Origin of the sequence: Clostridium sp. AF12-41 (assembly GCF_003461685.1) — a bacterium.
Lineage (GTDB): Bacteria > Bacillota > Clostridia > Lachnospirales > Lachnospiraceae > Otoolea > Otoolea fessa.
Genome location: NZ_QTXO01000001.1, coordinates 115,344 through 173,014, shown reverse-complemented (window position 1 = coordinate 173,014; position 57,671 = coordinate 115,344). Strand labels below are relative to the sequence as shown.

Genomic DNA, 57,671 nt, shown 5'->3' with positions numbered 1-57,671 from the left:
TGGAAAATGTCTGTTCCATATATGTAATAAGCTGACGTTCTTTATCTTCCTCCCTGTACCAGTAAAATAACGGTGCATCAAACGGAATGCCCCACTGTTTCTCCGGAGAATCCGAGTTGCGGATCACAAGCGGATATCCCTTCACGACTGCACACATGGACTCGCTCGTTGATTCCGTATTTTCCGATCCGATCGCCGCAATCGACGGCATAAAAATACGATCCACTTTCTTCTTTACCAGATCGCGGATATGCCCGTGCACCAGTTTTGCCGGAAAGCAGACGGTATCTGAAGTTACCGCGCTTAAGCCTTCCTCAAACATCTTGTGCGTGCTCGGGGATGAAATCTGAATCTCAAAGCCCAGCGAACGCCAGAACGTCGTCCAGAACGGCATCGTATCCCAGAAAGCAAGGACGCGCGGCAGACCGATGGTTATATTTCGCCGCACAGTATCAGACACAGCATTCGGCACAAGACCAGTCTTAGCGGCTGCCCGCTCTGAATGACTTTTTGCAGACGATGCATCCCCTTCTTCCGCTTGATCCAGATAATCTGCAAACAGGAGTTCTTCCCGCAATTTATAGAGATTTGGCACTTTATTCCGGGTTTCTGACGCTATTTTCAGTCGCTCGCGCACCTTCACATCCTTCGGATCGCCAAGAATCTCGCCCCGCTCACAACGGTTGTTCGTGATCCATGAGGTTCCATTCGAAAACCGCACCACCGCACGCTGACAATGGTTCATACAGAACGGACACGGCACATTCGCCTCCTGCTGCCAGGTCAGGGACTCCATTTGATCCAAACCAATAAAATGCGGCTGTTTCCGGCTCTGTGCTTCTTCCTTCGCTAAAAGCGCCGCACCGATCGCCCCCATAATGCCCGGATACGGCGCCCGGATCACCGGGCGGCCGACATACTGTTCCAGCGCACAGAGAACCGCATCATTTTCAAACGTTCCGCCCTGTACGACAATCCTCTTTCCCAGAGAATCCAGGTTCGACACACGGATAACCTTTGTAAATACATTTTCAATGATCGAACGGCACAGCCCCGCCATGATGTCCTCCGGCAGCTTTCCATTTCTCTGCTCCGTCACGATACTGCTCGTCATAAAGACGGTACAGCGGCTTCCGAGCGCAGCCGGATGCTGCGAAGAAAATGCCTTTTCAGCAATCTCCCGCGCCGGAATATGCAGGGAGGATGCAAAATTTTCCAAAAAAGACCCACAGCCGGATGAGCAGGCTTCATTCACGACAATATTTGTGATAACGCCATTGTCCAGCCAGATTGCCTTCATATCCTGACCACCGATGTCCAGAAGAAACGTCGCATCCGGCGTGTATTTTGCCGCCGCACGTGCATGTGCCACCGTCTCAACCGCGTGTGTCTCGGCCGAAAATGCACGTGAAAACAGCATTTCTCCATAACCGGTCGTCCCGGCTGCCAAAATCTCCAGTCGCACGCCGTGGGACGCATACTTTTCCCGCATCGCAATCAATGCTTTCTTTGCCACCGTCAGCGGATCGCCTTGATTCGGCGCATAAAAGGAATCCAGAAGTACCTCATTCTCATCTAACAGGACAAATTTTGTCGTCGTACTGCCCGAATCAATACCCAGATATGCCCGCAGCGTACTGCCCGACTGCGAATATACCGTTTTTCGTTCCAGGCGTCTGTGTCTCTCCTGAAATTCTGCCTGCGCCGCTTGATCGGCAAAAAATGGACGAGAACGGAACGAGCCTTCCGCCGTCTCATCGCCATTTCCGGCTTCACTTTGTTTCTTTGCTTCCTCGCGCGCCGCACGCACCCTCTCGATCCGATCTAGCAGTTCGTCTGCCGTGGCGAGCGCCTCTTCCTCCGAAAAGAGCTTCACCGCCGCACGCGCCGCACCGCAGGCAATCAGGAGTTCCGGTCGGTCCGGACTTATAATTTCCTCCGGCCGAAGGTCCAGACGTTCAGCAAACACGCGCACCAGCGTCCGGTTAAAGGTCAGCGGACCGCCCTCAAAGACGACCGGCTTCTCGATCGAAAGTCCCTGTGCCAGACCACCGATCGTCTGTTTGGCAATCGCATGGAAGGAGGAAAGCGCCAAATCTGATTTTTTAACCCCCTGATTTAAAAGAGGCTGGATGTCGGTCTTGGCGTACACGCCGCACCGTCCGGATATATCATATACGGTTGTTCCCTGTGCCGCCAGCGCGTCAAATTCCTCAACCGGCGTCTTAAGAAGAGAAGCAATCTCATCCACAAACGCACCTGTACCGCCAGCACAGCTTCCGTTCATCCGCATATCTGCGACCTGCAGCTCGCCCGTCCGTTTATCCCTCTGGAAAAAGATAATCTTCGCATCCTGTCCACCCAGCTCGATCGCCGTTCCGATTTCCCCGTACATGGCTTTCAAGGCGATCGAGTTCGCCACTACCTCCTGTACATAAGGGATCTCCAGCTCTTCCGAGAGGTGCTTTGCGCCCGAACCGGTCATCGCCGTCAGAAATGACCGCCCCGCAAGTGTCTCTTTCACCAATTTTACAGCTCTCGACACACTCTGAAGCTGATCCGAGTGATGGCGTGTATAGTCCGAAAACAGGACTTTCCCCGTTGCCGCCTCCATCACTGCCACCTTCGTCGTCGTTGAGCCAACGTCAATTCCGACGAGAATCTGTTCCTGTCCGTTTTGTCCCTTCTGTTCCATTCTGTATCTTCTAACTCCTTTATCCCAGATGTCTGCAAACTTGTGCGGTCATTCTATCCGACACAAGCAGCCTGCGCCCTGTCATCTCTTTTCTCTTCATCTTAACAACTTCTTAGCATCCGCCAAAACATGAAGAAGAGGCATACGGTTTTTCCCCGCACACCTCTTTACCGTATGAATCTGTACGCATCTGCCTTCCAGCATTCTGTACAGCCATAAATATGCTACATTCTAACAAATTTAAAATAAAAAGTCAATTCCCGGGAATTTCAAAGGTGCCGTAAGAAAACGTGGTGGCAGCAGGAATTTGCCGTATTTAAATGCGAAGCCACGGCAAATTCCGTTACTGGGCACGTATACGTGAACCGTAACACGGTAACCTATCATCTGCCTGTTAGCGCATCAGCCCTGCGTAGAGCTCCGTCGGCACATACGCCTCCACGTAAATGCCATCCTCCCGGTACTCTTCTTTTAAAAGCTGACCGTATTTGCGGATCGTCTGGATGCGTCCGGCTTCCTGGTAGGAAAATACCTTTTCCAGATAAATCTTTCGGTTTCGCAGAATCATTTCCAGAATATCCTTCAGCTCGTCCAGCCCCGCGCCCGTCTTCGCGGAAATCTGCACCTGATAATCAGAATGCAGATCTTTCAGCGTCTCCGGCTGTTCCACCTGATCCATCTTGTTAAAGACTGTTACCACCGTCTTATCGCCGATCTTCAGCTGACGCAATGTATCATATACGACATACATCTGCGTGTCCATCTGCGGATTCGACGCATCGACCACATGGAGGACAATATCACTATAACGTGCCTCCTCCAGCGTACTCTTGAACGCCTCGATCAGATGGTGCGGCAGTTTGCGGATGAATCCGACCGTATCTGTCAGCAGGATCTCCTGTCCGCTCGCCAGCTTTAATCCACGCGTCGTCGGATCCAGCGTCGCAAACAGTTTATCCTGTGCCAGGATTCCTGCACCCGTCAGAGTGTTTAAAAGCGTTGACTTACCGGCATTCGTGTAGCCGACGATCGCCGCCGACAGCGTATATTTCCGGTCGCGCTGTTTTCTCGTCACCTCGCGGTGGCGTTTGACATCTTCCAGTTCCGACTTTAGCTGCCCGATCCGCTCATGAATCAGACGGCGGTCCATCTCCAGTTTCTTTTCACCCGGTCCTCTCGTACCGATACCGCCGCCCAGACGGGACAGGGAACTGCGCAGTCCGACCAGGCGCGCTGCGCGGTAACGCAGCTGTGCCAGCTCAACCTGGATTTTTCCCTCGCTCGTCGTCGCATGCGCCGCGAAAATATCGAGAATGACCATCGTCCGGTCCATTACCTTCGTATCCAGCGCCGATTCCAGATTGCGAAGCTGTGCCGGGGACAGTTCATCGTCGCAGATCACGCCGGTTGCGCCCATTTCCCAGACCATCTCCCGCAGTTCCCCGATCTTTCCACTGCCCAGATAGGTGCCTGGATGAATCTTCTCCCGGTTCTGCACCAGACGCCCGATCGCCGTCGCCCCGGCAGTATCCGCCAGCTCTTCCAGCTCATCCAGGGACGCCTCCGTATCATCTTCATCTGAGGTGCTGACCGCCACCAGAATGACGCGCTCCTCCAGTTCTTTCATATCGAACAATTCTGCCATATTACCTCCAACATTTACCGGCTTTCCAGAAAACGGATTTCCTTCTGCACCTCCGGCGTGTCCGCACCGGCTGCCTGACACTCCTTAAACTCTTCCAGCGCCTTCGCAAAATCGCCCTCTTTCTCATAGAGAACCGCAATATTCTGCCGGATTACCAGCGCCGTCTCACTGTCTGCCAGCGAAAGCGCCTCCTCATAATGGGACATCGCGCTCTCATAATCGCCAGCCTCCATTTCACTGATCGCAAGCTGATTATAAATCTCCGGTCCCGACACGCCGCGCTCGATCGCCTGATTGCAATACTGGGCTGCGAGTTCACTGTCCCCGGCATCCCGCGCCGCCGACGCAAGCGCCGTAAACGCCAGACTCACACCCGGAGCCGCGGCGCTGCTCTTTTTGCTGTTCTTCGCCTTTTCCTCCGCTGCCGCAAAATCCTTTTCGGCATCCTCCGCCTGTCCGGCTGCTGCCTCCGATGCCGCTTTATAATAGAGGTATTCCACTTTTCCGCCGTCTACCTCCGCCAGAATTCCATAGGTCTGCGCTGCCGCCTTATAATCCGCCAGTTTGTATTCTGCCTCGCCGCGATATTTTAAAACATCCAGTTCAAAAGAATTGACGATCCCATCGCTCTCATCCAGCGCTTTTCCAAACGAATCGATCGCATCCTGATAATTACCTGCATTTAACTGCTCGATTCCGGTCATACGCGCTTCTTTCGCTTCCTTCGATTCACCGCCGCAGCCGGAAAGGATGCCCAGTGAAAGCACCGCTGCTGCCAGAAAAAGACTTACTTTTTCTCGTTTTAACCTCTTTATCTGCTTCATTTTTACCAAACCTTTTTATTAATTCTTTCCCGTACTTCCGATCCCGCCGCGATCTTTATTGTCAAGCTTTTCCGTCTCCTCAAATACGATCTTCGGCTGATGCTCCATGATGCGGAACTGGCAGATGCGGTCATTGACATGGATCACTGTATCACGCAGCGCATATGCCGGAAAATGCCACTGATCGTTGTCCCCACAGTAGCTCTCATCGATCACACCCATATGATTGGTCTGGATGATGCCGAAATTTTTAAAGGTACTGCTGCGCGGAACTACATGCGCCTCATAGCCCTTCGGCAGCTCCATCGCCACGCCAAGCGGAATCAGGGCAAAATCACCCTTTTTCAGCACCACCTCACGCGCCGCACGCAGGTCGATCCAGTCAGATTTGCCGTCAATGTAGGCGAGGCGGTCAATGGCGTCTGTGAAATATTTGATCTTTATGTTCATGCTGTTCATATCTGTATGAAATCCTTTCTTATGTCACATTTTATCTGGTAATGGCTGCCTTGCAGGTTTGTTTTTCACAAAGCACCTCCCCGAAAAATATTTTTCAACTTTCCAGTTTCTCTATAATACCACACGCGCGCGTTTTCCGAAAGTATTAATTCGTGCAGGCACGGACTTTCGCTCGTTGCGCGCAAAAAATCCCGACGGCCTGGAAATCCAGAACCGCCGGGAAGGAAATAGGTTGGAGCTACTTCAATATCAGAATATTTTAAATGGATACTTTGCTGAACCAGCCGTCAAATTATAAGAGGTTCATAAAAGTAGTCAGTACCATGGAGTTAAAGAAGTCTACGAATAAGCTTCCTACTAACGGTACGATGAAGAATGCACGCGGAGCCGGACCATAGCGCTCTACCAGTGCTCTCATGTTTGCCATTGCGTTCGGGGTTGCGCCCATACCGAAACCACAGAATGCGGTGGTCATAGCAGCTGCCTCGTAATCACGGCCCATGATGTTGAATACAAGGAAGTTTGCATACAGGAACATAACAACCGTCTGAACTAACAGGATAACAATCATCGGAAGTGCCAGAGCTGCTAACTGCCACAGCTTCAGGCTCATCATTGCCATCGCTAAGAACAGGTTCAGGGACAGACCGCCCAGTGCGTCAACTTCTTCCATCGGAAGATCTTTGTGCTGTACATCCCAGATATTACGGATAGCGGCTGCTGCCAGCATCGCACCGATGTAAGTCGGGAATGTAAGACCAATGCTCTTAAAGAACGCGAAAATGAAGGTACCAACACCGATTGCAACTGCAAGGAATACAGCCGCGGTGGTGAATTTCTGACCGTCGATCGGCGATGCTACTTCGTCAACTGCATTGCCTTCCTCGGCTGCGGTTGATTTCAGATGGTGTTTCTCAACACGGGCACGGGCGATAGGACCACCCATCATACTGCCGGATACCAGACCATATGTAGCGGATGCCAAGGCAACTGTAGTTGCGCCTACAACTGCGTATTCCTGCTCCAGAAGCGGTCCGAAGGAACCACTCGTTCCGTGACCTCCAACTAACGGCATAGAACCCATACATAAGCCGAGAAGCGGATTCAGACCAAACGCTGCTGCCAGACCGCTGCCGACTGCATCCTGCACGATACAGATACCAACTGCCAGCGCCAGGAACATAAATACCTGAACGCCGCCCTTCTTTAACAGACGGAAGCAGGCGGTAAAACCGACGCTGCAGAAGAAGATCGTCATAAATACGCTCTGTAAGGTTGTATCAAAGGAAAGCTCCAGAACTCCTGTTGCATACAACGCCAGATGAGCGAATGCAAATACGACACCGCCCGCAACCGGAGCCGGTATACAATACTTGCTCAGGAAGGGCAGCTTCTGTACAAGCAATCTTCCCAGACAGTAGACCAGTGCGCCAAGAGCACACGCCTGATACATATCAAGCTCAAGTGTCAACATAAACAATTCCCCCTTTTGTTTTGCTGGCTTCTTTCATTTATGTAGCGATTTGAAAGAGCTGCTTGTTTGTTTGTGTTGACCTCATTTTCCACGTTGGCTACAAAAAGTTACAAGAAAATACAGAAATATGATGTTAAGAATCTGTTAATGTCAGAATTGAATGAATATTGTTAAGAAAACGTTAATATTTCATTTCCTTCTCTGCCTCTTCCGGCAGTTTCCCCTCAAACTTCAGCTCTTCCTCCGCCTCCATGCGGAACTCGTCGATTCGTCCCGGTTCCGGTTCCGGCAGTTCTTTCGTCGATCCGACTCCAAACCGGCGCAAAAATTCCTCCGTCGTCGCAAACAATGCCGGACGTCCCGGCACATCCAAACGCCCTACCTCGTAAACGAGATTGTACTCAATCAGTTTATTGACCGCGTGATCCGATTTAACCCCGCGGATCTTTTCAATCTCAAGCTTCGTGATCGGCTGTTTATAAGCAATGATCGAGAGTGTCTCAAGCACAACATCCGTTAAAATCTGCTTCTTCGGCGTTGCTGCCACCCGGATCAGATTCTCATAATATTCCGCGCGGGTCGCCATCTGCCAGCTGTCCTCCAGCTGCGTGATCTGCATGCCCCGCTTTTCTGCCTCATAACGGCTCTGTAATCGTCTGACCGCCGCTTCCGCGCGCTCTGTATCCGTCCCGAGCGCCGCCGCAAGCTGGCGCAGCTCAACCGATTTTCCCATTGTAAAGAGAACCGATTCCACGATGGCTTCCTCGCGTTTTTCATCTAATTCTGGCATACTCTTCTCCTTCCTCCGTCGACAGTTCCAGCTCTGCCTCGTCTTCCGTTTCATCCACATCCACTGTATCGAGCTGCATCTCATCAAACAATTTTTCCTGCACCAGATGAATCCGTCCCATCTTCATCAGCTCCAGCACTGCCAGAAACGCCACGACTATCTCCAGGCGATCGGATTCCCTCTCCAGCACATCGCTGAATTTAAAATGACGGTGTTCCCGCGCATAAGAAAGCACCGACCTTACCTTCTGCTCCAGGCTGATCGGTTCCCTGCGGATCGTACTGAACCGGCTTCGCACCGGGTCAAGCTTATTGGCATTCCGCTTCATGACCGCGTCAAACACTTTCTGCAGCTTTGCCAGCGTCAGACCATCCAGAAGCTTGTCCAGATCCAGCGGTTCTTCATATTTCGCCACCTCCCGGGGAATCGTCGGTTCCTTAAAAAAGAGAAGCTCTGCCTCCTGCTCCCGCTCTTCCAGCTCCTGCGCCATATATTTATACATCTTATATTCCAACAGCCGGCGCACCAGCTCGGCGCGCGGATCTTCCTCGTCTTCTTCCTCTTCTTTTTCCACCTTCGGAAGGAGCATCCGCGATTTGATGTCCAGAAGCGTCGCCGCCATCACCAGAAAATCGCTGACCACATCCAGATCCTCATGATCCATCTGATTAACATATTCCAGATACTGCTCCGTAATCAGGACGATCGGAATATCGTAGATACTTACTTTATTTTTTTCAATCAGATGAAGCAGCAGGTCCAACGGTCCTTCAAAATTATCTAATTTATAGGAAATTTCCATTCTTTCCGAACTCCTTCTTTTAGCCAGCTTTTTCTACAATCATATACCAAATTCCGTATACATCCACCTGTGCCGAAGAGTTATTCCTGCTGCCACCACGTTTTCTTACGGCACTTTCGGTTCCAAAAGTGCCTACCCGTGTACAATAACCAGAATCTCTCTATTGTTTTCCCCGCAACGTCACACAAACCAGCTCTGGCCGGTCATTCAGCCGCACATTGATCGAATGCGTCCCAAGCCCCCGGCTGACGATCATCGTCTTTCCGTCCGCATCAAACCGTCCGGCGCACCATGGCAGGAAAAACTGGTACTGCGGCGTCATCACGCCTCCCAGCCCCGGGATCCGGATGGTTCCGCCGTGGAAATGTCCGCAAAGCGTCAGATCCGCGCCCCATTTCCGGTAGGTCTCAAAAAAGAGGGGAGAATGAAATAATAATATCTCATACATTTCATGTCCGGCTTCTCGCTCCTTTTCCGCCAAGTCAGGAGAAAACGATTCTTTCATCTGATGAAAACACGTCTTCTCTGCCGCAGTTCCAACCCGCCCCGAAAGCTCTTCCATCGGCAGTTCCGGCACCGTGAAATGATGCTTATAATATATCTCCCGCAAATTGCACCCAGTCACCCGGATCCACGGATTGATCTCCTCGCTCCGATCCGACAAATAATGAACCCCCAGACGTTTTAATTCTATCTGGAACCGATCATACAAATCTCCGTACACATCCCGCTCCCGGTTCATCCGCTCCTCATGATTTCCGTTCGCATAGTAAACCGGCACAAAGGAGGTCAATTTTTCCAGAAGCGATACCGTGACGGTTAAATCTCCTTTTCCTTTACAGACCATCATATCGCCGCCGATCAGCACCGCATCTGGCTTGAATGCGCGGATCGCCGCCACCAGCGGCTCATTGTCCGTTCCATACACATTATCATGCAGATCCGACAAAAATACGCAGCGGAACGCAGCGCCATCCGGCAGCTTCGGACTCTCTATCTCATACTGGTCGGTCACAAAATGTTTTTTTTCATATTCCGAGCGGAGCAAAAGCCCCACTGTCACGGCTGCCAGTGCCGCCGCACATGCTGTGATTGCGATCATTTTGTTTCCTCCCATGTCCCATTTTCCAATTGGCTGCCGGCTGATTTTGGCTGCTGTCCGCATCACTGCCATCCTTATGCCCTGCAGACCCGAATCATTTCTATCCTGTTATCATACGGGAAACCGGTGTTTTCGTCAAGACAGGCAAATCCGTTGCTATTTTTTCGACCTCATGATAATATACTTTTAACAACACTGAAATGGCATTCACCTATCGTCAGCCATTTTTCAAAGGGAAATGAGCCGGTTACGGATATTTTCTTAATAACATAAATCAAGCGAGGTTTTTCATGCTTTCTTTTCTCCTGAACTGTAAACGGATTTACAACGATTTCATCAAAGACGAAGTCACGGTGTACGCCGCCCAGGCTTCTTTTTTTATCGTTCTCTCTGCCGCACCTTTTATCATGATTCTGCTGACGCTGATCCAGCTCATCCCCGCCGTCAGCCCGGAGGATCTGATGCACGTGATGACACAGCTTCTTCCCTCCAGCATCCACCCGCTGATTGAATCGGTAATCCAGGACATCCAGACTGTATCCCCGGCCGCCCTGCTCTCGGTTACCACCGTGGCAACCATCTGGTCGGCTGCCCGCGGCATGCTTGGAATCGAGCGCGGCTTAAACCGGATCATCGGCTGCCGCAAGCGCAGAAATTACCTTTTAGGACGTATCATCAACTCTGGCTATACCATTGTTTTTCTCCTGATGTGCATTTTCTCCCTGGTTCTGATGGTGTTCGGTTCCTCCCTGCAGCGCCTGCTATTCCGTTACTTTCCGATGCTGGACAGATTCGTTTCCTGCCTGATTAGTCTCCGGACGTTTCTTGCGCTGGCGCTGCTGACGCTCTTTTTCGTCGCGCTGTACACCTGGCTGCCCTATGAACGGCAGGATATCCGTCTCCAGCTTCCCGGTGCGCTGATTTCCACCGTCGGATGGATCGGATGTTCCTACGGATTTTCCATCTACTTCAACCATTTCAGTAATTATTCTTATATGTACGGCAGCTTGACCGCCGTCGTGATCCTGATGCTGTGGCTGTACGCCTGCATATGCATCCTGTTTTTCGGTGCGGAAATCAACCAGCACTGGCGCAGATAATCCCCAGCCTCAGGAACACCGGATACAGATAGCTTGCCCCAAACACTCCCAGCTGCTTTGGTCCGGTCACGCAGCCAAGCTCCTGCGCTTTTTTATACGCCACCAGGATGCTTGCACGCGTGACCGACTTTTCTTTCCGGCTGACAAACATCTCGTTGCCCCGGATCGTGTACGAATATTCCAGCCCTTTCGCCGTGTAAAATATTGCCCCCTCAAATGCAAGAATCGCTTCCCACAGGGCATCCGGCGTCTGTTCGCGCAGTAAAGTCTCCCTCTTCCGGCGCTGCACAGCTGTCTCCTGTACCTGGCAATCTGCTGTATCTGGTTTTATTTCATTCTCTTTTGTTTCATCCATTTTTCCCACATCCATTTTGGGATCTTATTTCTTCCGCGTCAATGAAACCACCGTCTCACAATTGGCAGTATGCGGGAACATATCCACGCAGCACACCTTATCCACCTGATATCCTGCCGCCTGGATCGGTTCCAGATCCCTCGCAAGGCTGGTTGGTTTGCAGGACACATAAACCATGTGGCTGACGCCAAAATTCAAAATCTTTCCGATCGCCTTCGGATGGATTCCGTCGCGCGGCGGATCCAGAACGATCAGATCCGGCTTTTCTTCCAGCTCGTCCACCACCTTGAGGACATCCCCCGCCAGAAATTCGCAGTTGCCAAGTCCGTTGCGCGCCGCATTCTCACGGGCTGCCTCGACTGCTTCCCCGACAATCTCCACGCCGACTACTTTCTCCGCCACCGGTGCGAGGATCTGCGCGATCGTGCCGGTGCCGCTGTAAAGGTCAAATACGACTTTTCCCTTCGTCTCACCCACATACTCACGCGTTTTCTCGTACAGTACCTCCGCGCCCAATGAGTTCGTCTGGAAAAAAGAAAACGGCGAGATCTGGAACCGCAGCCCTAAAAGCTCTTCGTAAAAATGCTCGCGTCCGAACAGAATGTCCGTCCCCTCATCTTTTACGGCATCCGCCAATGTATCATTTTTGGTATGCAGAATGCCCGCAAAGCTTCCCTCCATAGGAAGTGCCTGAAGGCACTCCGTCCATCCCCGTAAAAGTGCTTCCTCGGTTCCCTCAAAGGTATCCGTCTGTGTTGTCGTGATCAGATCGACCAGAATCTCCCCTGTCTTGATCGCACGGCGCACCAGAAGATGGCGCAAATAGCCGGTATGCTGCATTTTTTTATAAAATCCAACTTTCTTTTCCTCAAAATATTCTTTTGTACAGACAAGAATCTTGCAAAAATCCGGATGCACGATATGGCATTCACCGGTTGTAACCACATCATAAAAACTGCCGCGCTTGTGCATTCCCAGCGACATAGGACCATCCTTGACCTCATCACCGAAGGAAAACTCCATCTTATTCCGGTAGCCCTGCACCAGCGGGCTGCCTAAGATGCCCTCAAACTCATATTCCGGACATACCGCATCCAGAAGGGAACGAACCTGTTTTTCCTTGATCGCAAGCTGTTCCTCATACGGAATCGGCTGATAAAGACATCCGCCGCAGATACCAAAATGCGGGCATACATCCTCTGCCGTCTCTAACTTTGAGTGCTCGACAACCTCCAAAAGCATACCCTCGCATCGACCGCCGCGCTTTTTATTGATACGGAACCGGATCTTCTGTCCCGGAAGCGCATTTTTGACGATCGCTTTCTCTCCATCTATCACAACTATGCCCTTATTTGGAAACTCAATCCGTTCTACAGTTCCTTCGTAAATCTCACCTTTTTTCATTGATAACTATATAGCTCCTTCTCTCAGTGGCTTTTACCGCACTATAATCACCAACTGCAAATGATTCTTCAACTCACAGCTAATTTCCATCTGCGGTTCTAATTCATATCTTTATAGTATACAGGAATTTTTTTCTTTTTCCAAGATATAAAAAATACAAACTTATCTACAAACTTTCCTATGGCATAAAAAATACTGCGTGAAACCGATTTTCCGGTTCCGCGCAGTATTTATTCTGATTCATTGACTAAATTATCACAATCAGTCTTTCTTTTCTTTCTCGTCGCTCTCATCCTCGAAGAAATCGTCGTCGAAATCATCATCGAAGTCGTCCTCGAAATCTTCCAGATAATCTGGAGTAAAGAAACGATATACGCCGTATGCAATCGCTGCAACTGCTGCTACAATACCGATAATGGCTAAAATCCAGAGAATACAGTTTTTCTGTTTCTCCTCTTCTTCTTTTCTGTGAAGGAATTCATTCAGTTTGGTTGCATTCATGATCTCTTCTACTCTGGAGAGCGCATCTTTGCTCATCATATCAAATTTATTCATACACTCCACATCCTTTCCCGCGTTTTGATCCGCAATTCTTGATTTTATTATACCATCTCTCAGCCGATTTTACTATATTTTTTATTGGATCTGGCGAAAATGTTTTAATACGGCATTACTGTTTTCGCATACGTGTACCGTAACAATACGGCAAACACGGTCTAACATTTCACCAGTTTTGCAAATGAAGCAAACATTTTTTTCACGCCCACGCGGTCAAAATTAACCGTCACCTCAAAATCCTTGCCGCCGTCCGCGATCTTCTGCACCGTTCCCTCGCCAAATTTGAGGTGGCGGACTCGGTCGCCCTCGCCGTAGGAAAGATGGTCGGCCTTCTGGACCGTAAATGCCTTGCCAAATGACGGTGCCGGGCTGGCTGGACGGCTGCTGGAACTATAAGCGCTCTTATATGGATCCAGCGTGCGGCTAGAACCAGCACTTCCGGAACCATTCACACCGCCCCAGCCGCTCATCCGGGCTGCGCCGCGCTCCCAGGCGGCATCGTTCTCTGAAAGAGGGTGTTTTCCAGACATTCCGCCAATCCGCACCCGGTCGCCGTCTCCCGCGCCAGATACACCAAAGCTGCCCGTTGTCCAGCCAGAAGTCCCCGAATCTTCAAATCCGCGTCCGCCCCGGCTCATACCAGCAGCCCGTTCAAAGACGGTCGGCTGCTCTTCCTCGTCCAGAAGCTGCGGCGGAATCTCCTCGATGAAGCGGCTGACCTTCGCAAACCGCGTTTCTCCATTGACCATGCGCTGTCTCGCCGCCGTCAGCGTCAGTTCTTTCTCCGCACGGGTGATTCCGACATAGCAGAGACGCCGTTCTTCTTCGATGGCGTCCTTATCATCCGAAAAGATGGACATGCTGCTCGGAAACAGCCCGTCCTCCATGCCGCTTAAATAGACATACGGAAATTCCAGACCTTTTGCGCCGTGCAAAGTCATCAGGACAATCCTGTTTTCGGATTCGTCCAGACTATCTACATCCGCTACCAGCGCAACCTCCTCCAAAAATCCGTCCAGCGTCGGTTCCTCCGCCGTGCTCATATAGCCAGTCGCCTTATTAACCAGCTCTTCCACGTTCTGTAGACGTGTTTCTCCCTCGATCTCGCCTTCCGCCTCCAGATCCTTCTTATATCCCGTTTCTTCCAGAATCGCCTCGATAAGTTCCGGGATCGAAAGGGCCGAAAGCCGCGACCGGAAGTTTTCGATCTGCTCCGTAAACTTCTCGATCTTATCCGCCGCCTTGCCGATCGTCGGCACGCCGCGCACGCGCAGCAGCGCATCATAAAAGCTCATGCCATTGGCAGACGCATAGATCGTCACTTTTCCGATCGAGGTCGCACCGATGCCGCGCTTCGGCACATTGATGACACGCTGAACCGCCAGATCATCGCGCCCATTCGCAATCGTCTTTAAATAGCAGAGAATATCCTTGATTTCCTTGCGCTGATAGAAATTGACGCCACCGACCAGCCGGTACGGAATGCTGTAATAAATACATTTTTCCTCCAGAAGACGCGACTGTGCATTGGTACGGTACAGCACGGCAAAATCCGAATATTCCGCATTTTTCTCTTCTTTCTCACGCTCAATATCACGGATAATGGCGTCTGCCTCCTCGTATGCCGTGTCATACTGACGGAAGCGCACCTTCGGTCCCTCGTCATTCGCCGTCCACAGCGTCTTGTCCTTTCTGCCGCGGTTGTGGCGGATCACCTCATTTGCCGCGTTCAGGATGCTCTGGGTGGAACGGTAGTTCTGCTCCAGCTTGATAACGCGTGCGCCCGGAAATGCTTTCTCAAAACTTAAAATATTTTCGATATTTGCCCCGCGGAATTTGTAGATCGACTGGTCATCATCACCGACCACACAGATATTTCTGTACTTCTTTGCCAGCAGATCGACCAGCTTAAACTGTACAAGGTTCGTGTCCTGGTACTCGTCCACCATGATATACCGGAATTTATCCTGATAATATTCCAGCACATCCGCGTTTGCCTCGAAAAGCTCTACCGTTTTCACCAGCAGATCGTCGAAATCCAGGGCATTATTCTTCTTGAGTTCTTTCTGGTATTCCCGGTAAATCTGAGCAATCTTTTTCTCCCGGAAGTCCGCTCCCGCCTGCTGCTCAAACTCATCCGCCGTGATCCGGTCATTTTTCGCCGCAGAAATCCGTGACAGCACCGCCCGCTCCTTAAACTGCTTCGGATCCGCCTGCATTTTCTTGAGCACCTGCTTCATCAGCGTTTTCTGGTCGTCGCCGTCATAGATAGTAAAATTCGTGTCATATCCCAGACGGTCGATAAACCGGCGCAGAATCCGAACGCAGCTCGAATGGAAAGTGCTGACCCAGATCGCCTCCGCGCCTTCCCCCACAATCTTATCCACACGCTCGCGCATCTCCGCCGCCGCTTTATTGGTAAATGTGATCGCCATGATATTCCACGGCGCCACCCGTTTTTCCTCGATTAAATACGCAATCCGGTGTGTCAGGACGCGCGTCTTTCCTGAACCGGCGCCTGCCAGAACCAGGAGTGGTCCCTCCGTGTGAAAAACCGCCTCCCGCTGCATCGGGTTAAGTGTGTCGTATTTGCTCATATATATTTCGTTCCCTTCTATACTCTTATATAATCTATTTTTAATGACAAAAAGTATGTTCGAATACGCTCTAGTATAATCTATTTTCTCTTGGATGTCACGGAATTTTCATTGATTTTAAATTTCTCCTTGCTATCTGGTTTTCAAAACTATATAATATCACATAGAGAGTTCATGACAGCGGAAGCGCCAAAATCGCCTCCCTGTTTCGCAGCTTTCGAATTTCAACGCAGCGAGGTACATACATGAAATCAAACGAAGAACGCCTGCAGGATCTGCTGGCTTATGTTGATAGTCTGACCCGGGTGCATCCGTCGGAGATTCCCGGTATTGATTTATATATGGATCAGGTCACGACCTTCATGGACAGCCACCTGAACACTTCCAAATGGCTGGGCGAGGATAAGATCCTGACCAAAACCATGATCAATAACTATGCCAAAAATAACCTGCTGCCGCCGCCCGTCAAAAAACGCTACTCCAAGAATCATCTGCTGATGCTGATTCTGATTTATTATTTTAAAAATGTGATATCCTTTCGAGATATTGAGCAGCTCTTCTCGCCCATCAGCGAGCACCACTTTTCCCATGGTTCCAGCCCGGAATTAGAAGAGCTTTACAACGAAATCTTTTCGCTGGAAAAAGGGCAGCGCAAGCGCTTGCAGGAAGACGTCATGGCAAAATTTGACGCCGCCAGCCAGACATTCAAGGACTATGACTGTGAAGACCGCGAGTATTTACAGCTGTTCGCCTTTATCAGTGAGCTGGCGTTTGATGTCTATCTGAAAAAACAGATGATTGAAATCCTGGCGGAACAGCTCCGGCAGGAGACGCCAGTGAATCCGAAGAAGAAGAAATAGGCAGCACTTCCGCTGTACCGCCACACTCAAAAACAGGCTAAACAACAAAAATTTCAACCCATTGCACCATACACGATAAAAAAGACACTGGAATCACTTCCCCTTGTGGAAATTCTTTCAATGTCTTTTTTCTTTCATTTCTTTTTATCTTTCATTCAACCAGCTGCCAGCTCCTGGGACAATTCCACCCCAAGCCAAATTTGTCCATCTTTGGCAGGTTGGTTTGCTACACCTATGAAAGTACGCGCTTTATCTATCGTGCGTATATTCCTACTTCGTCTTACGCTTCCGTTTTCTCCGCCTCTTCCTGCTCTTTCACACGCGCAAATACCATATCATATCCGTCGCTTCCGTAATTTAAAGAACGGTTGACACGGCTGATCGTCGCTGTCGATGCGCCGGTCTTGTCCGCGATCTCCAGATATGTCTTCTTCTCGCGCAGCATCTTCGCTACTTCATATCTCTGGGAAAATGATAAAAGTTCATTAACTGTGCATACATCCTCGAAAAAGCTATAGCATTCGTCGGTATTTTTCAGTGTCAGAATCGCCTGGAACAGATGATCCACAGCTTCGGTTTTCAGTTTTTTATTCATAATGCAAGGCACCCCTTTTTAATATGTACTCCGAAAATATATTCATTTTTCCGTTTTTCTTATATTAACATATTAAAGTTTTAAAGTCTAGTATCTTGCCTATTTTTATGAATATTTTATTTTTCATCTGTTCACGCAATATACATTTATGCGAATCTGCCAAATCTTCTACAGCATAAACTTCTCCACCACATGAGCCACACCGTCGTCGTTGTTGGAATAGGTAATAAAGTCTGCAGCTTTCCGCACCGGAAGCACCGCATTCTCCATCGCTACACCTAATCCGGCATACTGAATCATCGTGAGGTCGTTGTAGCCGTCCCCACAGGCAATCATCTGCTCACGCGAAAGCCCGATGTGAGAAAGAAGGCGCTCTAACGACTGTGCTTTATCGATGCCCCTCGGAAGCACCTCCAGGAAAAACGGCTCCGAACGGTAAACGCTGAAATTCTTCCCCATCGCCGCCTTGACGCGCGGCTCGACCATCGCCAGGTAGTCTCCATCCTCCATCATCAGGTATTTCGGTACCGGATACGTGATCGCAGCTTCCATGTCGTCCACCTGTACTAACTCCATGCCGTTGATCCGCGCTTCCAACTTCGCATAGGGACTGTCACTCTGGTTCGTCAGAAGCTTTGCCCCCGCCTCATCGTAACTCAAAAGCCCCACCTGTTCCTCCTCGGCCAAGCGTATAATCTTCTGATTTGCCTCCTGCGGCAGGGAACGGCTGAATATGATCTCGCCGGTTTTGCAGTTCGTGATCCTGCCTCCATTAAACGACAGAATATAACTGCCATATTTTGCCAGCTCCAGCTCTCTCGCAAGCGGCAGCACTCCCGGCGTCGGACGCCCGGACGCCAGAACAATCTTCTTTCCGCGCTCCTGAAGCTCCATCAGACGCTGCTTCGTCTTTGGCGTAATCACCTTATCTCTGTTTGTTAAGGTTCCGTCCAGATCCAGGACGATAATCTCATAACTATGTTTTTCGGTCATATTTACTCCACATTCAAATCATACGTACTATTGTACACGTATATACGATACTTAGAAAAGATGAATTTGTCAATTAGCAACATGCCACATTACTTAATGCAATCCCTTCTTAACTTCTCAAATGGTTAACTCATATACTTCCGTTACTTTTGCCATTGCTTCCTGTATCCCCTCTATGAAAGATTTTTTTGCAATGCATCAATTAATTCCTCTACAACAATTGGCTTGGATAGAAATCCATTCATACCGTATTCCAGCGCTTCCTTCCTGTCTTCATCAAAAGCATTGGCAGTCATGGCAAGAATAGTGATTCCCGCCTGTGCCGGATCATCCAGGGCACGAATCCGCTTTGTGGCCTCATACCCGTTCATGACAGGCATCTGCACATCCATCAACACAAGATCATAACCGCCCGGTTTCGATTTTTCTACCTTCTCCACTGCCTCTGCTCCATTTTCGGCAGTGTCAACCAGAAAGCCATATTCATTCAGGATCTCCACCGCAATTTCACGGTTCAGTTCATTGTCTTCCACAAGCAATATACATCTGCCCTTGAAATCTGAACCTGCTGCCGGGAGAATATTATCCTCTTGCTCAGCCTGCCTCTGACCGATAGCTGTCATCAAGGTCTCTCTGATATCTGACATAAACATAGGTTTCGAACAGAATGCTGTAACCCCTGCCGCTCTGGCCTCCACTTCGATATCTGACCAGTCATAAGCCGTCAGGATAATGATTGGCGTATGGTCACCCAGACTGCGGATCTGACGGGTAACTTCAATGCCATTCATATCCGGCAGACACCAGTCAATGATATACGCATGGAATGCATCCCCCAGTTCCATAGACTGCCGCGCCCGGAGAACAGCCTCCTTACCGGAAAGAGTCCATTCTGAACGCATTCCAACCTTGACAAGCATCTTTGTCACACTGTCACAGGTATTAAAATCGTCATCTACAACCAGTGCCTTAAGACCTTCCAGCTCTGCGATCTTCTCTACATGGTGATGCTCAGGCTGAATCCGGAATGGCAGGCGGACAATAAATTCAGTTCCCTTGCCATATTCTGTCTGAACCTCGATAGTTCCGCCCATCATATTCACAATGTTCTTGGTAATAGCCATGCCAAGTCCGGTACCCTGAGTCCTGGTGACCGTGGAAGTCCGCTCCCTCTCAAAAGGAGAAAAGAGCTTCTGTACAAATTCCTGGCTCATACCGATTCCGTTATCCTTTACCTGGATCTCGTACAGCGCACTGCCGCTTTGCGTCCCCGGACACTGTTTGAGCCGGACTGAAACGGTTCCACCAGCAGGTGTAAACTTAACCGCATTGGACAAAAGATTCAACAGTACCTGGTTCAGACGCGTCTTATCACAATAGATATCCTCATTAGTCACATCCATTGCATCCATATAAAGCTCCAGCTGCTTCGCATGGATCTGCCCACCAATGATCGTCTTCAGGTCATGAAGCACATCCGACAGGCTGACCTCTGTTTCTTCCAGATGGATTTTTCCACTCTCAATCCGGCTCATATCCAGTATATCGTTGATCAGTGAGAGCAGGTGGTTGCTGGATGAAAGAATCTTACCCAGATAATCCCGGACTCTTTCCTTATCATCAATATTACTTACAGCCAGTGTGGTAAAACCGATGATCGCATTCATGGGTGTCCGGATATCGTGAGACATATTGGAAAGAAACGTACTCTTGGCCCGGTTTGCTGTCTCCGCAGCACGGACTGCCTCAGAAAGTGCCTGATTCATTTTCCTGTCAGAGGTACGATCCGACATAACCAAGATATATTTTCTTTTTCCGTTTACCTCGCTGCACATTGCAACATTATGAAACCAGCGCTGCTCTCCTGATTTATAATGAACGTATTCAAACTCCCATTCTTTCTGTTCATGAACCCGGATTCTCTCCAGATAATTTTTATCCGGTTCTTTCGGATTTTCAGAATGCAATTTTCCCAAAACATGAATATCCTTACGGATCTCTTCTACCGTAATCCCCAACAATTTTTCCGCATTCGGGCTGACGTAATCTGCCTGATATGTTCTAGCATCCAGCATCAGAAAAACATCATCTACATTCATTGACAGCTTCTGAAACAATTCGTCTCTATACAGGATCTCCGTATCCTTTTTCCTGAGGTTTGTTCTGCCTTTTTGAACAATAAAACTGATAAGTAAAGCGGCAATACAGAGCACGACTCCTCCCACGAGAAGCATTGTATTAAACTGCAGGCTATTCATACTGGCATTCACGATATCCGCCGGGACAAGTCCCAGAAACATCCAATCCTTGATATCTGATTTTTCATAGACCAGATAATAGCTCCTTCCATCAAGCTTTACCAGCTTCGCATCGGTACGTCCTTCTTTAAACTTCTCCGAAAGCTCATTGATCTCTCTTTCAGACATATCAGAATGCTCTCTCAGAACACCGAAGAAATTATACACTCTCCCCCATGACCCAGAAGAATGCTCCACCACAACACGACCATCCGGATGAATCACATAGTTCTGGGCATTTCCGTCGAAAGCAGAGATATCCAGTACATTTACGATATCAGAATTCTCATAGGCAATGGCAATCGCATCATATTCAAATCCCTGATAACTTCCATAGGCCTTGGGAGTTGCAAAAACAAGCAGCTGGGCTTTTCCAGGAACTGCTGCATTTGTTATCACATCACTTCCCTGTCGGAGCTCCTCTTCCATATTTCCCTGTAATCCAAGATACCCTGTTTCACCTGTTACCTTCTTATAGTTTCCGTCAGCTGACAGAAAAAAGAATTCTAAAAAGCCGGCATCTTCCTGTGCTTTCTCTATATAATCACGAATTTCGTCTTCATTGGAGGTGTTCTGCAGATTCTCTCCCCACATATGAAGATAGGTCAGATTCTTGTCTGTCAGTTCCCGCAGCATATTATCAGACTGATGAAAAATCTCTGTCAGATGAGACACACTTTCCTCATATACCGTTTTCGACACAAATTTAAAATATCGGGAAACCGTCAATACGATTCCAAGAAAAACAGCTATAACGACAGCTGCCTTGAATTGTTTTCTATTGACAAGTTTCTTTTTGTCTGTATTATGATTCTTAATATCCATTTTTCTCACCTCAGAGCCACATAGTCTTCAGGCTCTGCAAGAACGGCATCACCATCTGAAATATATCCTATCCAGGTATCCTTCACAGAAGTATCTCCCCTATCAAACACAATATTATCCTCTACCGGATAATTCTCCATGTGTTTAGGTATCGTCAGGCAGGTTACCGTGAACATATCATTGTCTTGAACTTTCTTTCCATCCTTCATAACTTTGCTCAATGTATAACCATCATCCGTTTCCCTGATCTCCACAGAAATACCGCTGACTACAGGTAGAGAACCGCTGTTAAAGGGAATAAAGCCTCCCTCATAGCCTTCCACAAAATTTCTGACAGTCTCTTTCAGCTCTGCCCCACTCATCTTACTGCTGTAAGCCAAAAGACCATTTGGCATGATCATGCTGCCCGCCATTTTTTTCGTATACCCGGCTTTCAGCACGTTTCCGGTAAAGCTGTTTCCGGTGGCGATCAGCACATCCGTCCCGTAGACACCGCGCAGCGTATTTGCCATAACCGAATAGGCTGCATTACCTCCACTGGCATGGAAACGATTGGAATAGAATTTCTGTGAATCCAGCAGGATATCCTCGGAGATAGTCTGCTGATTCAGAAGCTGGGTGTTAAAGGACTGATAAGCCTGCCCTGCATCGTATTCTCCTGCGATCATCTTAGATACTACATCCTTGGAAATAGAGAAGAAGTCATTTGACGCAATACGGATATACATGTGATTTTCTTCGATCACAGGTTTCACATCTTTCAGATATTCTGTAAGATGGATATCCACATCCTGGCTGTAGCTTAAGAGATCCTGACCATCATAAAGGATCTGGTTCTGAGCATCCTCTGAAAGCATTGTATCCAATACCTTCATGGCTTTCTTCCGTCGTGTTTCATCCTGTGCCAGATCACGGTTTAAAGCCACTTGAAAATAGGGTGTCGTCATCAGCCATTTTTCTCCATTCTCTTGAAAGAATGGCAGAAATGTTGTGTGAATGCCCTGATCCTGAAACATTTTAACACCGGAAGAGCTTCCAAAGTACATGGCAAGCTTACCACTTTTGAACAACTCAACCACATTATCATAGTTCAAATCCAAATCATCCCGGTTCAATCCTGTATCCCGGATAAACCGCTCCATCCGTTCAAAAGCCGCCGGCCAGACGGTATTGTCCAGACCTTCTTTCACTGTATGATCCGGGTCACTGTAGGTGGTGCGCCATCTGCGTCCGTCGGCAGAAGAAAGTTCTGACGCCGACAGGCCCTGCAGTGTCTCCATACAGGTATAGTCATAATAATAGTCTGCGGTAAACCCTCGGATTCCCACCTTATCAAATGCCTCGCAGGCAGAGACAAAGCTTTCATAGTCTGTTGGCAACGGGATATCATATTTTTCAAAAAGATCTTTGTTCACTACAAAGCCATGGGCATCCGCACACACCGGAAGCCAGTTTATGCTGCCATCCTCGTTCCTAAAATTGTTTAGATATGTATCATAGACAGCACCTGCCGCATTGGTTGTGGAAAGATCCATCAGGCTGTCTTTCAGCGAACTTGCATCATGCAGTGAAAAACGACAACAGGTTATAATATCCGGCAATCCTCCATTTTCATCAAGAAACTTATAAAAATCCAGATCATTATTTCCTACTACAAATTCAATGTTAATATCCGGAAGCTGTTCCTGAATATAGGGTGCATATTTTTCATACAGGTTTGTGCTCCATAAATACACCGTGATGGTTTCTGCATCTTCTTTTTCCGCTCTTTTCCCGCCGCAGCCTGATAAAAGTAATATGGCCATTACCATCACCAGGAATACAGCAAGTAACTTATTTCTTTTTTCCTTTTTCATTACGAATCCCCCTAAAACTGTGTTCCGCTAGTTCATAAATTACCTTTACCAGTAATTTTGCATCAACAGGCTTAGAAATATGTTCATCCATTCCCGCTTCTTTTGCTCTTATTCTGTCCTCCGTGAACGCATTTGCTGTCATTGCAATGATCGGTATCGTCTTAGCATCCTCTCTCTCCAGAGACCGGATCCTCTTCGTTGCTTCATAACCATTCATGACCGGCATCATGATATCCATGAGGATCGCATCAAATTCACCTAACTCACTTTTTTTGAATTGATCCACAGCTTCCTGCCCATTCCATGCCTTGGTCACGACAGCACCTTCATTCTGAAGCATAAATTCAGCAATTTCTATGTTCAGCTCATTATCTTCTGCCATAAGAATATGCAGTCCCTTTATAGATTTTCCATCTGATACATCTTTCTGTTCTTCCCATTTATCCGAATTCAGATCTATTTTAAATGGAACCTGGATCACAAAGGTAGTCCCTACACCATCTTCACTTTCAAAGGTAATGGTTCCACCCATTTTCTCAACCAGCTTCTTTGCAATCGACATTCCCAGACCCGTTCCCGCAAATTTTGTGCGGCTTCCTGCGTGTTCCTGTACAAACGGTTCAAAAATATGTTTCTGAAACTCTTCTGCCATTCCGATTCCGGTATCCCGGCAGACAAATTCTATCGTCGTCATCTCTGGCTGTTCGGATGGAATCTCCCGGCAGCTAATATAGATATATCCGTTTTTTCTGTTATATTTCACCGCATTCGACAGAATATTCATCATCACACGTTTCACATGTCCTGGACTTCCAATAAGCTTTCGATGTGTGATTTCTTTCTTCTCCCACACAATCCGGATATTCTGGTCTGCAGCCATCTGCTCGATCACAACAAGTACTTCCCGGGAAATACGGCTTAGATCAAATGGAATTTCTTCCAGAATCACTTCACCCGCCTCCAGCTTACTCATATCCAGGACATCGTTTACCAGCTCCAGCAACAGATTGGATGCCTCTTTCACCTTTGTTCTGTATTCTGTCTGTTTCTCCATATCATCTGCACAATGATCTGCCATATTGAGTAAACCGCAGATTCCATTAATCGGAGTCCGGATATCATGGCTCATCCTTTGGAGAAATTCCGTCTTCGCCCTATTGGCGGCTTCCGCCTTTTTGGCAGCTATCAGAAGTTCTGATTTATATTTTTCATCCTTTTCCCGCTCTTGTTTCTCATGTTCCAGATTGGTTCTGAAGATACAGGACCAAAATATACCAACTATCAAAGAATATAGAAAAATGACACCAGCCACACTTAATGGAAGGTTATGAAACACTTCCTCATCCAGAAGATATGCATAAATATAATAATCCCGCTGCTTCAGCATGATTCCGTAGCATCCGGTTCCTTCATTCTTCAAATGAAAAATATGCTGGCTGTCTGTGTGCTTTTTCATTGCCTGAATAACCTCATTGTCGGCCGTATTCTGCCCCAACAGGCTCTCATCGTTACTGGCAACAACGAGCCCATCGTCTGCAACAATAATTGTTCCATCTTTCTGGACACTATATCCATTTAAAAGCCCTTGTATCGTCAAAGTATAGTTTCTGGTAAATTCAGGAGATGTGTAATAGTAAATTGCCACAATACCCGGTGCGTCTTTTCTGGCGCAGGCTGCAATGTCGATCCGGGACCCGTCTTCCCTGGCAAGCCGTTCCGAATAGCTTCTTTCTTCATATCCTGTAAAATCCATGATAATTTCTTTTTGCAGATACTCCGTAATCTCATCCGTCAGAGACTCTTTTGTGCTATACTCACAGACCGTCTTTCCCTCTGCATCCAGTACAAGGATGCCATCCACCCAGAGAGTCTGCAGATTATCTTTTAGAAACTCCCGGCTTAACTGACCACCGTTTTCTCTTTCCATGTTAATATTGGTACTCATCTGTCTGGCACTTTCAATGGCACGGAGAAGGCTTTTGGATTCCGAAGATTCATTATAATGAGTATAGGTGGAACACTGCACTTTCACATAGTTTACAATCTCTACCATTCTTTCTTCTGCTTCCGCTTTTTCCGCATGAAAGAAATAAGTCAGGGAAACTACCGCCACACAGATTCCAAACAAAATACCAACTATTTCTATCTGCTTTTTCTTTGTCCTTCCCTTAATATCCAAGTTCATCCACCTCCAGATACCTTCCCGGATCATCCAGATATTTTTCAATGATTTTCAGGGATGTTCCATCCCGACGCATTTCCTCCAGGGTCTGATCCATCTGCTCACAGATTCCCCGGTCATCCTCTTTTGCAAAGGCAACCCCTATACCGGTGATCATCAGCGGCTCTTCCAGAATACGAAAGCTTGTGTCATAATCCTTCATATACTGGACAATCGATTCCTCATGTGCGGCAACTGCATCTACGTATCCTTTTCCCAGAAATGTATAGATCAGCTCCCTGTGTCCCAAACTGATCAGATTGCCCAGCTTTGGGATTCTCTCATCCGTCCGGTTCAGAAAAATACCTTCCGGTTTGGTTGTGGACTGAACAGCCAGATTCTTTCCCTCCAGGTCACTCAGTTTATAGATATCACTGCTCTCATTTACAGCAACCACCTGACGGCTTGCTATATACGGTCCGGCCCAGCGGTACTCGTCAAGGCGCCCTTCCATGGAAAAACAGCCCATGATGCAATCGATCTCCCCGCTCTCCAACAGTTCTTTTTTCTTCTCCCAGTTGATCTGGACAGGCTCCACCTGATAGCCCATTCTTCTGAACGCTTCTGTAGCCAGTTCTACATCAATTCCTGTCGGCACACCATCCTCATTCAGATAAGTGTATGGTGGATAGCTGTCGCTTCCCAGGGTGATGACGGGTTTTCCCGTTTCTTTTTTATTCTCACCTGTGTTTTTGCACCCTACCAGGGTAACTGCTAAGATTCCAACAAGCAGAATACCTGCGATCACTCTTTTTCCTTTCATTTTCATTCCATCCCTGTTATTCTTTTCTATTTCTTCACATCTGATTTCCGGCCATTTATTACGATTCAGTGGTCCGCGCTTAGGTGTCCCCGTATATAAGACTTAATTTCCTATATGATCAAAAAAAGCTCCATGTAAAAAATTTACAGGAACTTTATCCATAATACCCACTTAACTCTTACCTTATATTCTTACACTTTTGATTATAGCATTCAAAATATACCATGTCCATAAAAATTGCCATCATACATGTTTTTTTTCATAAACAGCCGCCGGTTATTTATACAAAAGAACCCCCTTACTTTCGTAAGGGAGTCCTTATCTACCCATTTATTCTATTTAAGGTTTCCTTTAAATAATTATTTCTCAGCGATTGCAGCCTGAGCAGCAGCCAGACGAGCGATCGGCACACGGAACGGTGAGCAGGATACATAGTCAAGACCAATCTTGTGGCAGAACTCTACGGAAGACGGGTCGCCGCCGTGCTCGCCGCAGATACCTACATGAAGGGTCGGGCGCTCTGCTTTACCTAACTTGATCGCCATCTCCATGAGCTTACCTACGCCAGTCTGATCCAGTTTTGCGAATGGATCGCTCTCGAAGATCTTCTTGTCATAGTAAGCATTCAGGAACTTGCCTGCATCATCACGGGAGAAGCCGTAGGTCATCTGAGTTAAGTCGTTTGTACCGAAGCAGAAGAATTCAGCCTCTTTTGCGATGTCGTCAGCGGTCAGAGCTGCACGCGGGATCTCGATCATGGTACCTACTTCGTACTTCAGATCAACGCCTGCTGCTGCGATCTCCTCGTCAGCGGTCTTCACAACGATATCTTTTACATATTTTAACTCTTTCGCATCGCAAGCGAGCGGAATCATGATCTCCGGTTTTACGGACCAGTCAGCGTGAGCTTTCTGTACGTTGATAGCTGCACGGATAACTGCCTTGGTCTGCATAACAGCGATCTCCGGATAGGTAACTGCCAGACGAAGTCCACGGTGACCCATCATCGGGTTGAACTCATGCAGGGAAGCAATCAGGTTCTTGATGAACTCTACAGATTTGCCCTGAGCGTCAGCCAGTTTCTTGATGTCCTCTTCCTCAGTCGGAACGAACTCATGCAGCGGCGGATCCAGGAAACGGATAGTTACCGGGTTGCCCTCCAGAGCCTCGAACAGACCTTCGAAGTCGCCCTGCTGATACGGAAGGATCTTATCCAGAGCTGCTTCTCTCTCTTCTACAGTGTCAGCACAGATCATCTCACGGAAAGCAGCGATTCTGTCTTCCTCGAAGAACATATGCTCGGTACGGCAAAGACCGATACCTTCTGCGCCAAGCTCTCTAGCTTTCTTCGCATCTGCCGGTGTATCAGCGTTGGTACGAACTTTCAGTCTTCTGAACTTGTCAGCCCATGCCATAACGCGGCCGAATGTACCAGCGATGGTAGCGTCTACGGTCTTGATCTCGCCCTCGTAAATATTACCGGTTGTACCATCAATGGAGATGAAGTCTCCCTCATTGAATACTTTACCAGCTAATGTGAATTTCTTATTTTCTTCATCCATAGCGATGTCGCCGCATCCGGATACACAGCAGGTACCCATACCACGGGCAACTACGGCTGCGTGAGAGGTCATACCACCACGAACGGTTAAGATACCCTGAGCAACCTTCATACCGGTAATGTCTTCCGGAGAGGTCTCAAGACGAACTAAGACAACCTTCTCGCCCTTTTCAGCCCATTTCTCAGCATCCTCTGCAGTGAATACAACTTTACCGCAAGCAGCACCCGGAGAAGCACCTAAGCCTTTTCCAAGCGGAGTAGCTGCCTTTAATGCAGCAGCGTCAAACTGCGGATGCAACAGTGTATCGAGGTTACGCGGGTCGATCATAGCGACTGCTTCTTCCTCTGTCTTATGTCCTTCATCTACCAGGTCGCAAGCGATCTGCAGAGCTGCCTGAGCAGTTCTCTTACCGTTACGGCACTGTAACATATAAAGTTTACGGTTCTCTACAGTAAACTCCATATCCTGCATATCATGGTAGTGGTTCTCAAGCACATCGCAAACCTTGATGAAATCTGCATATGCCTCCGGGAACTCCTGCTCCATCTGAGCGATCGGCATCGGAGTACGAACACCAGCAACTACGTCCTCGCCCTGTGCGTTCTTTAAGAACTCGCCCATCAGCTTCTTCTCGCCGGTTGCCGGGTCACGGGTAAATGCAACACCTGTACCGGACTCATCGTTTAAGTTACCGAATACCATCGGCATTACGTTTACTGCAGTACCCCAGGAATACGGAATATCATTATCTCTTCTGTATACGTTCGCACGTGGGTTGTCCCAGGAACGGAATACAGCTTCGATTGCTAATTTTAACTGAACAACCGGGTCAGACGGGAAGTCCTCACCTAACTGTTTTTTGTACTCAGCCTTGAACTGCTCAGCCAGAGTCTTTAAGTCAGCAGCAGTCAGTTCGATATCGTACTGAACACCCTTCTCTTCTTTCATCTTGTCGATGAGCTGCTCGAAGTATTTCTTACCAACTTCCATAACGACATCCGAGAACATCTGGATGAAACGTCTGTAGGAGTCATATACAAATCGCTCAAATTTCGGGTCCGGGTTGCCTGCGATCATCGCTGCAACTACCTCGTCATTTAAACCAAGGTTTAAGATGGTATCCATCATACCTGGCATGGATGCTCTCGCACCGGAACGAACCGATACTAACAGTGGGTTCTTCAGATCGCCAAATTTCTTTCCATTGAGCTCTTCCATCTTCTTAACGCCTTCCATGGTCTGTGCCATGATCTCGTCGTTAATCTTGCGACCATCTTCGTAATACTGGGTACAAGCCTCAGTTGTGATTGTAAATCCCTGTGGAACCGGCAGACCGATGCTTGTCATCTCCGCCAGGTTCGCTCCCTTTCCTCCCAGCAGGTTACGCATGGTCATGTCGCCCTCGCTAAACATATAAACCCATTTTGCCATAAGTATTTTCCTCCTATACTCGTTTATGTTTTACATTCACATATTTGTATTTATGTGAAAGATAAAAGCCATCGTGAATATTATAACATAAACTGCGGTCTAGTAAAGAGTTTTTTTGAATTCTTTCCAACTTTTTTTCGATCAATATATATTTTTTTGTAATTTTCGCGAATATTAAATGAGATGACTATCCAGAACAGTGCCTAATCTGCCCCAAAATAAATTTCGTTCTTTGCAAAATGCCAAAAATGTCACAAGCCCTCTCTAACACAAAAAGCAGAAACCATCTCCTGTTTTCTGGAATATGGTTTCTGCTTTTTTGTTTATTTAAAGATTAGAAACGGAACTTATCCTCAAAGTAGTTCTTTAACTCGGCGATCGGCACACGTACCTGCTCCATGGTATCACGGTCACGGACGGTAACAGCCTGGTCGGTCTCCGACTCGAAGTCGTAAGTGATGCAGAACGGAGTACCGATCTCATCCTGACGGCGGTAACGCTTACCAATGTTTCCTCTGTCGTCGAACTCGCAGTTGTAGTACTTGGAAAGCTCTGCGTAGATCTTCTCTGCTCCCTCGTTAAGCTTCTTGGACAGCGGAAGCACACCGATCTTAACCGGTGCAATCGCCGGATGGAAGTGAAGAACGGTTCTCACATCGCCCTCTCCGATCTCTTCCTCATCGTATGCAGCACACAGGAATGCCAGGGTTACACGGTCAGCACCCAGTGACGGCTCAATCACATACGGGATGTATTTCTCCTTCTTCTCATCGTCAAAGTAGGTCATATCCTGACCGGAGGTGTTCTGATGCTGGGTCAGATCGTAATCGGTACGGTCTGCGATACCCCACAGCTCGCCCCATCCGAACGGGAACAGAAATTCCAGATCGGTCGTCGCCTTGCTGTAGAAGCACAGCTCTTCCGGAGAATGGTCGCGCGCGCGCATCTCATCCGGCTTGATGCCAAGTGTCTGCAGCCAGTCGATGCAGTGCTGTTTCCAGTATGCAAACCACTCAAGGTCGGTTCCCGGTTCACAGAAGAACTCCAGCTCCATCTGCTCGAACTCTCTGGTACGGAAAGTAAAGTTACCCGGTGTGATCTCGTTACGGAAAGATTTACCGATCTGACCGATACCAAACGGGATCTTCTTGCGGGAGGTTCTCTGTACGTTCTTGAAGTTTACAAAGATACCCTGTGCAGTCTCCGGACGCAGATATACGGTGTTTTTTGCATCCTCGGTAACTCCCTGGAAAGTCTTGAACATCAGGTTAAACTGACGAATGTCGGTGAAATCATGCTTGCCGCAGCTCGGACAGCAGATGTTATTGTCATCAATGTACTGTTTCATCTGCTCCTGGGACCAGCCGTCTACAGAACCCTCGATCTCGATGTTGTGCTCTGCCATATAGTCCTCGATGAGCTTATCTGCACGGAAACGCTCTTTACAGCTCTTGCAGTCCATCAGCGGGTCAGAGAAGCCGCCCAGATGTCCGGATGCCACCCATGTCTGGGAGTTCATGAGAATCGCACAGTCTACACCTACGTTGTATGGGCTTTCCTGAATAAACTTCTGCCACCATGCACGTTTTACATTGTTTTTCAGTTCTACGCCCAGATTGCCGTAGTCCCATGTATTGGCAAGGCCGCCGTAAATCTCAGAACCCGGATATACAAATCCTCTTGATTTTGCGAGCGCCACGATTTTGTCCATCGTCTTTTCCATTTGTCTTGTCCTCCTGATTCATTTATCATTGTACCCGTCCCCGCCTCTTCTTTCGATATCTGGCAGATGGACGAATTTAACAATCATTCTGTTTTTTATCTTTTAAAAATCACATAAGCCGTGCCTGTTTCCGGCAGACTGACGGTTGAATCGTCTTTTAACTCGGTATTCGAACTGCGGTAAAGCACTTTTCCGCCGACCATCAGCGTCGCACCGCCCTCGCTCCGGACTGCCATGCTGCTCTTTTCATTCTGAACCGTATCCGTTCCGGCTTCGCTTCCATCCGCTTTTACCAGCTCACCCTCGGAAAACCATCCATCGGCAATCGCCTCCGAAAGCGGCTTTGCCTCCAGCGCCGTCAGGGAGTTGCTGGTGTCCTCATTGTCATTCGTCTCTCCGAATGCTTTCAGATCTTCAAAGGAAGCATAATCAAAGATCGCAGTCACCGTGTCTTTTCCCGCCTTCACACTTTTCAATGCTGCCGGCAGTCTCTCGGCATTTTTCTGGTTCTGTGCCAGCGCCCCGGCGCCTTTTTCTTCATTAAAATGAATCACTGCCGTCTCTAAATACTGCTTTAATTCATTCTCATCGACCGAAATACCGCCGGTCTGCTCCACCAAAGCACTCGACAGCGCCCCGTCTTTTGCCACATATACGCAGCTCTCCGAAGGGGAAAAGGCGGTTTCCCGTGAGCCACAGCCGGACAGCATCACACCCACGGTACACGCTGCCAGAAGAAATCCTCTTTTTTTCATTGCTCTTCCTCCCAAGCGCAAAAATGCTCCTACAACCAAGTTTTTATAGTATACCTGCTTTTCTATGTATTTTCAAGACTTGGACCTGAAAAAACGCATACTCGCACTTCCGTTTCCAGAGATACCTGCCTTTCAACCGTAAATCCTGCTTTTTGTCAGCGTCCCCCATTCAGGGTCTTCCAGATATCCGGACGGTACCTCCGCAGCACGCGCGCCGCCTGATAACAGAGTGTCACTGCAAGCAGCGGCATACACACATACATAAACATCGAAACCAGCTGGCTGCCCGGAAATAGCAGCGCCGCCGCCTTATTGAGGAAACGGACCACCACAAAGTGCGTCGCATAGATAAAAAAGGTGCAGGTCATAAACGGTCTGACTTCTCCCAGCCAGCGCTCGTTTACCATCATCCAGATACCGATGACTGCCAGAAGCTGGTAGAGAACGATTCCCGGCACAAAATAGTGGGTATAATAGCTCCTGCTGAGCACGATTCCCACTGCCAGCAGGCACACCCCCAGTGCCGCCCGCTTCCACGACCATACCGCCTCCGCCCATTTTCTCCCGTGCAGCGCCGCATAGGCGGCAAAGGAATAATAAATCAGGGCGTCCAGATTCAGCTCCGGCAGCGCCACCCCCTTGAAAAGTGCCACAAGCAGCACCAGCAGAAATGCCGCGCCGGTCCAGATATTTTTCAGAAACAGATACAGCACCGGTGCCAGCAGCACCAGCAGAATGATCTGATACATGAACCAGAACACCGGATTGAAGGTATACTTGGTGATCGCCTGCCATGCCCCGGACGTCGTGATCACCAGATCCGTCCGGTTGGCGATCGTCTGCAGTCCCGGAATCCGGCTCGCCGCCACATACGCCACGTAGTAGATAGTATTCCAGAGCAGGTACGGAACCAGAAGCGAATGCAGACGTTTATTTAATTTTTCTCCCAGCCGCTTCATCGTGAAGTTCCGGTAGAACAGGTAGGCAGACAACATGATAAAGCATGGGATGTCCACCCGCAGAATTTCCTGCATGACCGGGTACTGGAAATGCCACCACGGTGCGTCCTGCCCCAGTTCCGGGAAAAACAGATCCGCGTTGCCAGAATGCGTCCAGATGACCATGAGGCAGCAGATGAAATTGAACCAGGCGATTTTCTGGTGGAATTTGGCTTCTGGCATATAAACAGCTCCTCCCTGGATAGTTGTATGTTATGTAATCGTCTGCAATATCTCCAATGAGTGAAAACTTTTATCCACATACGCCCTCTTATTCCGCTCCACATTCGCCGCAAATTGTGCAAATGCATCTTCTTTCAGAAGAAATGTATACAACTTCTCGATCGGCGCGTAGATGACGTACTGCCAGGCGTAGCGTGCGGAGTCTCCGGCGCGCAGGGGTGGATCTTCGGTATATTCGCCGTTGATGACCATAATTTTTAACTCGAAGATGCGCTGTACAAGTTTGTTGGGGAGTGCAGGTTTTAGGAGGGCGCGGAAGGACTGATAGAGTAATCGCAGCATTTCCCTTGCCTCCAGACCTTCTCTTCCGAAGTATTCGGCGAATTCAGCAAAATAGGAGGCGTAGCAGGCGCACTCAACGTCCTGTTCGAGTCCTTCGAAATAATTTTCGATCTCCGCGCCATAGAGATTGTAGGCGTCCCGCGTCTCAGAAAGTGTGAAGGTTCCAAATGCGAAAGGCCGGCTTGCCGCACGCAGCAAACTTCCCGTGCGCTTCGCCCCGCGGGCAAATGCTGTGATTTTTCCGCGATCTCCCGTCAGGAGAATCAGCCGTTTATCAAATTCACCGACCGGGGCTGCATAAAGCACCATTCCGGTTGTCTGTATCAAATCTCGCATGCAGCCCTTCCTTCCCTCACTTAAATTTCTTTCGGGTTATATCCGTAATTCTTCATATACATATCGCTGTCTCTCCACTCCCGGCGCACTTTAACCCAGAGTTTCAGGTTGACCTTCGTGTCCATCAGATTTTCAATTTCCATCCGGGCAGCGGTTCCGATACGTTTTAACATCGATCCGCCTTTTCCGATGATGATGCCCTTGTGGGAATCGCGCTCGCACACGATCGTTGCGTCCACGTCGATGATGCCGTTTGGGCGCTCTTTCATCTGGTCGATGACAACTGCAATGCCGTGCGGGATCTCGTCGTCCAGCATCCGAAGCGCTTTCTCGCGGATCAGCTCCGCTGCGATCTGGCGCATCGGCTGGTCGGTGACGGTATCCTCATCGTAAAACTGCGGACCTGCCGGGAGATATTTAAAAATACTGCTCTTGACATCCTCGATATTCATCTCTTTGAGAGCCGAAACCGGGATAATCTCCGCAAAATTCAAAATATCCTTATATGCCGCGATAAAGGTCAGGATCTCTTCCTTCGATTTGACCGTATCAATTTTATTAATAACCAGAATGACCGGCGTCTTGATCTTCGAAAGCTGCTCTGCAATGTGGCGCTCGCCTGCCCCGATGAAGGTGGTCGGCTCTACCAGCCAGAGAATCACGTCAACCTCTTTTAACGTATTCTCTGCGACATTGACCATGTACTCGCCCAGCTTGTTTTTCGCCTTGTGGATACCCGGTGTGTCCAGAAAAATGATCTGTCCGCGCTCGTCTGTGTAAACCGTCTGGATACGGTTCCGGGTCGTCTGCGGCTTCTCAGATGTGATCGCGATCTTCTGTCCGATCAGGTGGTTCATCAGCGTAGATTTGCCGACATTCGGACGCCCGATCAGGGTCACAAAGCCAGATTTAAACTCTTTTGTATCTGTATTTGCCATCTTGTTTCCTTTCACTTGCATTTTGTTTAGTTAAACAGATTCTTCACCGTCTTAAACAGATCCTGATTTGCCTTGACTTTTTCTGCATTTCCAATCGCACAGATGCTCTGCTCACTGAGCACTGCCCTGATAATCGGCGCCAGCTCCCGGATATCCTCCGGGATAACTGCCAGGATCTCGTCTCTCTCTTTCTGGATCATCGCATCCGTCACGCCGGTAAACCAGGCCGCGTCGGCGCGAATGCCTTTGTACGGCGGCAGAAGCGGTGCATCAAGGTCGCTGATGGTTCCAATCACGAATTTCGTCATATCACGCTCATCTGCCTCAAACTGCTCCAGATACGGCACGATGCCCTCGTAAACCTCATTCGTCTCGCGCAGGTTCGGATCGCGGTAGGAAACGAAATAGCTGTCGCCAAACCGTCCGGCTCCATTCATGACGCCGTAAGCACCGCCCTTGACACGGACATTGATCCACAGATAATCATATCCGAGAATGACTTTCAGCGTCCGCAGCGTGCCCTTGTATGCCAGCCCTTTCTCCACGAAATTGCCGCAGCGCGCCAGATAATTGACCTGGGAGGAGGTCATGAAGCCCTCGTTTAAATTCTCTTTTTTCCACTCAAACGGATAAACGGTTCCATCGCCCTGTGGAAGACGTTCTTTTAAGAGCGGAAGTGCTGCTTCAAGCCCTGCCTGATCGTCGGCTGCTGCCGTGTAGCTTATCAGCATATTTTCTTTCGTAAACAGGCGTGCCGCCGTCTCTTTTAATTTCGCGATCACCTCGCCCTTTTTCTCCTCAAAGTGCTTTGCCGTCTCTTCAAGGAACTGGTAGAAGCCGATTCCGCCCGTGCAGTCGTCAAATGCCGATTCTGCCGAAAAATAGGAGCTGGCTCTCATCACTGCCGCTGAATGTGCCGCCTGATTTAAACGCATCTGGCTCTTCGATTTCGTCTCCGCCACAATCTCGCCGAGACGTTTCTCATCATCAAGGATTGAATCAAGCAGAATCTCCGCGATCGCTGAAAATCCGAAGTCCAGCTTCTCGCACAGCACCCGAGCACTCGCGGTAAAAATACCGGTAAACGCGCCCTGTTTCCGGCTGTCCGCATAGGAGCTGACGCTGAGCGTGATACCGCCGGTATTTAAGTTGATCTCATCCGACAAATCGCTGTATGTGTGTTTCGTCGTATCGACAAATCCAAGCACTGCTTTCAAAAGTCCCACATACGGCAGATCCCTGGACGGTACATGGTCGGTACGGAACATCACGCGCAGATAACCGATGCCTGAGGTAAAGAGCTCATGTGCCAGCACCTTGGTTCCGCCAATCTCGCGCTCGGTCAGGATAAATTTCTCCGCCTCTTTGCGGATATCTAAGCGTTTCAACAGCGGAATCTTCTCTAAATCTTCCTTCGGGGACGGGGTGTCCTGATACTCTTTCAGCTCTTTCGTGCCATCCACGATCGCCTGAATCTCCTCCGCGCCCAGGCTCTTCTTATATGCTTCCAGCTTTTCACGCAGCTTCTCATCCTCGATCGCCGTCAGTCCCCGCTTCGGGCTGACCGTGATCACCGCCTCAAACGGGTTATCTAAGAGATATTTGCGGATCAGTTCTTCAAAATATCCTTCCTTTGCTGCTTTTTTGAGGAATGCAAATGTCTCCTCATATTCCAGGTGCATCAGCGGATCGCCGCCGTACAGCCAGCTATCTAAGCACTGCAAGCCGTACATCAATCCTTTCGGCGCGTTGCCGAAATCTGCCTCGCGGCTGCGGAATTCATAGTAGTTGATGCCCGCCAGCAGGCTCTTCTGGTTGATGCCATCATCTGCCAGCTTCTTAAGCGTTCCCTTGACAGTCTTTAAAAATGCCTCTTTCTGGCTGCCATCCGCATTTTTCGCAATGACAGAAAAATATGGCTGTAAAATACCATTTTCATAGCTTCCCAGGATATCCTGACCAATCCCGGCGCTGATGAGTTCTTTCTTTAAAATGGCGCCCGGCGCATCCAAAAGCACATACTCCAGGATCTGAAATGCCATGTAGAGAATCGGGTCGAGATCGTCGCCCACCACCGTATTAACCGACAGGTAGGTTGCGTGATCCTCCGGCTCATCCTCAGTGATCGGATAGAAGATCTCGCGGTCCTTCGGCGCGTCAAACGACTTCTGGTAGTGAATTTCAGAATCCACCGGCTGACGGTCATAGTGGCTTAAATACTCACGATCCAGCCAGTCCAGCTTCTCTGCCATATCCATATTTCCGTACAGATAGATAAAGCTGTTGGACGGATGGTAGAATTTGCGGTGGAAATTCAGGAAATCCTCATAGGTCAGCTCCGGGATAACCTCCGGGGCGCCGCCGGACTCATGCGTATAGCAGGTATCCGGGTAAAGCGTGTTCTGCGTGTAGCGGTCAAGCACGCCCTCCGGGGAGGAAAATGCACCCTTCATCTCATTGTAAACGACACCGTTTACCGTGATCGGGCTGTCCGCCGACTCCATCTCGTAATGCCAGCCCTCCTGGCGGAAAATCTTCTCTTCTTTATAGATATTCGGATGCAGAACCGCGTCCATATAGACGTCCATCAGGTTCTGGAAATCCTTGTCGTTGCAGCTTGCAACCGGGTATACCGTCTTATCCGGGTAGGTCATCGCGTTTAAGAAGGTATTTAATGAGCCCTTTACCAGCTCTACAAACGGATCCTTGACTGGAAATTTCGCCGAACCGCACAAAACGCTGTGCTCCATGATATGCGGCACACCCGTGCTGTCAGATGGCGGGGTACGGAATCCGATGCAGAATACCTTATTCTCATCGTCATTCGAGAGCAGGAACACTCTCGCTCCCGTCTTCTTATGTTCCAGAAGAATCCCATCAGAATTCAGCTCTTTTACGTGTTTTTCATTCAGGATCTGATAGCTCTTCAAATCTTTTACTGTCATGCTGTCTTTCCTTTCTCTGAAACGATTCCACAGTGCATACAGACATCTGTTGAATCGTTACTGTTCACGCATACGTGAACAGTAACGTTGAATCGCACCTTTTTTTCTTTTTTTTTACAGTCTTCCCATAAATTTGTCTTTTAGTACGGCAAATGCCTCCCGCAGCCACAGGTGCACCGCCAGCACCGGGTCGCACGCAGCTGCCACGCCGACCGGCTCGATCTCCTGTCTGCGCGCGATCGCCTCCGCCCGGAACACATGGTAATTGCTCGTCAGAATCCCGATCCGGATGGTATCGCCGTCCGGGCGCTCACGGTAAAACTCCATCAGGTGTGCCCGCGCCGCCTGCGCCTTGTTGTATTCCTGCCGGTCGATCACCGTCCGGCTGAACTCGATGTTCTGCACCGTGTCGGAGGACTGGTCTTCAATCAGCAGCTTATCCTCCGGAATCCCGTTGTACTGTAAATATTCGTACATCGCCCGCGCCTCGCTGATCTCCTCGCCCGGACCTTTTCCGCCGGAAAGCACCAGAACCGTGTTCGGATATTCCTCCGAATACTCGATCGCCCGATCCAGACGCTGCTTTAGGGAATTGCTGATCTTGGTGCCGCGCACACGTGCTCCCAGCACGATCACATAGTCCGCCGGCTGTCCCGTCGCCGTAATGGCGCTCCAGCCGATCAAAACCTCCGTGATCACCAGAATCAGAAATCCCGCCGCACATACTGTCCCGACGGAAACGCCGATCCACACGGGGATCCTGCCCTCATGCTGGCTGCCAAACCACCATCCAGCCGCCAGAAGTCCCAAAAAGATCGCCAAGCAGGGCCAGATCAAGGCAAACGAAGTCGAAATACCTGAATAAATAACAATTATGATATAATATAACAGGCACAGGACCGCCGTTCCTCCTAAAAACCAAACCATCTGTCATCCTCCTGATGTCCATCCAGCCGCACCTTTACAAATCCAGCGCTTCGTCCTCACGCCGCAGGATATCCTGCGGCTCCGCCATACCGCCTAAGTCTACCCAGAGCTGCTGCTTCGGGTGCGGTGCGCTCTCCTGCGCGGTTCCATCCTCGGTAAAGATGCCTTTCACTTCCACACGCAGGTTACGTCCGTCCGGCTTCATGATCTCGATCGTCTCTCCCACGCTGAATTTATTCTTCTGCTCCAGATGAACCAGGCCATCCCCGCGCACAGCGCCGACCGTTCCCAGATAGGTGTACGGTTTTACATAAGTATTGCTTCCGTATACCTGCGACTCGGTACCCGGTTTATGGAAATAAAATCCGGTGATGTATTCCCGGTGGGTACATTTGCGGATCTCACTCTTATACCACTCCATCTTGGACTGGTATTTTTCCGGGCTTTCCAGATAATCGTCGATTGCGATTCGGTAGGTTCTCGCCACGGTTGCCACATAGAGTGCTGTCTTCATGCGTCCCTCGATCTTGAAGCTGTCGATTCCTGCTTCGACCATCTCCGGAATGTGCTCAATCATGCACAGGTCGCGGGAGTTGAAAATATAGCTGCCGCGCTCATTTTCATAGACCGGCATCCACTCGCCCGGTCTTGTCTCCTCCGCCACCGCATATTTCCAGCGGCACGGATGAGTACAGGCGCCCTGGTTCGCGTCGCGCCCCGTCAGAAAATTGCTGAGAAGACATCGTCCTGAATAGGAAATGCACATCGCTCCGTGGATGAAGCTCTCAATCTCCATATCCTCCGGAATATGTTCGCGGATCTCGCGAATCTCCTTCAAGGACAGCTCCCGCGCCGTTACCACGCGCTTCGCGCCCTGTTTATACCAGAAAAGGAATGTCCCGTAGTTTGTATTATTTGCCTGTGTGCTGATATGGATCTCCATATCCGGGAGAATGCATCTGGCAATCTCAAAGACACCCGGATCGGAAATAATCAGCGCATCCGGCTTGATTTCTTTCAGTTCTGTGAAATATTCTTCCACACCGGCTAAATCATCATTATGTGCAAAAATATTTGCTGTAATATATACTTTGACGCCTCGCTCATGGGCGAACGCAATGCCCTCTTTGATCTCTTCGTTCGTAAAATTCTTCGCCTTTGCCCGCAGACCAAACGCCTCGCCGCCCAGATAGACCGCATCGGCTCCGTAAAGGACCGCCGTCTTGAGGACGTCCAGGCTGCCCGCCGGGATTAGAAGTTCCAGTTTTCTCATGTTTTTCCTTTCTTTTATCGCTTTACACTTAACGCCACGCCATCCCCGATCGGAATGACAGACGTCTCAAATTCTTTCATGTGTGTCAGTTCATATAAATAATCGCGCATCCGCGTGTGGATCGTCCGGTTGCGGCGCTCGACCGCATAGCGGGATTCCACGATATCGCCGTCCTGTAAGACATTGTCCGACAGAAGAACGCCGCCGGACGGCAGCAGACGCAAAATCTGAGGCAGCCAGTGCATATACTGCCCCTTAGCCGCATCCATAAATATAAAATCATAAGGGCCGGAAAGCGTCCCCAGTATCTCTTCCGCATCGCCTTCCAGTAAAGTAATGCACGGCTCTTTTCCTGCCCTTTCAAAATTGCGCTTGGCAATCGGTATTCTTTTTTCGTACTTCTCAATCGTCGTGATCCGGCAGTTTTCCGGCATCACACGGCTCATCAGTAAAGCCGAATAGCCCACAGCCGTTCCTACCTCCAGAATCGACTGCGGGCGCTTGAGAGCAATCAGTGTTTTCAGAAATGCGGAGGTCTCCCTGCGGATGATCGGCACGCAGTCAGCCAGCGCTTCTTCCTCTATCGAGTCGAGCAGCGGTCCGTTGCCCGCGTCCAACGACTGGATATAGGCGGTAATTCTGTCATTTACTATCACTTTTATCCTCCTCCGGGCTGGCGGCAGAAGCTGCCGCCTCATCCATCTCCTTCAGCATCTCCAGAGAAGTCTGGGCGGTGCTGAACTGATAGGTTCCCGGATATATCTTGTATTCATAAATCTTTGCCTGCAGCACAAAGACCACGCGGCTCCTAATCAAACCGACGCGTTCCAGCGCTTCGCCTGCCTCGGAGGTGCTTTCGCTTTCCTCGATGGTAACCGTTCTCATTCTTCCCGGCTCTGCCTCAACTGCGGTCGGGTTAAATATCTCATGCCCCAGCCAGTAACCCTTCGTTGCGCCCTCATAGAGCAGAAACAGTGTCAGTACCAGAAAAACGATCCGGAACACACTGTCCAGAATTGATACTGCGATATGGGGTTCCCCAGATGTCCGGCTCATATGCCACCTCCGTGCTGCTTTTGCAGTCTTCTACACTTCCATGATGATCGGAAGAATCATCGGATTTCTCTTCATCTTCTTCCATAGGAAATCACTCAGGCTGTCGCGGATAATGTTCTTGATCTTGCCCCAGTCGCTCACGTGCTTCTCAAGACAGCCTTGTACGGCTTCATCCACGATTCTCTGTGCCTCTTCCATCAGATCCTCGGACTCACGCACATAGACGAAACCTCGGGACACGATATCCGGTCCCGCTAAGAGCTGGTTGCTGTATTTCTCCAACGTCAGTACCACAATAATGATACCATTCTGTGCCAGGTTCTGGCGGTCGCGCAGAACGATATTTCCGACATCACCGATGCCCAGACCATCGACCAGGATGCCGCCCGCCTGTACATGGTCGGCAACACGGTAGCCCTCGTCCCCGATCTCGATCACATCACCTGAGCGCATCAGGATGACATTTTCCTTCGGAATGCCCATTGAAATTGCCAGGTTGCGCTGCGCCATCAGGTGGCGGTACTCACCGTGTACCGGAATCGAGAATTTCGGACGAACTAAGGAGTACATCAGCTTGATCTCCTCCTGGCAGGCATGTCCGGATACGTGGGTATCCTGGTTGATAACCTCTGCGCCCTTCATCGACAGCTCGTTGATAACTCTTGCAACGGCTTTCTCATTGCCCGGAATCGGGGTAGAACTTAAAATAACCACGTCGCCCGGCATGATCGAAACCTTCTTGTGCAGGTCTGCCGCCATACGGGACAGTGCAGCCAGAGACTCGCCCTGGCTGCCGGTCGTGATAAGGACGGTATCCTCTTTCTTATAATTTTTCAGATGTTCAATGTCGATCAGTGTATTTTCCGGAATATTAATGTATCCAAGTTCGCTCGCCGTGCCGATGACATTGACCATGCTTCGGCCCTCGACCACTACCTTACGTCCATAGTGGTATGCCGTATTGATGATCTGCTGGACACGGTCTACGTTGGAAGCAAACGTCGCAACGATGATCCGGTTGTTCTTGTGCTCTGCAAAAATCGAATCAAAGGTCTTGCCGACGGTGCGCTCCGACATCGTAAATCCCGGACGGATCGCGTTGGTACTGTCGCACATCAGCGCCAGCACGCCTTTCTTTCCAAGCTCGGCAAAACGCTGCAGATCCGCCGGTTCACCGAATACCGGTGTGTAATCGATCTTGAAGTCGCCGGTGTGGACGATAATGCCAGCCGGGGAAAAGATCGCAAGCGCCGATGCATCTGCGATACTGTGGTTCGTCTTGATAAACTCAATCCGAAAACATCCGAGATTGATGGACTGTCCGTGCTTTACGACCTTGCGGCGGACGGTCTTCATCATATTATGCTCTTTTAATTTATTCTCAATCAGTCCGATCGTCAGTTTGGTGCCGTATACCGGTGCCGGAACATCGCGGAGTACATACGGCAGCGCGCCGATATGGTCCTCATGTCCGTGCGTGATCACAAAGCCCTTGACTTTGTCAATGTTGTTCTTTAAATAGGATACATCCGGGATAACCAGATCGATTCCCAGCATATCGTCGCTCGGAAATGCCATACCGCAGTCTACTACAATAATGCTGTCTTCATATTCGAAGGCAGTCATATTCATACCGATCTGTTCCAGACCACCGAGCGGTATGATCTTTACCTTATTATGATTTGTTTCCTTTTTCAATCAATGCACCTCCAAAAATTCGATTTTTAGATTTTTATTCGATATCAACGCCCAGATCGCTCATCAGCTCCGCAAACACCTTGGACATATACTCCAGTTCTCCGTCATCGTCCACAAATTCGTAAGCTGCTTCTGCATCCTCCGGCTTTGATGTATCTCTCAACAGATAGCACTCTCCATCGCCGTCCTTCGTATCACTTGCCAGCAGATAGGACTCGCCATTTAACTTTGTCTCTTCCAGGACATACAGCTTCACTTCCTCGCCGTTCTCATCCCTCAGCGTGATGCTGTTTTCCATATTATTCAGTTCATCTAACATTGAATCCAGGTTTCCCATTCTATGATTCTCCTTCTATTCTTTATTTTCAATCATTGATTTTTATCACTGATAATTTATTCTTCCGCTTTTCCTTGTGCCTGTAAATCCAAATATCCCTGCAAAATCAATACTGCCGCAATCTTATCAATCACGCTCTTCCGGTTTTCCCGGCGCACTCCACTCTCGATCAGGATCTGCTCCGCCGCATTCGTCGTCAGGCGCTCGTCCCACATAACGACCGGAAGGTTCGTCCGCCGTTCCAGCATCTCTTTAAATGCCAGCGTCTTTTCAACGCGCTCTCCCAGCGTATTATTCATATTTTTAGGATACCCCAAAACAATCGTCCCAACCTCGTATTCCCGGATCAGCTCTTCAATCCGGGCGCAGGTCTGGCGAAGTTTGTTCTCATCCTTCCGTGTGATCGTCTCAATCCCCTGTGCTGTAATGCTTAACGGATCGCTGATTGCCACTCCCGTGGTCTTCGATCCAAAATCAAGCCCCATAATTCTCATATTCTATTTTCTCCATAACAAAACAAGCTGGCAGCCCGTCAGATATTGGACTGTTGTCGCCAGCTGTTTACTCTTCCGCTTTTTAATTGCCGTGCTGCATCCACTCTTTACTGAAGCTTCGTCTCAATATATACCTTCACAAGCTCTTCCAGAATTTCGTCACGCTCTACCTTCATAATCAGGCTTCTGGCACTCTTGTGGCTGGTAATATAGGTCGGATCTCCAGACATAATATATCCTACAATCTGATTGATCGGGTTGTAACCCTTCTCCGTCAGCGCTGTATATACCTGTTCCAGAACCTGGCTTGCCTCCAGCTTCTTCTCTTCCTGTACTGCTCTAAAAAACTGTGTATTGCTGATATCACCCATTTTGTCTTCACGTCCTTTTAAATACCCGCCGCGCTCTGTCACTCTGCGGATCCATGCGTGCAGGTAAACTACTCTTTTTTATTTTACTCTACTTTACCCTATTCGGCAAGTTATTTTTTATCATTATAATCATCCAGGAAATTGTACGTCCAATCGTCCTTGTGGTAACCGATCACAGTCTTTAAGTTGATATTGTGGACACTCTTAAAGATATTTTTCTCGATCACGTCGCTCTCCTTGCGGAAATGGGCGATCAATTCCTTCATCTCATCGCGCTTGGAACCGCGTCCGCCTCCGCAGCTCACGCAATTTTCAGTAAAACGACACGCGCACTGTATAAACTGCAGTCCGTTGTAATCGCGCCACGCCTTGACCGCATCTTCCTTGATAAGGTACATCGGACGGATCAGCTCCATGCCCTCGAAATTCTGGCTGTGCAGCTTCGGCATCATCGTCTCAATCTTGCCGCTGTACAGCATTCCCATGAGGATCGTCTCGATCACATCATCAAAATGATGCCCAAGCGCAATTTTATTGCAGCCCAGCGCTTTCGCCTGTGCATAGAGGTGACCGCGTCGCATTCTGGCACAAAGGTAGCACGGATTCTGTTCGATCGTCGCCACCGTGTCGAAAATATCGCTCTCAAATACCGTCAGCGGAATGCCGAGAAGTTTCGCATTGTCCTGGATGATCTTCCAGTTATCCGCATTGTAGCCCGGATTCATCACTAGAAAAACGGTTTCAAACTGGAATTTTCCATGTTTTTTCAATTCCTGGAAAAGTTTCGCCATCAGCATGGAATCCTTGCCGCCGGAGATACAGACTGCGATCTTGTCGCCCTCCTGAATCAGGTCGTAGGTGTTGAGCGCCCGCGTAAACGCCCGCCAGATCGGCTTGCGGAATTTTTTTATAATACTCTGCTCAATTCTCGCCCGTTTTTCCTCTCGATCCGCCTCGGATTCTCCGCCTACGAAACGTGAGAGGGAGAGGCGCAGCCACGCACGGTAACCACCCTCCACATTGACCGCGTCAAATCCGTCTCCGGTCAGACGACGCACCCACTCCTGGCTCTTCTCACCGGTATGGCACATCACGTACACTGGATGCATTTTGTCTAACCTGGCTGTTTCTTCCTCATATTGCTCTTCCAGCCGGGACGCCGGGAGGCTTACCGCCCCCGGAAAAGTTCCGCGCATATACTGGTCCTGCGGGCGGATGTCCACGATCGTCTTCTCCGCATCCTTTAACGCTTCCAGCTCCTCAATCGTAATCGTTTTCATTATATATTCTCCTGTATCCGTTATCTGCAAAATCCTCTTTAAGAAAAAGAATGTAAAAAATGTGCCTACCCGTGTGCAGTAACCACAATTCTCATGAAATGAAACAAAAGCACAGGATCCGCGCTGACAGTGCTCTGCCAAACAAACGGGTCCTGTGTTTTTCTGCTGTTTTGTTACCGTTCACGCGCACGTAACCAGTCACTCATTTTCTGTTAATTATAACACTCTCCCTCCATTCTGGGAAGTCCTATTTCTATAATTAGTCTCTTATAATTAGTCTCTTAGTCCTCTGTAAAGAGTGGTGTGGAATAATAGCGGTCACCGCTGTCCGGAAGAATCGCTACGATGGTTTTCCCCTTATTTTCCGGGCGTTTTGCCAGCTCAATCGCACCATGCAGGGCTGCGCCGGAGGAAATACCGACTAAGATGCCCTCTTTGTGTGCCAGAAGTTTTGCTGCCGCAAATGCATCCTCATTCTCCGCCTCGAAAATCTCATCATAAATCTTAGTGTTCAGTACATCCGGTACAAATCCGGCGCCGATACCCTGAATCTTGTGTGCGCCGCCCTTGCCTGTCTTTAATACCGGGGATGAAGCTGGCTCCAGCGCTACGACTTTCACATTCGGGTTCTGGGATTTTAAGTATTCGCCGGTACCTGTCAGAGTTCCGCCGGTACCAACACCTGCGATCAGGATATCAACCTTTCCGTCGGTATCATTCCAGATCTCCGGACCAGTGGTTGCTCTGTGAACCGCCGGATTGACCGGATTGACAAACTGACCGGCTAAGAAGCTGCCCGGTGTCTCTTTTGCCAGCTCTTCTGCCTTCTCGATCGCGCCTTTCATGCCCTTTGCGCCCTCAGTCAGGACAATCTCTGCACCGTACGCTTTCAGAATGTTGCGGCGCTCCACGCTCATCGTCTCCGGCATCGTCAGGATGATGCGATATCCCTTCGCTGCTGCGATGGACGCCAAACCGATACCGGTATTGCCGGAAGTCGGCTCGATGATGACAGAACCCTCTTTCAGGACACCTCTCTTCTCTGCATCCTCAATCATGCCTTTTGCAATACGATCCTTCACGCTTCCAGCCGGGTTTAAATACTCCAGTTTTACCAGAACCGTTGCTTCCAGTCCCAGCGCTTTCTCAACATTCACAACCTCAACTAACGGTGTGTTTCCTACCAGCCCCAGTGTTCCCTTATAAATGTTTGCCATGATGATTTCCTCCTAATATCTGTGATGATTTTTATATTTTTTAATTTTTATAGATTTCTATAGATTCTTCTTTTTTCCAGAACTCATTTCCAATTTGAAAAACTCGCTCCAAAAGAAGTTTAAAATGCGAAAAGAGCCCATCCTCTATACACATTTCCCACCCGTCCAATCCAGCTTTTCTGCCGCCTGTCCTGCTTGTTTTTCTGTGTACGCGGATGCGCTCTTTCTATATCCTTAACCCTTATGAATAAAAAGATTCACGAAACCCGTTTTCCCCGGAAACCCCGCTTACCGAAGTCCAGCTTTCTGGTTTTCGCGTACACAAATGCGACAACAACATCGATCCATACAGGTACAAACATTGCTGCAACACATCGTATTCATCCAAAAACCATTGACTGCTTTCATGATCTTCACTCCTTTTCTTTTTCCCATCGACTTAGTAGGTATGTTATCACTTTATGCAATATCTGTCAACCCTTTTTTGCCTGTTGTTACTGTTCACGCACGCGTGCCCAGTAACGGAATTTGCCGTGGCTTCGCATTTAAATACGGCAAATTCCTGCTTCCACCACGTTTTCTTACGGCACTTTCGGTTCCAAAAGTGCCTACCCGTGAACAGTAACGATTATTTGCACACTTTGTGACGTTTCTTCATGTCTTTCTTGACAAACGCAGACCGCACCTTTACAATAAAATACCGAACTGATGGGTAAAAAACGTTCAGAAACAGAGCCTGCTATTATCTAGTATAGCACAGTTGTGACTGTGAAGCTACTGACAGAATATATTATAAGGGAGTATCATATGTTAAATTCATTTTCACGAACGGAACTTCTCCTCGGCAGGGATGCCATGGAGCGTTTATCAAAAGCACGCGTTGCCATCTTCGGCATCGGCGGAGTCGGCGGCTATGCGGTGGAGGCCCTCGCGCGCAGCGGCGTCGGCACGCTTGATCTCATCGACGATGACAAGGTCTGCTTAACCAACATCAACCGTCAGATCATCGCAACCACCTCCACCATCGGAAAGTACAAGGTCGATGTCGCTGAGGAACGCATCAAATCCATCAACCCGCATGCGGTTATCCACACCTACAAGACATTCTATATGCCGGATACCGCGAAGGAATTTGATTTTTCCCAGTATGACTACGTGATCGACGCAATCGACACCGTAACGGGAAAACTGATGCTGGTAGAACAGGCAGAGGCAAGCCACACGCCGATCATCAGCTCGATGGGCGCCGGAAACAAACTGGATCCGACCGCTTTTGAGGTGACCGATATTAATAAAACCTCTGTTTGTCCTCTCGCGAAGGTCATGCGGCGGGAGCTGAAAAAACGCGGGATCAAGAAGCTGAAAGTGGTTTATTCGAAAGAAAAACCACTGACGCCGGTGGATGATATGGCTACCTCCTGCCGTTCCCACTGTGTCTGCCCGCCGGGAACCGCACGCAGCTGTACCGCCAGACGGCAGATTCCGGGGAGTATCTCGTTTGTACCGTCAGTAGTGGGACTGATTATTGCTGGGGAAGTTATTAAGGATCTCGTTGGGGTTCATTGATTGCTTACTGATTAATTTGTTAAGCCGATATATTCTATTTATGTCATTTTTTTTAATTTTATATGTATGTAAAAAACCAATGAATCCCATCTTGGGGGTATCATTGGTTTTTTCGTTTTCTGTCTTTTATTCTTTTTCCAGTAAAAGCACCTCTTCATTCAGTGCCTTCGTGAAGATTCCCTTCACCGTCTTATTTTTTAATCCTTCTTCGTATGGAACGGCACCTTTGACGTACTGGCGGGTGTGTCCCATCATGTATTTGGTTCCGTCAATCTCGATTGGTTCTTCGAGAAGGATTTCTTCTTCGGTTCCGAGGAAGCGCCCGCGGTATTCTAAGGACTGCTGTTTTTCCAGTGCCAGCAGGATATCGCTACGGACGGATTTGGTTCCTTCTGGTATCTGATCCGGCATATCGGCGGCGCGGGTGCCTGCGCGGCGGGAGTATTTGAATATATGCATTTCATAGAAATGGATCGCTTTTAAGAAGCGTTCTGTTTCGGCAAATTCTTCTTCGGTCTCGCCCGGGAATCCTACGATGACATCGGTCGTGATCGCCGGATTGTCAAATTCTTCCCGCAGAATTTCACAGCACGCCTGATATTCAGCAGCGTTGTAGCGGCGGTTCATGCGCTTTAAAGTCGCGTCACAGCCACTCTGGAGTGACAGATGGAAGTGCGGGCAGATGGTCCGCAGCCTCGCCAGCTCTTTGGCAAATTCGCGGGTTACGATACGTGGTTCAAGAGAACCGAGGCGCAGGCGCTCAATGCCCGGAATCTGGTCGAGACGTTTGATTAAAGTCAGCAGATTTTCTTTCTGCTCATCCTTGAAATCGACACCATAGGAGCTTAAATGGATACCTGTCAAGACAATTTCCTTGTATCCGGCTTCCGCAATCCCGCGCACCTCGTGCTCGATGTCCTCCGGGCGGCGGCTGCGGACGCGTCCTCTCGTATATGGTATAATACAATAGCTGCAAAACTGGTTGCAGCCGTCCTGTACCTTGATAAAGGCACGCGTATGGTCAGCAATCCGGCGGATATAGAGTTCTTCGTATTCCTGTGAATGTCCGATATCCAGAATCTCACCGCTGTTTTCGTGATCTGCAAAATAATCATCCAGGATCTGTACCAGATCTTTTTTCTGGTTATTGCCGACGATCAGATCGACCGCCTCATCTTTTTTCAGCTCCGCGCCTGCTGCCTGCACATAACAGCCGACCGCCACAACAGCCGCCGACGGGTTCATTTTCTTTGCCCGGTGCAGCATCTGGCGCGATTTCCGGTCGGCAACATTCGTCACGGAACACGTGTTGATAATATAAACATCCGCTCCTTCCCGGAACGGCACAATCTCATATCCTGCATCCTCTAAGAGCTGCTGCATGGCTTCCGTCTCATACGAGTTCACCTTGCAGCCCAGATTGTGGAATGCCGCTTTTCTCATTTTTATCTCCTTTAAATTGAATCCTCTCTTGACTTTTGTCAGATTACTTTGTAGTATAAAAGTATTATTGTAGATAGAGGAGGTTTTTTTCATGAAAACAGTTCGTATTTCTTTAAACTCGATCGATAAAGTTAAATCCTTCGTCAACGACTTAGCTAAGTTCGACGTAGATTTTGACCTTGTTTCCGGACGTTATGTGATTGACGCTAAATCCATCATGGGTATCTTCAGTCTGGATCTGTCTAAACCGATCGATTTAAACATCCATTCTGAGAACCAGATCGATGAGATCTTAACGACATTGGCTCCGTACATTGTATAGCAACCATTAGAACGATCGAGATGGTTCTGTTTGAAACGAAAAAAACCGCTGTTAAGCAACTCGCTTTGCAGCGGTTCTTTTTTTCATAGAGAACTGCGTCCTATAAAAAACACTCCGCGATGATGCGCACTCGCGCGAAGCAAAAAACTGTCGCAAGCGACCGCGCGAGACGCCCGAATGTGCCAAGGCACATTCTTTTTTTATATATGACTAGCACCGGATAACCTCAACCGTATCGATCGCCTCTTTTACCAGCGCATCTATCTTCTCTTCCAGATTGCGCTCGGATTTTTCAATCAGGTGCAGGACCGGCTTGGTAACCGGGTGTTTGGCTACGAAGATGGTGCAGCAATCTTCATACGGCTCGATCGATGTCTCGTAGGTACCGATTTTCAAGGAAATATCGACGATATCCTGTTTGTCGAAACCGATCAGCGGGCGGAAGACCGGAAGTGTGCAGACTGCATTGGTAACCGCCAGGGAATGAACCGTCTGGGATGCTACCTGACCAATGCTCTCGCCGGTGATGAGTCCGAGACAGTCGTCTTTCTTCGCCAGCTCTTCCGCGATCTTCATCATGTAGCGGCGCATGATAATCGTCAGCTCCTCATGCGGGCACTGCTCGTAGATGTAGAGCTGGATATCTGTGAAATTGACTACGTTTAATTTGATCGGACCTGCGTATTTTGCTACCTGCTTTGCCAGATCGACTACTTTCTGTTTTGCACGGTCGCTGGTGTATGGCGGCGCATGGAAATAGGTTGCCTCGATGGTAACGCCGCGTTTTGCGATCATGTATCCTGCCACCGGGCTGTCGATACCGCCGGATAAAAGCAGCATCGCGCGTCCATTGGTTCCGACCGGCATACCGCCCGGTCCCGGAATCACCAGAGAGTATACGTTGATACGTTTTGCACGCAGTTCCACATTTAAAAGAACATCCGGATTGTGTACGTCTACCTTTGTCTCCGGGAATGCGTCCAGAATGACCTCACCGAGATCGCGGTTGACTTCCTCGGAGGTATGCGGATACTGTTTGTTGGCACGGCGGGTGTTTACCTTGAACGTAAAGTGTTTATCTGGGTATGCTTTGTCCACATACTCAACAATCTTCGCTTTCAGGTCGTCATAGCCGTTGTCCTCTAACTGGACCATCGGACAGATCGCCGCAATACCGAATACCTTTTTCAGTGCGTCGATGACCTCATCGTAATCAAATTCTTCCGCTGCGGTCGCATAGATACGCCCTGCCTCCTTGGTTACGGTAAATTTTCCATCAAGACGTTTTAACGAGTGATGGATGTGGGACACCAGCGCGTCCTCGAATACATAGCGGTTTTTACCTTTCAGGCCAATCTCCGCATATTTAATCAAAAATGTATGAAACATGGAATTCCCTTTCTACAACAGGCTGTCATTCTTCTGCTTTCCCGCAAAAAAACTGAACAGCCATTCTTTAAACAGCCATTTTATTTCATCTGGTAACGGCGCAGTACCGGAAGCAGTTCTCCCAGAACGCCGATCGCATAGTCTACTTCTTCCTCGGTATTCAAATCACCCAGACTGAACCGGATCGTCGAATCGAGAAGTTCTTTTTTCACGCCGATTCCCTTTAAAGTACCGCTGATGCCCGGATGATTGGACGAGCAGGCGGAACCGGACGATACATAAACCCCTTTGTCCTCCAGCGCATGGAGAAGTACCTCGCTGCGGACGCCCTCAAAGCTGGCGCTGACGATCTGCGGCGCGTTGGTGCGGTCCTCACTGCCGTTGATGGTGACGCCGCCGAGCGGTTTCAATCCCGCAATCAGGTGCTCCCGGAGTGTATACAGCTTTTCGATGCGTGCATCAAAATCTTTGTACGCCTCGCGTGCTGCCACGCCGAGTCCGACACACCCCGGCACATTTTCCGTACCGGAACGCATGCCCTTCTGCTGGCCGCCGCCAAACAGAATCGGGCGGATCTTGACACCGTCGCGGATATAAAGGAATCCGACGCCCTTCGGCGCATGGATCTTGTGTCCGCTGACGGAAAGCAGGTCAATTCCCTGTTTTTTCGGACGGATCTTATATTTCCCATATGCCTGGATCGCATCGACATGGAACAATGTCTTCGGATTTTTCTTCTTGATGCACTGGCTGATCGCCTCGATCGGCTCTACTGCTCCGACCTCGTTATTGACGTACATCACAGACACCAGGATCGTGTCCTCGCGGATAGCTTTTTCCAGATCCTCCAGAGAAATATGTCCCAGATGATCGACCGGAAGATAGGTCACCTCAAAGCCCATCTCCTCCAAAAATGACATCGTATTGTAGATCGACGGATGTTCCACACCGGTCGTGATAAGGTGTTTTCCGGCTCTGCGGTTTGCCAGCGCCGTGCCGATCAGCGCCGTATTGTTCGACTCTGTTCCGCCGGAAGTAAAGAGAATCTCCTTCTCCTGCACTTTCAGTGTATCCGCGATCGCCTTCTTTGCCTCGCGAATCAAATTTTCTGCTTCCACACCTTTTCTGTGCTTCGCCGCCGCGTTTCCGTAGTTGACGCACATTGCATCAACGACCGCATCCTTTACGCAGTCCAGCACCTTGGTGGTCGCTGAATTATCAAAATAGGCTTCCATTTTTATCTCTATCTCCTTTGTAATTTTCCAATTACACTTCCAACTGCAGCATCAGTGCCGACAGCATACACAAGCCTGCCGTCTCCGTCCGCAAAATTCTCTTTCCAAGCGTTACGATCTCCGCCCCGTTTTCCCTGGCAAGCTCGACTTCTTCGTCCTCAAAACCGCCCTCCGGACCGATGAAAACGGCGATATCCGTCCCCGGCTTGACCGACGCCAGCAGTTCCCTCGTTTTCCGGATGCCGTCCGCCGACTCATATGGCAGAAGAACCATATCGTACCCGGCTGCCTCTTTGACCGCCTCTTTGTAGGTCATAAGCGGCGCCACCTCCGGGATAAGGCTGCGCTTGGACTGCTTCGCGGCGCTCTCAGAAACCGCATTCCAGCGTTTTCTCTTCGCGTCCGCTTTTTTCGCATCCAGCTTGACAACCGAGCGCTTCATGCTGACCGGAACCACCCGGTATGCCCCCAGCTCCACCGCCTTCTGGATGATCAGTTCCATCTTATCGCCCTTCGGAAGCCCCTGGAACAGGTGAATCCGCGCCGGAAGCTCTTTGTTTTCCCATTCTTCCAGAATCTTTGCCGAAACATACTCTGGTTCCAGTTCTTCCACGCGGCAGAAATAGTCGCCGCCCTCACGGCTGCTGATCAGGATCTCCTCGCCCGGCTTCATCCGCAGAACATTGCGAATATGGTTGACATCCGCGCCCTCAATCCGGATTTCTTCCGCCCCGATCTGGTGCGGTTCCACAAAAAAATGGTACATGATTATTTCTTCCTCGCTGTCACAGAAACCCACTCGCCCTGATGGGTAATCTCTACAATCTCAAAGGCATCGTTCGCCTCAAATGCCGCCTTGACTGCCTCTTCCTTCATATCAATGATACCCGATGTGATGAAGATACCATTTTTCTTAATATGAACCGGGATCTCTTTCTGCAGCATGATGATAACGTCTGCCAGGATGTTGGCAACCGCAATGTCGTAATACTCGTATTTTACCTCGTCCTGCACTGCTTTATCGTCGATGATGTTGCCCTGTACGACCTTGAACTGCTCCGGTGCGATTCCGTTTGCTTCCAGATTCTCGCCAACGGCTGTGATCGCATTTTCATCCAGATCCGTTCCAAATACATGTTTTGCGCCCAGTTTTAACGCCGTGATGCCTAAGATACCGCTTCCGGTTCCGACATCAAGCACCTCTGAATCCGGTGTCACGTATTTCTCGAGCTGGCGGATGCACAGCTGCGTTGTCTCATGCATGCCCGTACCAAACGCCGTACCCGGATCGATCTGAATCAGCAGCTTGTCCTTGTGCTCCTCCGGCACTGTCTCCCAAGTCGGCTTGATGAGGATGTGATCGACCGTAAACGGTTTGAAATACTGTTTCCAGTTGTTGATCCAGTCCTTATCCTCCGTCTCGGATTCTGCAAACGTGCAGGCGCCCAGATCGGTAAACGGCTTCAATTCTTCCAGCGCCTCTTTGACTTTCGCCATCATCGCCGGGATATCATCATCCTCATCGAGATAAAAACTTACCTTCGCCACGCCCTCATCCGGCGGAAGCTCCGGCAGAATGTCGATGAACATTCCCTTCGTCTCTTTCTCGGTCAGCGGGATATTGTCCTCAATCTCAATGCCCTCGATGCCGAGTTCATCCAATGTGTAGCTGATGAGATCCACCGCCTCTGTGGTGGTCGTCAGCGTAAATTTCTTCCATTTCATGTTCGTTACCTCTCTTTATTGAAATGACTTATCATCCAAACATTCACGTTTCATCACGCAGCTATTTTTTCATCATTTTCACTGTAAATGTGTCAAATGTTACTGTTCACAGGTAGGCACTTTTGGAACCGAAAGTGCCGTAAGAAAACGTGGTGGCAGCAGGAATTTGCCGTATTTAAATGCGAAGCCACGGCAAATTCCGTTACTGGGCACGTATGCGTGAACAGTAACTGTCAAACGAATGAATCCGCCTAATCGTTCTAATTTTCTTTTCTAATTTCCCGATAAAATCTTCACAAACAGGATCGCCAGCACCACTAGAATCAGCGGGCGCACGATCTTCTGTCCATTTCCCATTACCAGGCCGGAACCGATATAATTTCCTAAAATACTGCAGATCGCCGCAGCCAGCCCCAGCGTGTAAATGATCTTGCCGTGAATCACAAATGTGACAAACGCCGCCACATTAGACGAAAGATTGATCGCCTTTGTCGTACCCGCCGCCTCTTTCATCGTATAGCGCGCCGCTCCTGTGAGCACCAGCAGCAGGAAAGTTCCGGTTCCCGGTCCGTAAAAGCCATCATAAATACCGATGATCAGCGCGGATGCCAGCGCAATCAGGAATGATTTCCGCTCCGGCAGGGTGCCCGCCAGCGAATCATCGCCCATTTTCTTATTCCGCATAACATAAAATGCAACAATCGGAAGAATCACGATCATCATATACTGTAAAATCTTATCGCTGACTAACAGAGTCAGGTTCGAACCGATCGAAGAACCGATCAGCGCCGCCACGATAAACCAGACCACCTTCTTAAACTGTATGTAACCGTTTTTGGCAAACCGCCCGGTCGCGATTGCCGTTCCCATCATGGAACTCATTTTGTTGGTTCCGAGCGCCATATGGGTCGGAACCCCGGCGATCAGGTACGCCGGAAGTGAAATCAATCCGCCTCCCCCTGCGATCGCATCCACAAAGCCTGCCAGAAATACCATCGGGCAGACGATTATAAACTGCAGTATCGTGCAATCCATGCTACATCCTCCAAAATTTTCATGCACGCCCAAATTCCTCCTGCCGTCGCAAAACAGAAATCAAAAAGCACTCCGGGCATACATTTCTATTCTTATTGCAAAAACTCCGCCAGTGCATAGGTACTGACATCCAAGCCATATTCGGTCAGGCGGACATGGCTATCTGTTTGGGCTGACGCTTCCAGCAATCCTTCTTTCAAAAGCCTCTCGATCACCTCGCCGTACACCGCTTCCATCGTCACGCCAAACCGACGTTCAAACTCTGCCGTCCGGACGCCGCCGGTCAGCCGCAGCCCCAAAAACATAAATTCTTCCATCCGCTCCTGACGGCTCAGTTCGTGTATTTCCTCATACTGTGCGCCCGCTGCCAGCTCTTCTTTCGTAAACGTCAGATAACGGTTCAAATCCGCCGTCACCTGAAAGCGTTTCCCGCCCGCCAGCGAGGACGCCCCCAGACCAAGCCCCAGATACTCCACGCCGGTCCAGTAACCGATGTTGTGGCGGCAGGCATAGCCCGGTCTGGCATAATTGGAAATCTCATACCGCTCATAGCCCCGCTTCGCCAGCGTTGTTTTCGTATGATGGTACATATTCCGGTCTGTCTCCTCATCCGGCAGACATTTGCAGTTTTCATACTTCGTCTGTAAACGCTTTGGCATAGAGGCGTAATCGCCGTATTTCTCCAGATCCGCGCACATCTCCCCGTACTCTTCATATAACGGCGTGCCTTCTTCCACAATCAGGCTGTACGCGGAAATATGTTCCGGTTCCAGGTCGCAGACGAACCGCAGCGTCTCCTGCCAGCTCTCCTCCGACTGTCCCGGAAGTGCCGACATCAGATCGACATTGATATTGTCAAATCCAGCGTCCCGCGCAGCACGAAAGCTCTGCAAAAACTGCTCCCGCGTATGAATCCGCCCTAAAAGCCGCAATTCCTCCTCCGAAGCCGACTGCAGCCCCAGACTCAGGCGGCTGACCCCTGCATTCCGGTAACCGGCTGCCGAATCCGGTGTCAATGTCCCCGGATTCGCCTCCATCGTGATCTCCGCATCCGGCTCTACCCGAAAGACCTGCCGGACGGCTGCCAGAATCCGCTCAATCGCCGATGGTGGAAGCAGGGACGGCGTTCCGCCGCCGATAAAGATCGTCTCCACCGTCCGCCCTGTCAGGTTTAGCGGCGGCGCCGCATTTTCAGGACACTGCCCTGCATCCTCTTCCGGAATGCTTTCAATCTCCCGGATCAGCTGATCCACATATTTTTCCCGCACGCACGCATCGGACGCAAACGAAAGAAAATCACAGTAACGGCATTTGCGGACGCAGAACGGGATGTGTATATATAATTCCATTATTCCTCGTCCAGCTTCAGGACGCTCATAAATGCCTTCTGCGGAATCTCTACGTTTCCGATCTGACGCATACGTTTCTTTCCTTCCTTCTGCTTCTCCAGAAGTTTTCTCTTTCGGGAAATATCGCCGCCGTAGCATTTTGCCAGAACGTCCTTCCGCATTGCCTTGACCGTCTCGCGGGCAATGATCTTTCCACCGACCGCCGCCTGGATTGGAATCTCAAATAAATGACGCGGAATCTCATCCTTGAGCTTCTCGCACATTTTTCTGCCGCGCTCATATGCCGAACCTTCGAATACGATGAAAGAGAGCGCGTCCACTTCCTCGCGGTTGACGAGAATATCCAGTTTTACCAGCTTGGATTCCTCGTAGCCCTTTAACTCATAATCAAACGACGCGTAACCGCGGGAGCGCGATTTCAATGCATCGAAGAAATCATAAATAATCTCATTTAACGGAAGTTCATATTTCAGCAGCGCACGGCTCGCCTCAATATACTCCATTCCCAGGTAAACGCCGCGGCGCTCCTGGCACAGCGTCATGATCGCACCGACAAACTCGGTCGTAACCATGATCTCCGCCGACACGATCGGCTCTTCCATATAGGCAATCTCGGACGGATCCGGCAGGTTTGACGGGTTCGTCAGCTCAATCATATCGCCGTTCGTCTTGTGCACCCGGTATACAACGCCCGGCGCCGTTGTCACAAGATCCAGATTGTACTCGCGTTCCAGGCGTTCCTGGATAATATCCAGATGGAGAAGCCCCAGGAAACCACACCGGAAACCAAAGCCCAGCGCTACCGATGTCTCTGGCTCAAAATAGAGCGCTGCATCGTTGAGCTGCAATTTTTCCAGTGCATCCCGCAGATCCGGATATTTCGCACCATCCGCCGGATAAAGACCGCAGTATACCATCGGCGTTACCTTCTTGTAACCCGGAAGCGGCTCTGCACATGGGTTGTCCAGATCGGTGATCGTATCGCCCACGCGGGTATCCTGCACATTTTTAATACTGGCAGTCACATAGCCAACCATACCGGCTGAAAGCTCTTCGCACGGAATAAACTGACCTGCGCCAAAATATCCAACCTCCACAACCTCTGCAGCCGCTCCGGTCGCCATCATTTTCATGCGTGTGCCTTTTTTGATCTTACCGTTCTTCACACGGCAGAATACGATAACGCCCTTGTAAGAATCATACAGGGAGTCGAAAATAAGCGCCTGCAGCGATGCCTCCGGATCGCCCGCCGGTGCCGGGATCTTCTGCACGATCTCCTCCAGAACTGCCTCGACATTTAAGCCGGTCTTCGCAGAAATGCGCGGTGCATCTGACGCCTCCAGACCGATCACATCCTCGATCTCCGCTGCCACGCGCTCCGGATCCGCACTCGGCAGATCGATCTTATTTAACACCGGAATGACCTCCAGATCATGATCCAGCGCCAGATATACATTCGCCAGCGTCTGCGCCTCGATTCCCTGTGCCGCATCCACAACCAGAATCGCGCCGTCGCACGCCGCCAG

At 49.4% G+C, this 57,671-nt stretch carries 47 protein-coding genes (2 of these 47 cut by a window edge); 4 read left to right on the top strand and 43 right to left on the bottom strand.

Annotated features, from left to right (window positions below):
* The 8 genes from DWV73_RS00715 to DWV73_RS00680 form a co-directional block, all read right to left on the bottom strand.
* Positions 1-2,695, bottom strand: partial view of an acyl-CoA dehydratase activase gene (locus DWV73_RS00715; protein ID WP_117795122.1) — the 5' portion only. The gene continues 2,003 nt to the left of window position 1, outside the view; only the first 2,695 of its 4,698 coding nucleotides appear in the window; its start codon is at positions 2,693-2,695; its stop codon lies off the left edge, out of view.
* A gap of 394 nt (positions 2,696-3,089) precedes the next feature.
* Positions 3,090-4,340 carry a GTPase HflX gene (gene hflX, locus DWV73_RS00710; RefSeq protein ID WP_117795120.1) on the bottom strand — a complete coding sequence of 417 codons (1,251 nt, stop codon included), beginning with the start codon at positions 4,338-4,340 and terminating at the stop codon, positions 3,090-3,092.
* 14 nt (positions 4,341-4,354) lie between these two features.
* On the bottom strand, positions 4,355-5,164 hold the full coding sequence (locus DWV73_RS00705) for a tetratricopeptide repeat protein (RefSeq protein ID WP_117795119.1): 810 nt from the start codon (positions 5,162-5,164) through the stop codon (positions 4,355-4,357).
* Between the two features lie 18 nt (positions 5,165-5,182).
* Positions 5,183-5,614 (bottom strand): dUTP diphosphatase, encoded by a 432-nt coding sequence (locus DWV73_RS00700; protein ID WP_117795742.1) that lies wholly within the window; start codon positions 5,612-5,614, stop codon positions 5,183-5,185.
* Between the two features lie 301 nt (positions 5,615-5,915).
* Complete coding sequence (gltS, locus tag DWV73_RS00695) at positions 5,916-7,097, bottom strand: sodium/glutamate symporter (protein WP_107001574.1); 1,182 nt, start codon at positions 7,095-7,097, stop codon at positions 5,916-5,918.
* Between the two features lie 181 nt (positions 7,098-7,278).
* Positions 7,279-7,887, bottom strand: a complete 609-nt coding sequence (gene scpB / locus DWV73_RS00690) for an SMC-Scp complex subunit ScpB (protein WP_117795117.1) — start codon at positions 7,885-7,887, stop codon at positions 7,279-7,281.
* Entirely contained in the window at positions 7,871-8,689 is an 819-nt protein-coding gene (locus tag DWV73_RS00685) for a segregation/condensation protein A (protein ID WP_117795115.1), read from the bottom strand. Before DWV73_RS00685 ends, scpB begins: the two co-directional genes overlap by 17 nt.
* Before the next feature lie 160 nt (positions 8,690-8,849).
* A complete protein-coding gene (locus tag DWV73_RS00680) occupies positions 8,850-9,791 on the bottom strand; it encodes a metallophosphoesterase (protein ID WP_117795740.1) in 942 nt (313 codons plus the stop codon).
* Between the two features lie 290 nt (positions 9,792-10,081).
* Here DWV73_RS00680 and DWV73_RS00675 point away from each other — a divergent pair, with 290 nt between their 5' ends.
* On the top strand, positions 10,082-10,891 hold the full coding sequence (locus DWV73_RS00675) for a YihY/virulence factor BrkB family protein (RefSeq protein ID WP_107001577.1): 810 nt from the start codon (positions 10,082-10,084) through the stop codon (positions 10,889-10,891).
* Here DWV73_RS00675 and DWV73_RS00670 read toward each other — a convergent pair.
* From DWV73_RS00670 to DWV73_RS00655, 4 genes are all read right to left on the bottom strand, one after another.
* Positions 10,869-11,246 (bottom strand): hypothetical protein, encoded by a 378-nt coding sequence (locus DWV73_RS00670; RefSeq protein ID WP_107001672.1) that lies wholly within the window; start codon positions 11,244-11,246, stop codon positions 10,869-10,871. The two genes, DWV73_RS00675 and DWV73_RS00670, sit on opposite strands and share 23 nt — an antisense overlap.
* 24 nt (positions 11,247-11,270) lie before the next feature.
* Positions 11,271-12,650: a 23S rRNA (uracil(1939)-C(5))-methyltransferase RlmD gene (gene rlmD, locus DWV73_RS00665; RefSeq protein WP_117795113.1), complete on the bottom strand. Its 1,380-nt coding sequence runs from the start codon at positions 12,648-12,650 to the stop codon at positions 11,271-11,273.
* A gap of 261 nt (positions 12,651-12,911) precedes the next feature.
* Complete coding sequence (locus DWV73_RS00660) at positions 12,912-13,205, bottom strand: hypothetical protein (RefSeq protein WP_022359751.1); 294 nt, start codon at positions 13,203-13,205, stop codon at positions 12,912-12,914.
* 161 nt (positions 13,206-13,366) lie between these two features.
* Entirely contained in the window at positions 13,367-15,805 is a 2,439-nt protein-coding gene (locus tag DWV73_RS00655) for a UvrD-helicase domain-containing protein (protein WP_117795111.1), read from the bottom strand.
* Positions 15,806-16,050: 245 nt separating this feature from the next.
* Between DWV73_RS00655 and DWV73_RS00650 the strand changes: the two genes are divergently transcribed.
* A complete protein-coding gene (locus DWV73_RS00650; RefSeq protein WP_022359749.1) occupies positions 16,051-16,665 on the top strand; it encodes a DUF1836 domain-containing protein in 615 nt (204 codons plus the stop codon).
* A 280-nt stretch (positions 16,666-16,945) separates the two neighbouring features.
* Here the strand turns inward: DWV73_RS00650 and DWV73_RS00645 are convergent, their stop codons facing one another.
* From DWV73_RS00645 to cysK, 23 genes are all read right to left on the bottom strand, one after another.
* Positions 16,946-17,260: a YerC/YecD family TrpR-related protein gene (locus DWV73_RS00645; protein WP_022359748.1), complete on the bottom strand. Its 315-nt coding sequence runs from the start codon at positions 17,258-17,260 to the stop codon at positions 16,946-16,948.
* 168 nt (positions 17,261-17,428) lie between these two features.
* Positions 17,429-18,253 carry a Cof-type HAD-IIB family hydrolase gene (locus DWV73_RS00640; RefSeq protein ID WP_107001580.1) on the bottom strand — a complete coding sequence of 275 codons (825 nt, stop codon included), beginning with the start codon at positions 18,251-18,253 and terminating at the stop codon, positions 17,429-17,431.
* 173 nt (positions 18,254-18,426) lie between these two features.
* A complete protein-coding gene (locus tag DWV73_RS00635) occupies positions 18,427-21,375 on the bottom strand; it encodes a PAS domain-containing hybrid sensor histidine kinase/response regulator (protein ID WP_117795108.1) in 2,949 nt (982 codons plus the stop codon).
* A gap of 5 nt (positions 21,376-21,380) precedes the next feature.
* Positions 21,381-23,231 carry an ABC transporter substrate-binding protein gene (locus DWV73_RS00630; RefSeq protein ID WP_107001582.1) on the bottom strand — a complete coding sequence of 617 codons (1,851 nt, stop codon included), beginning with the start codon at positions 23,229-23,231 and terminating at the stop codon, positions 21,381-21,383.
* Positions 23,209-25,416, bottom strand: a complete 2,208-nt coding sequence (locus tag DWV73_RS00625) for an ATP-binding protein (RefSeq protein WP_117795106.1) — start codon at positions 25,414-25,416, stop codon at positions 23,209-23,211. Before DWV73_RS00625 ends, DWV73_RS00630 begins: the two co-directional genes overlap by 23 nt.
* Complete coding sequence (locus DWV73_RS00620; protein ID WP_117795738.1) at positions 25,400-26,215, bottom strand: ABC transporter substrate-binding protein; 816 nt, start codon at positions 26,213-26,215, stop codon at positions 25,400-25,402. Before DWV73_RS00620 ends, DWV73_RS00625 begins: the two co-directional genes overlap by 17 nt.
* Before the next feature lie 359 nt (positions 26,216-26,574).
* Positions 26,575-29,208, bottom strand: a complete 2,634-nt coding sequence (gene ppdK, locus DWV73_RS00615; protein WP_117795104.1) for a pyruvate, phosphate dikinase — start codon at positions 29,206-29,208, stop codon at positions 26,575-26,577.
* A 334-nt stretch (positions 29,209-29,542) separates the two neighbouring features.
* Positions 29,543-30,931 carry a glycine--tRNA ligase gene (locus DWV73_RS00610; RefSeq protein ID WP_107001585.1) on the bottom strand — a complete coding sequence of 463 codons (1,389 nt, stop codon included), beginning with the start codon at positions 30,929-30,931 and terminating at the stop codon, positions 29,543-29,545.
* A 95-nt stretch (positions 30,932-31,026) separates the two neighbouring features.
* Positions 31,027-31,686 carry a hypothetical protein gene (locus DWV73_RS00605; protein ID WP_117795102.1) on the bottom strand — a complete coding sequence of 220 codons (660 nt, stop codon included), beginning with the start codon at positions 31,684-31,686 and terminating at the stop codon, positions 31,027-31,029.
* 155 nt (positions 31,687-31,841) lie between these two features.
* Positions 31,842-32,867 carry an acyltransferase gene (locus tag DWV73_RS00600; protein WP_107001587.1) on the bottom strand — a complete coding sequence of 342 codons (1,026 nt, stop codon included), beginning with the start codon at positions 32,865-32,867 and terminating at the stop codon, positions 31,842-31,844.
* Positions 32,868-32,897: 30 nt separating this feature from the next.
* A complete protein-coding gene (gene recO / locus DWV73_RS00595) occupies positions 32,898-33,545 on the bottom strand; it encodes a DNA repair protein RecO (protein WP_022359740.1) in 648 nt (215 codons plus the stop codon).
* Positions 33,546-33,565: 20 nt separating this feature from the next.
* On the bottom strand, positions 33,566-34,483 hold the full coding sequence (gene era / locus DWV73_RS00590; protein ID WP_022359739.1) for a GTPase Era: 918 nt from the start codon (positions 34,481-34,483) through the stop codon (positions 33,566-33,568).
* 26 nt (positions 34,484-34,509) lie between these two features.
* Positions 34,510-37,428 (bottom strand): insulinase family protein, encoded by a 2,919-nt coding sequence (locus tag DWV73_RS00585; protein WP_117795100.1) that lies wholly within the window; start codon positions 37,426-37,428, stop codon positions 34,510-34,512.
* 114 nt (positions 37,429-37,542) lie between these two features.
* Positions 37,543-38,355, bottom strand: a complete 813-nt coding sequence (locus DWV73_RS00580; protein ID WP_117795098.1) for a YdcF family protein — start codon at positions 38,353-38,355, stop codon at positions 37,543-37,545.
* Positions 38,356-38,389: 34 nt separating this feature from the next.
* Complete coding sequence (locus DWV73_RS00575) at positions 38,390-39,628, bottom strand: U32 family peptidase (protein ID WP_117795096.1); 1,239 nt, start codon at positions 39,626-39,628, stop codon at positions 38,390-38,392.
* A 14-nt stretch (positions 39,629-39,642) separates the two neighbouring features.
* Positions 39,643-40,284: an O-methyltransferase gene (locus DWV73_RS00570; protein WP_022359735.1), complete on the bottom strand. Its 642-nt coding sequence runs from the start codon at positions 40,282-40,284 to the stop codon at positions 39,643-39,645.
* The gene (locus DWV73_RS00565) at positions 40,271-40,684 is read right to left on the bottom strand and encodes an aminodeoxychorismate lyase (protein ID WP_117795094.1); all 414 of its coding nucleotides are present in this window, start codon (positions 40,682-40,684) and stop codon (positions 40,271-40,273) included. Before DWV73_RS00565 ends, DWV73_RS00570 begins: the two co-directional genes overlap by 14 nt.
* Before the next feature lie 30 nt (positions 40,685-40,714).
* A complete protein-coding gene (locus DWV73_RS00560) occupies positions 40,715-42,382 on the bottom strand; it encodes a ribonuclease J (RefSeq protein WP_022359733.1) in 1,668 nt (555 codons plus the stop codon).
* Between the two features lie 34 nt (positions 42,383-42,416).
* Positions 42,417-42,719, bottom strand: coding sequence for a DUF1292 domain-containing protein (locus DWV73_RS00555; protein ID WP_107001592.1), 303 nt, complete (start codon positions 42,717-42,719; stop codon positions 42,417-42,419).
* Between the two features lie 56 nt (positions 42,720-42,775).
* Complete coding sequence (ruvX, locus tag DWV73_RS00550) at positions 42,776-43,213, bottom strand: Holliday junction resolvase RuvX (RefSeq protein WP_117795092.1); 438 nt, start codon at positions 43,211-43,213, stop codon at positions 42,776-42,778.
* A 107-nt stretch (positions 43,214-43,320) separates the two neighbouring features.
* A complete protein-coding gene (locus DWV73_RS00545) occupies positions 43,321-43,584 on the bottom strand; it encodes an IreB family regulatory phosphoprotein (protein ID WP_022359731.1) in 264 nt (87 codons plus the stop codon).
* Between the two features lie 110 nt (positions 43,585-43,694).
* Entirely contained in the window at positions 43,695-44,864 is a 1,170-nt protein-coding gene (locus DWV73_RS00540; protein WP_107001594.1) for an ATP-binding protein, read from the bottom strand.
* 281 nt (positions 44,865-45,145) lie between these two features.
* Positions 45,146-46,081, bottom strand: coding sequence for a cysteine synthase A (gene cysK / locus DWV73_RS00535; RefSeq protein ID WP_107001595.1), 936 nt, complete (start codon positions 46,079-46,081; stop codon positions 45,146-45,148).
* A gap of 807 nt (positions 46,082-46,888) precedes the next feature.
* Here cysK and DWV73_RS00530 point away from each other — a divergent pair.
* Entirely contained in the window at positions 46,889-47,647 is a 759-nt protein-coding gene (locus DWV73_RS00530) for a tRNA threonylcarbamoyladenosine dehydratase (RefSeq protein ID WP_117795090.1), read from the top strand.
* A gap of 126 nt (positions 47,648-47,773) precedes the next feature.
* Here DWV73_RS00530 and mtaB read toward each other — a convergent pair whose 3' ends face one another.
* Complete coding sequence (gene mtaB / locus DWV73_RS00525; RefSeq protein WP_117795088.1) at positions 47,774-49,090, bottom strand: tRNA (N(6)-L-threonylcarbamoyladenosine(37)-C(2))-methylthiotransferase MtaB; 1,317 nt, start codon at positions 49,088-49,090, stop codon at positions 47,774-47,776.
* A gap of 91 nt (positions 49,091-49,181) precedes the next feature.
* Between mtaB and DWV73_RS00520 the strand changes: the two genes are divergently transcribed.
* Entirely contained in the window at positions 49,182-49,412 is a 231-nt protein-coding gene (locus DWV73_RS00520) for an HPr family phosphocarrier protein (RefSeq protein WP_022359725.1), read from the top strand.
* A 210-nt stretch (positions 49,413-49,622) separates the two neighbouring features.
* On the opposite strand, the gene thiI is transcribed toward DWV73_RS00520, so the two are convergent.
* From thiI to lepA, 7 genes are all read right to left on the bottom strand, one after another.
* Positions 49,623-50,801 (bottom strand): tRNA uracil 4-sulfurtransferase ThiI, encoded by a 1,179-nt coding sequence (thiI, locus tag DWV73_RS00515; protein ID WP_117795086.1) that lies wholly within the window; start codon positions 50,799-50,801, stop codon positions 49,623-49,625.
* Between the two features lie 80 nt (positions 50,802-50,881).
* Positions 50,882-52,036, bottom strand: a complete 1,155-nt coding sequence (locus tag DWV73_RS00510) for a cysteine desulfurase family protein (protein WP_117795084.1) — start codon at positions 52,034-52,036, stop codon at positions 50,882-50,884.
* Between the two features lie 31 nt (positions 52,037-52,067).
* Positions 52,068-52,802: a 16S rRNA (uracil(1498)-N(3))-methyltransferase gene (locus DWV73_RS00505; protein ID WP_117795082.1), complete on the bottom strand. Its 735-nt coding sequence runs from the start codon at positions 52,800-52,802 to the stop codon at positions 52,068-52,070.
* 2 nt (positions 52,803-52,804) lie between these two features.
* Positions 52,805-53,761: a 50S ribosomal protein L11 methyltransferase gene (prmA, locus tag DWV73_RS00500; protein ID WP_107001601.1), complete on the bottom strand. Its 957-nt coding sequence runs from the start codon at positions 53,759-53,761 to the stop codon at positions 52,805-52,807.
* Between the two features lie 273 nt (positions 53,762-54,034).
* On the bottom strand, positions 54,035-54,796 hold the full coding sequence (locus DWV73_RS00495; protein WP_022359721.1) for a TSUP family transporter: 762 nt from the start codon (positions 54,794-54,796) through the stop codon (positions 54,035-54,037).
* 92 nt (positions 54,797-54,888) lie between these two features.
* Positions 54,889-56,145, bottom strand: a complete 1,257-nt coding sequence (gene hemW / locus DWV73_RS00490; protein WP_117795080.1) for a radical SAM family heme chaperone HemW — start codon at positions 56,143-56,145, stop codon at positions 54,889-54,891.
* Positions 56,145-57,671, bottom strand: partial view of a translation elongation factor 4 gene (gene lepA / locus DWV73_RS00485; protein ID WP_117795078.1) — the 3' portion only. The gene runs 288 nt beyond the window's last position; the window shows 1,527 of its 1,815 coding nt (coding positions 289-1,815); its start codon lies off the right edge, out of view; the stop codon is at positions 56,145-56,147. The genes hemW and lepA overlap by 1 nt, the downstream gene beginning before the upstream one ends.

Coding starts and splice junctions, on each gene's coding strand:
- DWV73_RS00660 (WP_022359751.1), bottom strand. CDS start 13,205: ATGAATAAATTTGATATGATGAGCAAAGATGCGCTCTCCAGAGTAGAA.
- DWV73_RS00630 (WP_107001582.1), bottom strand. CDS start 23,231: ATGAAAAAGGAAAAAAGAAATAAGTTACTTGCTGTATTCCTGGTGATG.
- DWV73_RS00670 (WP_107001672.1), bottom strand. CDS start 11,246: ATGGATGAAACAAAAGAGAATGAAATAAAACCAGATACAGCAGATTGC.
- DWV73_RS00620 (WP_117795738.1), bottom strand. CDS start 26,215: ATGAAAGGAAAAAGAGTGATCGCAGGTATTCTGCTTGTTGGAATCTTA.
- prmA (WP_107001601.1), bottom strand. CDS start 53,761: ATGAAATGGAAGAAATTTACGCTGACGACCACCACAGAGGCGGTGGAT.
- hemW (WP_117795080.1), bottom strand. CDS start 56,145: ATGGAATTATATATACACATCCCGTTCTGCGTCCGCAAATGCCGTTAC.
- scpB (WP_117795117.1), bottom strand. CDS start 7,887: ATGCCAGAATTAGATGAAAAACGCGAGGAAGCCATCGTGGAATCGGTT.
- recO (WP_022359740.1), bottom strand. CDS start 33,545: ATGCGAGATTTGATACAGACAACCGGAATGGTGCTTTATGCAGCCCCG.
- DWV73_RS00645 (WP_022359748.1), bottom strand. CDS start 17,260: ATGAATAAAAAACTGAAAACCGAAGCTGTGGATCATCTGTTCCAGGCG.
- cysK (WP_107001595.1), bottom strand. CDS start 46,081: ATGGCAAACATTTATAAGGGAACACTGGGGCTGGTAGGAAACACACCG.
- DWV73_RS00680 (WP_117795740.1), bottom strand. CDS start 9,791: ATGATCGCAATCACAGCATGTGCGGCGGCACTGGCAGCCGTGACAGTG.
- DWV73_RS00610 (WP_107001585.1), bottom strand. CDS start 30,931: ATGGAAAAGACGATGGACAAAATCGTGGCGCTCGCAAAATCAAGAGGA.
- DWV73_RS00495 (WP_022359721.1), bottom strand. CDS start 54,796: ATGGATTGCACGATACTGCAGTTTATAATCGTCTGCCCGATGGTATTT.
- DWV73_RS00700 (WP_117795742.1), bottom strand. CDS start 5,614: ATGAACATAAAGATCAAATATTTCACAGACGCCATTGACCGCCTCGCC.
- DWV73_RS00705 (WP_117795119.1), bottom strand. CDS start 5,164: ATGAAGCAGATAAAGAGGTTAAAACGAGAAAAAGTAAGTCTTTTTCTG.
- mtaB (WP_117795088.1), bottom strand. CDS start 49,090: ATGAGAAAAGCGGCATTCCACAATCTGGGCTGCAAGGTGAACTCGTAT.
- DWV73_RS00685 (WP_117795115.1), bottom strand. CDS start 8,689: ATGGAAATTTCCTATAAATTAGATAATTTTGAAGGACCGTTGGACCTG.
- DWV73_RS00565 (WP_117795094.1), bottom strand. CDS start 40,684: ATGAGCCGGACATCTGGGGAACCCCATATCGCAGTATCAATTCTGGAC.
- DWV73_RS00505 (WP_117795082.1), bottom strand. CDS start 52,802: ATGTACCATTTTTTTGTGGAACCGCACCAGATCGGGGCGGAAGAAATC.
- ruvX (WP_117795092.1), bottom strand. CDS start 43,213: ATGAGAATTATGGGGCTTGATTTTGGATCGAAGACCACGGGAGTGGCA.
- DWV73_RS00545 (WP_022359731.1), bottom strand. CDS start 43,584: ATGGGTGATATCAGCAATACACAGTTTTTTAGAGCAGTACAGGAAGAG.
- gltS (WP_107001574.1), bottom strand. CDS start 7,097: ATGTTGACACTTGAGCTTGATATGTATCAGGCGTGTGCTCTTGGCGCA.
- DWV73_RS00600 (WP_107001587.1), bottom strand. CDS start 32,867: ATGCCAGAAGCCAAATTCCACCAGAAAATCGCCTGGTTCAATTTCATC.
- DWV73_RS00625 (WP_117795106.1), bottom strand. CDS start 25,416: ATGAACTTGGATATTAAGGGAAGGACAAAGAAAAAGCAGATAGAAATA.
- ppdK (WP_117795104.1), bottom strand. CDS start 29,208: ATGGCAAAATGGGTTTATATGTTTAGCGAGGGCGACATGACCATGCGT.
- DWV73_RS00605 (WP_117795102.1), bottom strand. CDS start 31,686: ATGAAAAAAAGAGGATTTCTTCTGGCAGCGTGTACCGTGGGTGTGATG.
- DWV73_RS00510 (WP_117795084.1), bottom strand. CDS start 52,036: ATGGAAGCCTATTTTGATAATTCAGCGACCACCAAGGTGCTGGACTGC.
- DWV73_RS00555 (WP_107001592.1), bottom strand. CDS start 42,719: ATGGGAAACCTGGATTCAATGTTAGATGAACTGAATAATATGGAAAAC.
- DWV73_RS00540 (WP_107001594.1), bottom strand. CDS start 44,864: ATGAAAACGATTACGATTGAGGAGCTGGAAGCGTTAAAGGATGCGGAG.
- DWV73_RS00640 (WP_107001580.1), bottom strand. CDS start 18,253: ATGACCGAAAAACATAGTTATGAGATTATCGTCCTGGATCTGGACGGA.
- DWV73_RS00575 (WP_117795096.1), bottom strand. CDS start 39,628: ATGAGAAAACTGGAACTTCTAATCCCGGCGGGCAGCCTGGACGTCCTC.
- DWV73_RS00585 (WP_117795100.1), bottom strand. CDS start 37,428: ATGACAGTAAAAGATTTGAAGAGCTATCAGATCCTGAATGAAAAACAC.
- era (WP_022359739.1), bottom strand. CDS start 34,483: ATGGCAAATACAGATACAAAAGAGTTTAAATCTGGCTTTGTGACCCTG.
- DWV73_RS00580 (WP_117795098.1), bottom strand. CDS start 38,355: ATGGTTTGGTTTTTAGGAGGAACGGCGGTCCTGTGCCTGTTATATTAT.
- DWV73_RS00635 (WP_117795108.1), bottom strand. CDS start 21,375: ATGGATATTAAGAATCATAATACAGACAAAAAGAAACTTGTCAATAGA.
- DWV73_RS00650 (WP_022359749.1), top strand. CDS start 16,051: ATGAAATCAAACGAAGAACGCCTGCAGGATCTGCTGGCTTATGTTGAT.
- hflX (WP_117795120.1), bottom strand. CDS start 4,340: ATGGCAGAATTGTTCGATATGAAAGAACTGGAGGAGCGCGTCATTCTG.
- rlmD (WP_117795113.1), bottom strand. CDS start 12,650: ATGAAAAAAGGTGAGATTTACGAAGGAACTGTAGAACGGATTGAGTTT.
- DWV73_RS00520 (WP_022359725.1), top strand. CDS start 49,182: ATGAAAACAGTTCGTATTTCTTTAAACTCGATCGATAAAGTTAAATCC.
- thiI (WP_117795086.1), bottom strand. CDS start 50,801: ATGTTTCATACATTTTTGATTAAATATGCGGAGATTGGCCTGAAAGGT.
- DWV73_RS00530 (WP_117795090.1), top strand. CDS start 46,889: ATGTTAAATTCATTTTCACGAACGGAACTTCTCCTCGGCAGGGATGCC.
- DWV73_RS00655 (WP_117795111.1), bottom strand. CDS start 15,805: ATGAGCAAATACGACACACTTAACCCGATGCAGCGGGAGGCGGTTTTT.
- DWV73_RS00675 (WP_107001577.1), top strand. CDS start 10,082: ATGCTTTCTTTTCTCCTGAACTGTAAACGGATTTACAACGATTTCATC.